Source organism: Nocardioides maradonensis (assembly GCF_054777115.1).
In genome coordinates, this window is sequence record NZ_BAAHAZ010000020.1 from 1 (window position 1) to 54978 (window position 54978).

The window sequence follows — 54978 nt, forward strand, 5'->3', positions numbered from 1 at the left end:
TGACGGAGACTTCGCGGCGGGGCTGGGCCAGCATCGCGTGGACCGAGGGGGACAGGCCGAGGACCTCCACGGCCTGGGCCAGCTGCTCGTGCGCGTCGTCCAGGACGGTCCGCGCGGCAGCGGGAGCTTCGAGGATCGTCACTTCGCAGCCGCCAGACCCGCCGCGACGACCTCGAGACCCTCGGTGAGCAGCTCGTCGGAGATGCTCAGCGGCGGGAGGAAACGGATGATGTTGCCCCAGGTGCCGCAGGTGAGCGCGATGACGCCCTGGCTGTGGCAGTACGCCGCGACGGCCTTGGCCAGCGCGCCGTCGGGCTCGCCGGTCGCCGGGTCGACGAACTCGGCAGCGATCATCGCGCCGCGGCCACGGACGTCGCCGATGCGCTTGTCGGACGCCTGCAGCTCGGTGAGCTTGCCGACGAGCAGCGCCTCGATCTGCTGAGCGCGGGTGAGCAGGTCGTCCGCCTCGATGGTCTCGATGACGGCGAGCGCCGCGGCGCAGGCGAGCGGGTTGCCGCCGTACGTGCCGCCCAGACCACCCGGGTGGACGGCGTCCATGATCTCGGCGCGACCGGTGACGGCCGACAGCGGCAGGCCGCCGGCGATGCCCTTGGCGCTGACGATCAGGTCCGGGACGACGTGGTCGTGCTCGACCGCGAACCACGTGCCGGTGCGGCCGAAGCCGGACTGCACCTCGTCGGCGACGAACACGACGTTGTTGGTGCTGCACCAGTCGGCGAGGGCCGCCAGGAAGCCGGCAGCCGGGACGATGAAGCCGCCCTCGCCCTGGACCGGCTCGATCACGATGCAGGCGAGGTTCTCGGCGCCGACCTGGGCCTCGATCTGGCCGATCGCGCGCTTGGCGGCGAGCTTGCCGTCGATAGTGTCGGCGTCGCGGAACGGGTACGACATCGGCGCGCGGTAGACCTCACCGGCGAACGGGCCGAAGCCGTGCTTGTAGGGCATGTTCTTGGCGGTCATCGCCATCGTCAGGTTGGTGCGGCCGTGGTAGGCGTGGTCGAAGACGACGACCGCGTCCTTGCCGGTGTAGGAGCGCGCGATCTTGACGGCGTTCTCGACGGCCTCGGAACCGGAGTTGAACAGCGCGGAGCGCTTCTCGTGGTCGCCCGGGGTGAGGCGGGCGAGCTGCTCGGCGACCTCCACGTAGCCGGCGTACGGCGTGACCATGAAGCAGGTGTGCGTGAATGCGGCGACCTGCTCGGACACGGCCTCGACGACCTTGGGCGAGCTGTTGCCGACCGTGGTCACGGCGATGCCGGAGCCGAGGTCGATGAACCGGTTGCCGTCGACGTCCTCGACGATGCCGCCGGCGGCGCGGGTCGCGAAGACCGGCATCGTGGTGGCGACGCCCTGGCTGACGGCGCTCTGCTTGCGGGCCATCAGCTCGGCGGAGCGCGGGCCGGGGAGGGCGGTGGCGAGGTGTCGGGACTGCTCGAGCGGCTGTGTGGTCATGTGTCCCACCTTCTCGCGCGCGTGGCCATGCCGTCCAAGACCTGTTCTGAACATTTTCCATGTCCTGCGAGCATGCAACAATCGGCGGCATGGGAGTCGACCTGCGCCTGCTGCGCTACTTCGTCGCGACCGCAGACGCGGGGTCGGCCACGCAGGCCGCGACGACGCTCCACGTGACCCAGCCGGTCCTCTCGCGCCAGCTGCGCCAGCTCGAGCAGCAGCTCGGGCTGCGGCTGTTCGAGCGCGACGGACGGCGGCTCCGGTTGACCCACGCGGCCGAGGAGTTCCTGCCGCGCGCCCGCGCCCTGCTCCGGGACGCCGAGGGCCTCGAGCAGGCTGCCCGCGCATTGGGCGAGGGGCAGGTGCAGCAGCTGCACCTCGCCGTACCGACCACGACGCTGACCGACGTCCTCGCGCCCTTCATCGCGACCCTGGAACCGTCCGACCCGGTGCCCATCCTGCGCAGCCTGGACCCCGGGGGAGCGGCGGCCGCGATCGCGGCGGGCGCCGACCTCGCCGTCGTCCACCGCCCGCCGCCGCCGTCGGTGAGCTCGCGAGCCCTCGCGGTGCTGCCCGTGCTGGCCTACGTGCGCGCCGATGACCCGTGGGCCGATCGGGACCGGATCGACGTGGCCGAGCTGGTACGCCGCCCGCTCATCCTGCAGCCTCCCGAGTTCCGGCCGCGGGTCCTCCTCGACCGCGCCGCGGACGCAGCCGACCTCGCCTACGACGAGGTCGTCGAGGTGGCCAACGCCCAGGTGGCGCAGGCGCTCGCCGCGGCCGGCCGCGGCGTCGCCGTCGTCTCCGACGACCCACGCTTCGACCTCGTCCCGCTGCGCATCCGCACCGACCGCGGCACCCTCCGGCTGAGCCTGTACGCCGCCTGGGACCCGCACCACCACGCCGCCGCCCTGCTGGCCGGCCTGGCCGACCGGCTCGCCGCCTTCTGCGTCGAGCGCTACGGCCCGGGGGTGCGGCCGCGCAGCTGAGCCTGCGCGCGCCGGCGCCGCCACTCGGTGGGGCTGTCGTCGAAGTGCCGACGGAACCAGCGGGTGAACGCACTCGGTGCGGCGAAGCCGAGCAGCTGGGAGATCTCGGTCATCGGGTAGCGGGCGTTGGCGAGGTAGCGCTCCGCCAGACCGGCCCGGGTCTGGTCGAGGATCGCGGTGAAGGTGGTGCCCTCGGCGTCGAGGTGGCGGTGCAGCGTGCGCCGGTCGACCCGCAGCGTGCGGGCGACCTCCTCGGCGGAGCAGCGCTCGGTGGCGATCAGCACCTCGACCAGCTCCTTCACCCGGTCCGCCACCAATGCCTGCCGCTGACCCGTCAGCGATCGGATCATGGCCGCACTGTCGGCACGCGCGGGGCGATCCTCGGGTCCGCCGCTGTCGAGGTCGCGCGCGTACATGACCAGGCCGGTGAAGTCGTGGCCGAAGTGCACCCGACCGCCGAGCCGCTCGACGTACGCCGACGGGTCCTCCGGTGCGTCGTGGGTGAAGCAGACCGAGAGCGGCTCCCAGGGCCTCCCGATCAGGTCGCCGACGATACCGCGCAGCGCGCCGACGGCGAGGTCCTCGGCCTGGGTCGTGCCGACCGGCTCGCCGAGCTCGAACCAGAGCCGTATCGTCGCCAGCCCGCCGTCCTCGGTGAGGCGCATCCGGATCGACTCGTTGTAGGTGTGCTCGTAGCGCAGCAGCAGCCCGAGCGCGTCGCGCAGCGTCGGCTCCTGGGCGAGCGCCAGGCTCAGCGGCCCGAGGGTGGAGAGCTGGCGGAAGCCGGCGAGCCGCAACCCGAAGTCGTCGTGACCGCTCGCCTCGGCGGACAGCTCCAGCAGCTGGGCCACCGCCGTGGCCGGGATCCACCGATCGGGCACCGCCAGACCGGACGGATCGAGCCCGACCCGGGTCATCAGCGGGCCCGGTTCCAGGCCGAGCTCGTGCGCCAGGTCGACGTACCCGCTGAGCGAGGCGTAGCGCAGCGCGGGCGTCAATTGCGGCTCCGAGTGTGTCCCGAATGGATAAACAGCATGTCCCGAACAGTAAAGCATGTGGCCCGCGTCACTTCTAGCGTTGGCGATGCCAGCACCGATCGACACGCATCGACACCAGGAGAGAACCGTGGCCAAGGGCATCCGCTTCCACCGCACCGGCGGGCCGGAAGTGCTGCAGTGGGAATCGCTCGAGGTGGGGCAGCCCGGCCCCGGCGAGGTCCGGGTCCGGCACCACGCCGTCGGGCTCAACTTCGCCGACACCTACTTCCGCACCGGGCTCTACCCGGCCCCGCTGCCGGCGGGCATGGGCGTCGAGGGCGCCGGCGTGGTGGAGGCCGTCGGCCCCGGCGTCACGGACTTCACCGAGGGCGACCGGGTCACGTACACCGGCAGCCCGCTCGGTGCCTACAGCACCGAGCGCGTCATGGGTGCCGAGCACCTGATCAGGCTGCCGGACACGATCGGTTTCGACACCGCCGCCGCGATGACCATGCGCGGCCTGACCTCGGCGTACCTGCTCACCCGGATCGCCCCGCTCCAGGCGGGCGACACGATCCTGCTGCACGCGGCCGCCGGCGGCGTGGGGCTCATCGTCAGCCAGTGGGCCCGCGAGCTCGGCATCCGCGTGATCGGCAGCGTCTCGACCGAGGAGAAGGCCGAGATCGCCCGGGCGCACGGCTGCGCGGAGGCGATCGTCTACACCCGCGAGGACGTGCCGGCCCGCGTCCGCGAGCTCACCGACGGCGCCGGCGTGCCGCTCGTCCTCGACAGCATCGGCGCCGCGACCTTCGAGCGGTCGCTGGACTCGCTGGCCCGACGTGGCCTGCTCGTCTGCTTCGGTACGGCGTCCGGGCCGATCCCGCCGATCGACGCGATGCAGCTCGCGGTGAAGGGGTCGCTGTTCGTCACGCGGCCGGCACTCGCCGACTACATCGCCGACCCTGCCGAGCGCGCCGCGCTCGCGACGTCGCTCTTCGACCTCGTGGCCGACGGGCGGATCTCCATCGAGATCAACCAGCGCTACGCGCTGGAGGACGCCGTCACCGCCCACCACGACCTGGAGTCCGGTCGCAGCATCGGCTCCTCCGTCTTCGACCTGGCCTGAGCCTCCGCCCCTCCTGATCCGCACGAAAGAAGAACGTCATGTCCGTCCTCACCGCCCTCGAGGTCCACCCGCTCACCGCCACGATCGGCGCCGAGCTCACCAACATCAACCTCGCCGACGCCAGCCGGGACGACGCGCTGTTCGCCGAGCTGCGCGCCCTGCTCCTGCAGCACAAGGTGCTGTTCGTCCGCGACCAGGACATCACCCGGGCCGAGCACGTCGCCCTGGCCCGCCGCTTCGGCCCGCTCGAGGACCACCCGGTCGCGCCCACCGACCCCGACAACCCCGGGCTGGTGCGCATCTACAAGGACCTCGACAGCGCGCCCGAGCACTACGAGAACGCCTTCCACTGCGACGCGACCTGGCGGGTGAACCCGCCGTTCGGGTCCGTGCTGCGTTGCGTCGAGGGCCCGGAGGTCGGCGGGGACACGATCTGGGTGAACATGGCCGAGGCCTACCGCCGGCTGCCCGACGACGTGAAGCGGCAGATCGCCGGGCTGCGCGCCAGCCACAGCATCGAGTCCAGCTTCGGCGCAGCGCTGCCGATCGAGCAGCGCCAGGCGCTCCGCGAGCGCTACCCGGACGCCGAGCACCCGGTCGTCCGCACCCACCCGGAGACGGGGGAGCAGGTGCTGTTCGTCAACGCCTTCACCACCCACTTCGTCAACTTCCACACCCCCGAGCGGGTGCGCTTCGGCTTCGACTACGCGCCCGGCGCGAACGAGCTGCTGGCCTACCTGATCCGTCAGGCGGCCGTCCCGGAGTACCAGGTCCGCTGGCGCTGGACGCCGAACAGCTTCGCGATCTGGGACAACCGCTGCACCCAGCACTACGCCGTCCAGGACTACTGGCCCGGCGTCCGGAAGATGGAGCGCGCCGGCATCGTCGGCGAGCCCACCTTCTGACGCGACCTGACCCGACCACCCACCACCGCATCCCACCCCTCAGAAGGAGAAGCACCATGCACTTCCACGACGACGCCCTGTTCCCCGAGGTCCAGGAGAAGCTGGTCATCACCGCAGCGCCGTACGGCCCCGAGTGGGAGCTCGACGACTTCCGCGAGGACCTGCCGCTGACGATGGACGAGCACGTCCAGGCAGCGGTCGACTGCTACAACGCCGGTGCCACCGTGCTGCACATCCACGTGCGCGAGCTCGACGGCAAGGGCTCCAAGCGGCTCTCGAAGTTCAACGAGCTGCTCGGCCGGCTGCGCGAGGCCGTGCCGGACATGATCCTGCAGGTCGGTGGATCCATCTCGTTCGCTCCGGAGGGTGAGGGCGCCGACGCCAAGTGGCTCGAGGACGACACCCGGCACATGCTCGCCGAGCTGGACCCGGCCCCCGACCAGGTCACCATCGCGATCAACACCAGCCAGATGAACATCATGGAGCTGATGACCGACGACGACATCGCGGGTACGTCGATGATGCGCCCCGAGCTCGCCGCCGCCTACCGCGAGATGGTCGTGCCGGCCGGCCCGGAGTGGGTCGCCGAGCACCTGCGCCGGCTCACCGCCAACGGCATCCAGCCGCACTTCCAGCTCTCCAGCATCCCGCAGCTGGAGACCGTCGAGCGGCTCATCCGGCGTGGCTACTACAACGGCCCGCTCAACCTGACCTGGGTCGCGATCGGCGGCGGCTTCGACGGCCCCAACCCCTACAACATGATGAACTTCATCAACCGGGTCCCCGACGGCGCGGTCCTCACCCTCGAGACCCTCATGCGGAGCGTGCTGCCGGTCAACACGATGGCGCTCGCCATGGGCCTGCACACCCGGTGCGGCAACGAGGACACGATCTGGCGCCGGCCGGGCGAGAAGTTCACCTCGGTCCAGCAGGTGGAGCAGGTCGTGCGGATCGCCCGGGAGCTGGGCCGCGAGATCGCCGACGGCAAGGAGGCCCGCGACATCTACCGGATCGGGCAGACGTACGCCGACACCGACGAGACGCTCGCGCGCCTCGGCTACGCCCCCAACCGCAAGCCCGGCCAGCTCGGGTTCACCTTCCACGCCTGACGGCGCCCGTCCCGTTGACTCCCTGGAGCGTCATGTCCCTCATCGCCAACGACGGCGTCGTGCTGCAACGACGTACCGCCGACGCCACCGCCACCCGGGCCCGGTTGTTCCCCGCGCTCGTCTTCCTGCTGACCTTCGGCCTGCTGCTGTCGGACTACATGTCCCGGCAGGTGCTCGCCGCCGTCTTCCCCTACCTGAAGACCGAGTGGGCGCTCAGCGACACCCGCCTCGGCGCCCTCACCAGCGTCGTGTCCCTGACCGTGGGCCTGCTGGCCGTGCCGCTGTCGCTGCTCGGCGACCGGTGGGGCAAGTCCCGCGCGATCGTGGCCATGGCAGCCCTGTGGAGCGTGGCCACGATCGGCTCGGCGATCGCCGCGGACTACCAGCAGATGCTGGTGTCGCGGCTTCTCGTCGGCGTCGGCGAGGCGGCGTACGGCAGCGTCGGCCTGGCCGTGGTGCTGATGGTGTTCGCGCCGTCGAAGCGCGCGACCCTGTCCGGCGCCTTCATGGCCGCCGGCTCGTTCGGGTCGGTCGTGGGCGTCTTCCTCGGCGGCATCCTCGCGGTCCACCTGGGCTGGCGCTGGTCCTTCGGGGTGATGGCCGTGATCGGGCTCGTCCTGGTCGCCCTGTACGCCGCCCTGGTCACTGACGGGAAGCTCGCCCGCCACCAGCACCCCGGCAACACCGAGGAGCGGGAGGCCGTGCGTCCCCGGCGGGCGCCGCTGCGGACCCTGGTCGCGACCCCCTCCGTCATCTGTGCGTACGTCGGCAGCGGGCTCCAGCTCTTCGTGGCCGGCACCCTGTTCGCGTGGCTGCCCAGCTTCCTCAACCGCGGCTACGGCCTGCGTCCGGACAGGGCGGGCATCGCGGCCGCCAGCTTCATCCTGCTGATGGCGGTGGGCATGGTCGTGACCGGCCTGCTCACCGATCGCGTGTCGCAGGATCGGCCACAGCTGAAGTGGCTCACCGGCATCGGGTACGCCGCCGCGTCGCTCGCCCTGCTCGCCACCGCGTTCTCCCTGCACCCGGGGTCGGCCCAGCTGGTCCTGCTGGCCTGTGGCGCCTTCTTCGCCGCCGGGACGACCGGAGCCACCACCGCGATGGTCGCGAACCTGACGGATCCGTCGATCCGGGCGACCGCCTTCGGCACACTCACCCTCGCCAACAACCTGCTCGGCCTCGCCGCCGGCCCGATCGTGACCGGCATGCTCGCCGACCACCTGGGCCTCACCGGAGCGATGCGGGTCGTGCCGTGGGTGTCGGTGGCCGCCATCCTCGCCCTGGTCATCGGGCGCCGGACCTACCCAAGCAGCCTGCGCCGCGTGACGGGGGAGGGCTGATGAGCGGCCCGGTCGTGGTCGTCGCCGGCCTGCGCGGCGATGTCGAGGACCACTGGCAGAGCCACCTCGCGCGCACGCTGCCCGACGTGGTCGTCGTCGACTCCTACGGCCGGGCCCAGACCGACCTGGACGGCCGGGTCGGCGACCTCGAGGACGCCATCGCCGGGCTCACCGAGCCGGCCACGGTCGTCGCCCACAGCGCGGGCGTCCTGGTGACCGTCCACTGGGCCGCGCGGACCGGCCGCGCGTCGGCTGTCCGGGGAGCCGTCCTCGCGACACCGCCGGACCTGGGGCGGCCGCTGCCCTCGGCGTACCCCACGCAGCTGGAGCTGGCGCGCGCCGGCTGGCTGCCGGTGCCGGCCGAGCCGCTTCCGTTCCCGAGCGTCGTCGGTGTCAGCGCCGACGACGACCTGGGCGACCCGGTCCGGGTCCGGGCGCTCGCCCGGGCGTGGGGGAGCGAGGTCGAGGACCTGGGGGCGGTCGGCCACCTCAACCCGGCCTCGGGCTTCGGCCCGTGGCCGGGCGCGCTCGACCTGCTCGCGGCGCTCGACGTACTGGTCGTGACGCGATGAGCCACGACAAGGTCGTCGCCTCGGCGGACGAGGCCGTCGCCGACATCGCCAGCGGATCATCCCTGGCGGTGGGCGGCTTCGGCGTCTGCGGTACGCCGAGCGTGCTGATCGAGGCCCTCCTGCGGGCTGGGGTCGGTGACCTCGAGGTCATCTCCAACAACTGCGGCCTCGACGACTGGGCCCTCGGGCTGCTCCTGGCCGCGGGCCGCATCCGCCGGATGGTGTCGTCGTACGTGGGAGAGAACAAGGAGTTCGCCCGGCGCTACCTGGCGGGCGAGCTCGAGGTCGAGCTCACCCCGCAGGGCACGCTCGCCGAGCGCCTCCGCGCCGGAGGCTCCGGGATCCCGGCCTTCTTCACCCCCACCGGGGTCGGGACCCAGGTCGCGGACGGCGGTCTGCCCTGGCGGTACGACGCCCAGGGCGCGGTCGCCGTGGCGTCCCCACCCAAGGAGTCGCGGGTGATCGACGGGCGCGCGGTCGTCCTCGAGCACGCGCTCGTGCCGGACGTCGCGCTGGTCCGCGCCGCGCGCGGCGACCGCCACGGCAACCTCGTCTTCCACCGCTCGGCCCGCAACTTCAACCCGCTGTGCGCCATGGCGGGGCGGGTGACGATCGCCGAGGTCGAGGAGCTCGTCGATCCCGGCGAGCTCGACCCCGACGCCATCCACCTGCCGGGCGTCTTCGTCCACCGCGTCGTGGCCCTCACGCCCGAGCAGGCCGCCGAGAAGCCCGTCGAGAAGCTCACCCTGAGGGAGGACTGACATGGCCTGGTCCCGCACCGAGATGGCCGCCCGCGCCGCCGCCGAGGTCGTCGACGGCTCCTACGTGAACCTGGGGATCGGCCTGCCGACGCTGGTGCCCGCGCACCTGCCTGCCGGCAGGCAGGTGACCCTGCAGTCCGAGAACGGCATCCTCGGCGTCGGGCCCTACCCGCGTGCCCACCAGGTCGACCCCGACCTGGTGAACGCCGGCAAAGAGACCGTGACGGTCCACCCCGGAGCGGCCTTCTTCGACTCCGCGCTCTCCTTCGCGATGATCCGCGCCGGCAAGGTCGACACCGCGATCCTCGGCGGGCTCCAGGTTTCGGCCCAGGGCGACCTGGCGAACTGGATGGTTCCCGGCGCGATGGTCAAGGGCATGGGCGGGGCGATGGACCTGGTCCACGGCGCCCGCCGGGTGGTCGTCGTGATGGAGCACCTGGCCCCGAACGGCGCGTTCAAGCTGGTCGAGCAGTGCTCGCTGCCGCTGACCGGTCGCGCCGTGGTCCACCGCGTGATCACCGACCTCGCCGTCGTCGACGTGACGACCGACGGCTTCGAGCTGGCCGAGCTCGCGCCCGGCGTCACCGAGGCCGAGGTGCGGGCGAAGACCGAGGCCCACCTGCTCCGGCGCCGGCCTCAGCCGAACGCCACGAGGTGAGTCAGGAGCCGGTCAGGTGCCGGCGTACGTCGTCCTCGGTCGTGGTGAACCGGTCGACCTCCTCGCCGCCGTCGCAGCGCAGCAGGGCGACCACCAGCTCGGCACCCTCGCTGACGATCGTCGCCTCACCGCCCGCCGTCTCCCAGCGCAGGACCCGGTCCAGGTCCGCGGAGGTCGTGTCGACGAAGACGCCGCGGGTCGTGTCCTTGACGACCGCGCCCGCGGCGAAGACACGCCCGCTCATCGCGACGTGCACGCCGGGCGGCAACAGCTGCACGGCCGCGGTCGCCGTGCCGAGGTTGTACGCCGCGTCGCTGACCCGCATCGCGGCCGGCTGCATCGCACCGGTCAGCACGACCACCTTGTCGCGCGACGCGGGGGAGAGGTGTTCGTCGAGGTGGCGGGCGGTGACCGGCATCGTGTCGGTGCCGTGCGTGATGAGGACCAGCCGTCCGGCGACCGCCTCCACCGCGGCGCACAGCGTCGCACGGTGCTCGTCGGTCATGTCGAGGCTGTCGACCCGCAGCACCGAGGTGACCTCGAACGCGACGTCGGTCAGCACGGGTGCGAGCAGTGACTCCACCGAGGGCGGCCCGATCTCGAGCTCGCCGGAGATGCCGTAGACCTTGTCGATCGTTCCGCCGGTGGTCAGGACGTGGATGCGCTGCACGAGCCAACGTTAGGACGCGAGGGCGCGGGACCGCTTGGCGGCGTACATCTCGGCGTCCGCGGCGAGCAGGGCGTCGGGCAGTCCGTCGACCGTCTCGATCGGTGCCGTGCCGACGCATCCCCAGGAGCCGAGGGCACCGGCGAGGCGCTCCTGCAGGTCCCGATGGTCGGCGCCCGCCGCGAACACCGCGAACTCGTCGCCGCCCATCCGCCCGACCACGTCGCCGGGTCGGACGACACCGGTCAGGGCCCGGGCGACGGAGACGATGAGCGCATCGCCGGCGGCGTGGCCCTCACGGTCATTGACGACCTTGAGCCCGTTCACGTCGACGAACGCGACCGAGCCGGGTTCGAAGACGTGCGCCACCTCGGCGGCGAAACCACGCCGGTTCAGCAGCCCGGTGAGCTCGTCGGTGTGCGAGAGCCGGTGTGCCTCGACGGCGAGCTGGACCTCCCGCCGGAGCTCCTCGTGCACCGAGACCTTCTCCAACGCCAAGGACGTCGCGTCCGCGAGCGCGCGCAGGACGGCCACCTCGTCCTCGGTCGCCTCGTGCGCGTCGGCCCAGTACGCACCGAGCGCACCGATCGGCGCCATCGTCCGGATCGGCATCATCACCAGGCTCCGCACGAACGTCGGACGGTACGCCGCGTGCGGGATCCGCTCGTCGACGTAGATGTCCGGCAGCACGACGTGCTCGCGGTGCAGCATGGCCCAGCCGCTGATGCAGGCCTCCATCGGGAAGCGCATGCCCTTCCACAGCGGGTCGATGGCGTCCTCGTCGGCGTAGTAGCACTGGTCGCCGTCCCGCAGCACGAAGGTCGCTCCGTCGCACGCCGCCAGATCACGGACGGCGACGCGGACGATCGCCTGCACCTCCGCCAGCGTCGCCGCCAGCGAGAGCTCCTGGATGACGCGCAGCAGACGCGTCATCACCTGCTCGTCGGACCCGGGCATGCCCTGATCGTAGGACCACGACAGGCGGATCGGGGCGAGCCGGACGGTCGGCCTCTCTGGCCCGAACGGGCCAGGCTCCGGTCCCGGGCGGGTCAGTCGACCCTGGTGGGCCGGTCGATGCGCATCACCTCGGGCGGCCGGCCCCACTCGTTGCGCCCCAGCCGGGAGAGCGGCCGCAGGCGCTCCATCGCCGGGTACCCGTCCTCCAGCACGTCCGGTCGCAGGCTGAACGCGAGGACCTCGCCGATGACCAGGAAGGAGTCGCCCAGCGGGACGACGCGCTCGAGCCGGCACTCGATCGCCGCGGGCGACGCGGCCACGCGGTACGGCGCGACGGTGGCGCTCGGCTCCATCGCGATCTCCAGCTCGGCCGCCTCGTCCCGGTCCGGGGAGTACGGCGCGCTCGACCGGTTGACCTCGTCGAGGAGCGGCTCGCTCGCGAGGTTGACGACGAGCTCCCGTGTCGCCTCGACGTTGGCCAGTGTGTCCTTCGCGCCCACCGAGGTGAACGCGACCATCGGGGGAGCCGTCGAGACGACGGTGAAGAACGAGTGCGGGGCGAGGTTCCCGACCCCGTCGGCGCTCAGGGTGCTGACCCAGGCGATCGGCCGCGGGACGACCAGCGCTCCGAGGAGTGGGTAGGCCCGGGTCTCCGGATCGCCGACGCGCAGGACGACACGCTCTTCGCTCACCCGAGCAGGCTAGCGACAGCCGTGACGGACACGCCGGAGCTAGCGGGTCAGGTCGATCCGCATCAGGTCCTCGCCGACGACGACCCGGCCGCTGAAGCCCTGCTGCGCGCGCCTGCGCCACCGCGCGTCGCTGACGATCGCGTGGGCGGCCGGCACCAGGTGGCTGAGCACGAGGGTCTCCACGCCGGCGGCCTCCGCCACCTTCCCGACGTCGGCGACGGAGGTGTGCGACTGCTTGAGGTGGTCCAGCGCGGCCGGCGGCAGCTCGCCGAGGGCCTCGAGGTCGATCGCCTCGTGCACCAGGACGTCAGCGCCGCGGGCGAGCGTGACGAGGTTCGGGGTGAGGGACGTGTCGCCGGAGAACACGACAGAACCGTGGTCGGTGTCGAAGCGGTAGGCATAGCTCGGGAACACCGGGCCGTGCGGGACCAGCACCGCGGTGACCCGCACCCGGTCGTCCTCCATCACCAGGAACGGGTCCATCCGCGGCGCCGTGCTCGTCAACGGATCGGCCGGCACGCCGGCGGGGATCTGCAGCTCGTGCACCGCGACCAGGTCCCGCGGGTCCGGGCTGCCGGAGTCGCGGATGAACAGGTTCGAGCTGTAGGCGTACGCCGCGATCAGGTGCTCGGTCATGTCGGCGAGACCCGGCGTCGGGTCGCTCGGCGACACCGTGGGCACGTCTCCACCCCGGAACGGCGGGCGAAGAGCGCCGGCCGGACCGGGGCCGTACACGTCCACCCGCTGCGTCAGCGCGTCGTTGTCATCGGTCAGGCCCCAACCGGCCAGCAGGAAGACGTTGTAGTAGTCCGCCACGTGGTCGGCGTGCAGGTGCGTGATGAAGACGGAGTCGAGGTCGGCGTACCGGAGCCCGACGTTGTAGTAGTTCGTGACCGAGCTGCGACCACAGTCGACCAGGTAGTTGTGTCCCTCGATGTGGAGCGCGCTCGAGATCCCGGCCCGGTCCGGCTCCGGCGGCGGGCCGGCGGCGGTGCCGAGGATGACCAGCTCGGCGGGACCGAACGGCTTGGTCTTCGTGACCCTCTGCTGGGCGAACGCGTCGGGCGCGATCGCGGCGGCGCCGACACCCATCGCTCCGGCTGCGCCGCCGAGCAGGAGGCTGCGTCGGGCCACGGTGGTGGCGGTGGTCGGTCCGTTCGCATGCGTGTCACACATGGCCGTCTCCTGGGGTCGTGGGGGAGTCCGGCCAAGATAGTTCGTATCCGAACGACTTGTCGAGGGGTCTTCCTCAGGCCAGGTACTGGTGCACGAGAGGTACGACGGACGCGCCCTCGCCCGACGCCGACGCGACCCGCTTCATCGAGCCGGCCCGGATGTCGCCCACGCAGAAGATGCCGGGCACGCAGGTGGCCAGGCTCTCGGGCGGGAGCCCGTCGATCCAGAACTCCTGGGGGACGTCCCGGCCGGTCTGCACGAACCCGTGGTCGTCGAGGCAGATCAGGTCGGGGAGCCAGCCGCAGTTCGGCTGGGCGCCCAGGAGCAGGTAGAGCCCCGCGGCCTCGACGTCGGTGACGACACCGGTCTCCACGTCCCGGATCGAGATGCCCTCCAGGGCGAGGTCGCCGCGTGCACCGACGACCTCCGCGCACGGGCGCACCGTGATCCGCGGGCTGTAGGACAGCTCGCGGATCAGGTAGTCCGACATCGTCTCCTCCAGGCCGCGGCGGCGGACCAGGATCGTGACGGAGCGGGCGAAGCGAGCGAGGTGGATGGCCGCCTGGCCGGCGGAGTTGCCGCCGCCGACGACGTACACGTCGCGGCCCTCCATCGACCGCGCCGAGCTCGCGGCGGCGCCGTAGTGGACGCCCTTGCCCACGCGCTCCTCGACGCTGTCGACGGCGAGGCGCCGGTACTCGACGCCGGTGGAGATGACGACGGCCCGCGCGCGGACCTCGCCGCCCTCGGTGACCAGCGTGTGCGGCTCGCCGTCGGCGCCGGGCACCAGCGCGATGACCGGCCAGCCGGTCGAGAACTTCGTACCGAACCGGATCGCCTGGTTGCGGGCGCGCTGCGCGAGACGCATCCCCGAGATGCCGCGCGGAAAGCCCAGGTAGTTGCGGATCATCGAGGACGTGCCGGCCTGGCCACCGATCGCGTCGGCCTCGATGGCGACGGTCCGCAGGCCCTCGGAGGAGCCGTAGACCGCCGCCGCGAGGCCCGCGGGGCCGGCCCCGACCACGGCCAGGTCGGCCACGCCCTCGCCGACGTTGAGCGCGCCGGGCGTGCCGTAGAAGCGGCTCGCGACGTCACGCACGCTCGTGACGGGAGCGGCCTCGCGGTTCAGCGACCACACCACGGGCAGGCGCACCTCGCCGCCGTCGGCCGCGACCTGGTCGAGGATCATCCGACCGACCTCGGAGTCGGGGGAGTAGGTGCGCGACGGCATTCCCATCCGGTCCAGGTAGTCGCGGATCTGAACCACGAGCGGGTCGTTCCCGTCGGTGATGATCTTCGCGGAGGCCACCTCGGGGTCCGCAACGGTCGAGCCCCAGTCGGAGAGGAGCTCGGTGATCGCGGTGTGGAACTCCTCGTCACGGGCACCGCGTGGCATCAGCAGGTAGGCGTCGTACTTGCCCATGGCGAGCCCGGGCCGCAGCTCGTCGGCCTGGCGCAGGAAGTGGTCCACGTGCGCCGCGACGATCCGGCGCGCCGTCGGGACGATCGCACGCCAGGTGCTGACCGCCTCGTAGAAGGTCGTCCCGGGAAGCACCGACTCGGTGACGAGCAGCGCGACCGGTCGCCCCTGGGCGACGAGCGTGGCGAGGTCCGCGGTCATCTCGACCCACGAGCCGTGGCAGTGGACGTCGTAGTCCCCGTCGTACCGGGAGAACTCGCGTTCCAGGATGTCGGGGTGCTCCGGTGCGCAGATCGCGATCACGGGCTTGGTGCTGGTGGCCTCCGGCATGCGCCCATCATCGCGGACACGGCTCTACGGTGTCCCCATGCACGGCCCGGGCATCACGCCACCATCCGACCTCGACGTCGTCCGGACGTCCTACGACCGCGTCGCCGACAGCTACGTCGAGATGGTCGCCGCGAGCGCCCTGGGCGACATCCGCGTCCAACCGTGGCTGCGCGGCATGGTCGACGGGTTCGCCGACGAGGTGCGGGACCTGGGCCCGGTGCTCGACGTCGGCTGCGGCCCGGGCACCGTGACCGCGTACCTGCAGGAGCGGGGAGCGGAGGTCACCGGGGTGGACCTGTCGCCGCGGATGATCGAGCACGCGCGCCGGCTGCACCCCGAGTGCTCGTTCCGCGTCGCGTCGGCAACGGAGCTGGAGCTCGAAGCGGCGTCGTACGGCGGGATCCTCGGCTGGTGGTCGTTGTTCAACCTGCCGCGCGAGGTGCTGCCCCAGGTGCTGCGGGCGTTCCGTGACGCCCTCGTGCCGGGCGGACAGCTGATCGTGGCCACCCATGTCGGCGAGGCCGACCTGCAGCGCACCGAGGCCTACGGCGGCGTACCGGTCAGCTGGACGACCTACCAGTGGCAGCCCGAGCAGCTCGTCGACCTCCTCGCCGGTGCCGGGCTCCAGCTCGTCGCCGAGCTGCGGCTGCCGGCCGCGGCCGGGATCGGTCCGGGCGTTGTCGTGGTGGGCCGGCGAGATCGGTGAGGTCGCGACCGTCCGCCCGTGTCGAAATCCGAGTCGCCGCTTCGTCGTACTCATGAAGGCACGAGACGACGTAGGAGGCCGTCATGTGGGACACCGTTCAGACCAGCACCATCCACCTCTCGCACGACCGCCCGTGTGGACTGTGCGGACACGCGGCACACACCTACCTGCCGTGCGGCGACGACTGCGCCTGCGTGCCGCTGCCGGTACCGGGTGAGGCCGCTCTCGCTGCGTGAGCCGAGTGAGTGGCAGGCTGGCCGCGTGAGGGAGCTCGGGCTGGCCGGTGTCGACGGGGTCCGGTGCGAGCCGGATGTCGCCACGGGGACGGGCGTCCTGGTCCTCGCGGGGTCGAGCGGACGCGTCGACCGGGCCCGCGCGCGGCTGCTCGCCGAGCAGGGGGCGATCGCGGAGTCGATCCGATGGTTCGGCGGTCCGGGGCAGCACGACGGCCCGTGGGAGGTCCCGCTGGAGCTCTTCCTGGGCCACGTGGAGCACCTCGGGCGCGACTGCGATCGCGTCGTCGTGGTCGGTACGTCCTTCGGCGCCGAGGCCGCGCTCCTCACCGGCTCACTGTCGGAGGACGTGGCCGCGGTCGTGGCATTCGCGCCGTCCGACGTGGTGTGGGCGGGCGTCACGCACGACGGCCGGGTGACCTCGCACTGGACGCTCGAGGGCATCCCGCTTCCGTTCGTGCCGTTCGACGACACGTGGGAACCGGCGACCGAGCCGCCGGCGTACGACGGCCTCTACCGCGCGTCCCGGCGCCGCTTCGCCGGCGACCTCGACGCCGCGACCATCCCTGTCGAGCGCATCCGGGACCTCGTCCTCGTCGCGGGTGGGGACGACCGCGTCTGGCCGGCCGCGGAGCACGCCGAGCGGATCCGTCACCGTCGCGCCGCTCGCGGCCTGCTCACCACGGTCGTCACCGACCCGGCGGCCGGGCACCGCACCATCCTGCCCGGCGAACCCGTCGTCACCGGTGGGCAGCCGATGGCACGCGGCGGTTCTGAGGACGCGGACCGCCGCCTCGGCTCCGCGGCCTGGCCCGCGCTGCTGCGTGTGCTGCGCGGCCGCCGCCACGACGACGTCACCACCGCCGAGCTGGTCGGGGGAGTCGAGCACCGCGAGCTCGTCATCGCGCCGTACGACGCTGCCTGGCCAGCGATCTACGCGACGCACCGCGCCCGCATCCACGAGGCCGCCGCGGTGATCAGCATCGAGCACATCGGATCGACGTCCGTGCCCGGGCTCGCGGCCAAGCCGATCGTCGACGTCCTCGTCACGGTCTCCGACATCACCGACGAGGACGCCTATCTCGCGCCCCTGCTCGCCGCCGGCTACGAGCTGCGGGTGCGTGAGCCCGGGCACCGGATGGTCCGCACCCCCGAGCGCGACGTCCACGTCCACGTGCTCGAGGACGGCGACCCGGAGGCGGGGGAGTACCTGCTGCTGCGCGACCGGCTGCGCAGCGACGACGCCGACCGGGAGCTCTACGAGTCGACCAAGCGGCGGCTCGCCCAGCAGGACTGGCCCGACATGAACGCATACGCCGACGCGAAGACCCAGGTCATCGAGGAGATCAAGCAGCGGGCCCGTGCCGCCGACCTCACCGGGTGATGGCGGTCGCGACGGCCGCGGCCGCCGACGGGTCGAAGAGGACCGTGTAGTGGTTCGTACCGGCCAGCCTGGTCAGCGTCAGCCGCGGCTGCTGGGCGAGCGCCTGCTCGATGGCGGCATCCGGGAGCAGTCCGCCGGGCTGGTCGAACATGCCGCGCTCGGCCACGAGCAGGTCGGTCGGCACGTCCAGCGAGGAGATCGCCGCGGCGATCTCCGCACCGCGCGTGAGCAGCTCGCGCCCGGAGACCCGGACCGCCTCCTCGACGGCCCGCGCGCGGACCCCGCCCGCCACCGGCAGCGCGTCATAGCGGGCGTAGTCCTCGACAGCCGGAGTCCAGTACGGCCCCATTGCCGGATGCATGCGGAAGAAGTCGACGTACGCGTCCTCGTCGGCGTACGTCACGCGCAACCGGTCGAGGGCCGGGCCCAGCGTGAGCGCGAGCAGCTCGTCCGGGTCGGCGCCAGGGGGAGTGGGGAGGGGGAGCCCGCCGTCGACGAGGACCAGCCGGTCGACGATGCCAGGGAACCGGTGCGCCGTGCCGGCCACGAGGTAGGCGCCGAGGGAGTGACCGACGAGGACGCGGGCACCGGTCGCCGCGACCACCGCGCGGAGGTCGCGGGCGTGCTGGTCGCCGTCGTACGGGCCGGGCAGGTCCCGGGAACGGCCGCGACCACGCAGGTCGACGGCGACCAGGCTCCGGTCGGGCGCCAGGGCCTCGGCGACGGCCCGCCAGGACATCGCGTTCGCGGTGATGCCGTGCACGGCGACGGCGACCCGCGGGCCGGCGCCCCAGCGCAGGGCGTGCAGGGCTCCGCCGTCGACGGCGATGTCGATGTGCTCCACGGGCGGGACGTTAGCGCGCCCGCGCCCACGTTATGTCAGTTCGCGAACGTCGTTCGCGGCTCGTCCCGGCTCCGGCGTGCGTCTCGGGCGCACCCAGGGGGACCCCGATCGCGGCCATGCTCGTGACCTCCCAGTGCGCGGGTACGTCGAACTCGCCCGCCACGCCGTCCCGGTCGAACGCCCGGAACTGGTGCACCGCGAGCCCCAGCGCGTGAGCCTGGAAGGTCAGGTGCGCGACAGCCTGCCCGAGGTCGTGGCGAGCGAACTCCGAATACTCCAGGTCGGTGCCCTCGACGCGCTGCTGGGACAGGTTCGCGACCAGGACGCTCGCATCCGACGCCCACGCCGACGAGCTGCGCGCCAGGTGCCGCACCAGCCGTCGGTGGACGTCGTCGCCCCGGAGCCCGACGACGAACGCCCAGGGCTGCGCGTTCCCGGCCGACGGCGCCAGCCGAGCGGCGTCCAGCAGCGCGTCGACGTCACGAGCGCTGGCGACGTGGGCTGCGTCGTACCGGATCGGGCTGAAGCGCTCCACGGCGAATGCTGTCAGTGCCGCGAGGCCGTCAAGGTGGGTCACAAGCACCGCAACGCGACACGATGCGCCCGTATTGCCGAAAACCCAGCGGAACGCAAGGTCCGAGGAGCAAGGTAGATCTCGCCACAGGGAACGAGACGCCACCGGAGGCCGTCATGTGGGACACCGTCGAGACCAGCACGAACCACCTCTCGCACGACCGCCCGTGCGAGCTCTGCGGCCACGCCGCACACACGTTCCTGCCGTGCAGCGACACCTGCGCGTGCGCGCCGCAGGGAGCGCCAGGACCCTCGATCGCCGCCTGACCACAGATCGCCGATAACCCATCGGCTCCGACGATTGGTCGTGAGCAGCCACGAGACGAAAGCGCCGATAAGTGACATTATGTCAGTTTGTCCGGGCGTGGACCCTCCCCGCTGGCCCTGTTCCAGCACCTTCCCGAACCGGACGACTGACGAACCGGGCACATGAACAAGTCCGGTCGACCCAGCGGAGTGTCTCGATCTCGACGCGGTCGGCATCGCGCCACGGCGCTTGTCGCTGGATCAACTCGTTCTTGAACAGCCCGACCGTGGTCTCGGCGGCGCGAGCGAGTTGCTAGTCGGACGATGAGGTGCGGAGCTCGCTGGCCGACGGCTTCTTACGGTCGCGCGATGCACGTCGGCCTCCTACTATGAGGAGTGCCAGGCCGGGTCCTCCCACCATCAAGCCGCCAGCGACGCCGAGCCAAACATGCCGGCGTGCAGGAAAGTAGCAGAGGTCGGACCACTCCCATTCCGCCTGATCGTTGTGCTGGAAGAACTCTACGATCGGGGTGCACTTCGGCACAGAGCCGCCGCCATGATCCAGAGCAACAACGGGGTAGAACCAGAGTCCTGCGACCACCAGCGCCGACGCCAGTAGAAGTGTGACGCCGATCGTCACCAGGCTGACCACGCTCCGAAGGACCTTCATGATTGCGAGCCTAGGACCCTGCCCTTTTGGGCGGCCGCATTTCGCTTGCCTTTGAAGCTCGGCAGCTCAACGACCATCGCGCTGTCAGCTTCGTTGAGACAGGCGCGAAGCACCACAGTCCCTCGCCGACCAGGCGGCGGCCGCGGCCTGGATCGCCGCCGCGGCCGCAGCAGCTGCCGTATACCCACCCGCCGGGACGCCGCCGAGCGGCCACCTGCGCCGCCTCATGCGTGAATGACGTCGCCGCTTCGACTGGTTGACCTGCATACCCTGCGCCGTAAGTTCCGGCCTGGAGGCGGACTTCTGGCTTAGCCTCGTCCCGCGACCCGGATGAGCGAAAGGGACTTCGAAATGGCGACGGGTACCACCGGCGGTCCTATCTCACGCATTTCGACGCACCGCTGGCCAGCGGGGCTCTCATGCGTCAGGTTCGATGAGACGGGACACCGAACCGGACGCCCGCAAGTCGATGGCCGCGACGCACGTAGAACTCGTGCGACGCGACGCGGTGCTCGCCTGAGCTGACGAGAAGTCGACCCGCGCCGCGTGCCCGAGCCCAGGCCTCGAATTCCGCGCACAACGCGGACCCGGCGCTGGCGCCCTGGTGTGCCGGCGTCGTGACCAGGGCGATCAGCTGAGCCCCGGGCTGGTCGTCCTCGACGGGATACAGGACGTGCCCCGCAGCGAACCCGACGACGGCGTCGTCGTCGACCGTCGCGGCCCGAACTCGTGCATGCGCCTCCATGGGAGCACCGTAGGCCGCCGCTGCGCTCACTCATCTGTGAGTGAATCGATCTCACTCACATGTGAGTGAATGCGGATCCCCCACTCCGGTCACCTGACCACGATCGTCGACGCCGGCCGCGCGGATCAGCGCCTCACGACCCCGCCGTCTCGAGCAGGATCGTCACGGGTCCGTCGTTGACCGAGGCGACCTCCATGTGCGCCCCGAAGACACCGCGCTCGACGTGCGCGCCCAGGTCGCCGAGCGCGGCGCAGAACGCCTCGTAGAGAGGCTCGGAGACAGGCCCGGGCGCGGCCTCGGTCCAGGACGGGCGACGGCCCTTGCGGGCATCGCCGTACAGCGTGAACTGCGAGATCACCAGGATCGGAGCGCCCACGTCCGAGGCCGACTGCTCCCCCTCGAGGATGCGCAATCCCCAGATCTTGCGCGCCATCCAGGCGATCTCCGCGGGGCCGTCGTCGTGGCCGACACCGAGCAGCACCAGGAGCCCCGGAGCAGGCAGCTCCCCCACGCGCTCCCCCGCCACGCAGACCGACGCCGACGAGACCCGGGTGACCACTGCGCGCACGCGGAAAGCCTGTCATGACGACGCCTCCGGCTTGAACGGCGGCGCTGTTCGTGTTCTGGTGGAGGTGACCAGCCCACTTCTCGGAAGGCGAAATCATGACCCTCACCCTCACCGACAACGCCACCACGATCGTCAAGTCGATCACGGCACAGCCGGGCGCCGAGGCGCTCCGGATCAGCACCGCGGAGGGCACGGACGGGCTCGCGGTGGCGACCGCCACCTCCCCGCAGACCCAGGACCAGGTCGTCGAGCAGGACGGGGCGAAGGTGTTCCTCGACGCCGGCGCCGCCGAGCAGCTCGACGACAAGGTGCTCGACGCGGCCGTCGACGACGCCGGCAACCTGCAGTTCTCGCTCGACGTCCAGCGGGCCTAGCCGTACGCCGCCGGTGGCGGCCGCCGCGGACCGAGCCGGACGGATCTCAGACGGATCCGAACGACACGTCCGCGGTGGCTGCCACCGCGGCGGTACGCCCCGGGCCCGAGTGCCCCTCCCAGAGCTCGTTGAAGTAGTGGATCATCTGCTCCGGCGGCGGGAAGTCGCCGTACTGACGCAGGTCCTCGGTCGTGTGCGCGTCCTTGACCAGCGTGACGTCGTACCCACGCGTGAAGCCGCCGTGGATCGTCGAGCGGATGCAGAAGTCGGTCTGGGCGCCCGCCACCACGAGGTGGCCGACGCCCCGCTCCGCCAGCACCTCCTCCAGGTCGGTCGCCTCGAAGGAGTCGCCGTACCGCTTGTGGATCACCGGCTCGCCCGCGGCCGCGACGAGTTCCGGGACGTACTCCCAGCCCTCGCTCCCCCGCGGCAGGTCGTCGTCGGAGTGCTGCACCCACACCACCGGCACGTCCGCTGCCCGCGCGCGATCGACCAGCGCCGCGATGTTCGCGATCACCGGAGCGGCGTTGATCGACGCCTTCATCACGTCCTTCTGCACGTCCACGACGAGCAGCGCGGTGGCGTCGCGACCTTCCAGGGTGGTCATCCGAGCTCCTTCAGCGGGTTGACGACCGACTCGGCCATGGCCGAGGTCCACGCGACCGGGTCGTCGGTCGGCGGCATCATGGTCACCAGGTCGATGCCGAGCGAGGCGTAGGACTCCATCTTCCTCAGGAATGCCGCGGGATCCGCGGTCGGGTCCTCGTGCACGAGCATCGTCTTCCGGATCGAGTCGTAGTCGCGGCCGACCGCGTCGCAGTGGCCCCGCAGCACGTCCAGCTTGTGCGCCACGGTCGCCGGGTCGTCGGTCGCGAACAGGTTGCAGGCGTCGGCGTACCGGGCGACGAGGCGGAGCGTCTTCCGCTCCCCCGAGCCACCGACCATGATCGGGACGCTCCCCCGCACCGGCGGCGGCAGGCAGATCGTCTCGGCAAGCCGGTAGTGCGCGCCGACGTACGGACCGTCGTCCTCGCTCCACATCTGCTGGGCGATCTGCAGTGTCTCCTCGAGCCGCTCGAACCGCTCCGCCGTCGGCGGGAACGGTACGCCGAGCCCCTCGTGCTCACGCTCGTACCAGGCAGCGCCGATGCCGAGCCACGCCCTCCCGCGCGAGAGCACGTCGAGGGTGGTGACGATCTTGGCGAGCAGGCCGGGGTGCCGGTACGTCGTCCCGGTGACCAGGACGCCCAGCTCGATGTCGCTCGTCGCGGCCGCCAGGTAGCCCAGCGTGGTGTAGCACTCCAGCATCGGCTCGAACGGCCCGCCGAACGGGATCATCTGGAAGTAGTGGTCCATCACGGTGAACAGCGCTACGCCGCCCTCGTCGGCGATCCTCGCGGTCTCGGTCAGGCGATCGGTGAGCGTCGAACGCCAGTCCGGGTGGGTGAAATTCGCGTAGTGGATGCCGAGGTCCATGGGCCCAACCTATGCCCGGCCACCCACCGGGGCCGTACGATTCCCGCCATGCTGAAGCGCGCGCTCGCCATCCCCGCCGTCCTGCTGCCGCTGCTCGCCGCCGCCGCGTGCGGGAGCAACACGACCGCCTCCGACCCGGCGGGCTCGACGACCTCGACCACCACCACGGCCCCGGCCTCCCCCGGCACCACGACCGCCGCGGGCGGCACGACCTGCTCCTACCTGCCCGACGGATCCAGCACCAAGGCGTCCGCGCCGCCCAGCACCCCGACCGAGTCGGGCAAGGTCTCGGCCGTCATCCACACGACCGAGGGCGACGTCCCGATCACCCTCGACGCGCAGCACGCCCCGTGCACCGTGAACTCGTTCGTCTCGCTCGCGAACCAGAAGTTCTTCGACGACACCCCGTGCCACCGGCTGACGACCTCGGGCATCTACGTGCTGCAGTGCGGCGACCCGACCGGCACCGGCCGAGGCGGCCCCGGGTACTCCTTCGCCGACGAGACCACGGGCCACGACACCTACCCGGCCGGCACCCTGGCCATGGCGAACGCCGGCCCGAACACCAACGGCTCGCAGTTCTTCCTCTGCTACGGCAGCTGCGACGCGCTCGACCAGCAGCCGAACTACACGGTCTTCGGCACCATCTCCGCCGCCGGCATGACCGTGCTCAAGAAGGTCGCGAAGGACGGCGAGACGACCGGCACCGGCGATGGCGCGCCGAAGGACCACGTGAAGATCACGTCGGTCAGCGTCGGCTGACCAGCTCCTCGGAGACCTCCCAGAGGGCGCGGGCCAGGCCCGCGTCCTCTGCCTTCTTTGACCGCTTCGCCGGGGCCGGCCAGCCGTAGAGCTCGGTCCGGCCGTGCGGGCCGGTGTAGCTGTTGCCCGGCACGTCCATGGTGGCCGCGTAGACGGTGTTGAGCGCACCGCGCCAGGTCGGCATCCCGACCAGGTGGTGGCCCCACTCGGCGATCGCGGTCACGAGCGGGTTGCCGGTGCTGCCGGTGATGCCGCTGGCCGTCGCGCCCGGGTGGGCGCCGACCGAACGGACCGACGAGCCCTCGGCACGCAGGCGGCGGTCGAGCTCGGCCATGAAGAGCAGGCAGGCGAGCTTGCTGGCGGCGTACGCCGGGAAGACCGCGTACGGCCGCCGCTCCCAGGCCAGGTCGTCGAGGTCCAGCACGCCGCGGCGGTGCTCGCGCGACCCGGTGACCACGACCCGGTCGGTGATCCTCGGCAGCAGCAGCTGGGTCAGCAGGAAGTGCCCGAGGTGGTTCGCCGCGAAGTGCTCCTCCACGCCCGCCGCGGTGACGCGGTGCGGCACGCCGAGGACCCCGGCGTTGTTGACGAGCACGTCGACCGGGCCGTCGAGGTCCGCCGCGAAGGCGCGGACCGAGTCGAGGTCGGAGACGTCGATCCGGCGTACCTCCACCCGACCCCGGGCGTAGCCGGGGACCGTGCGTGCGGCCGCCTCGGCCTTCTCGAGGTTCCGGCACGCGAGCACGACCTGAGCCCCGCGCGACCCGAGGATCTGGGCGGTCGACAGGCCGATGCCCGAGTTGGCTCCGGTGATCACGAACCGCCGGCCGGGCTGAGGCGGGACATCGGTCCAGGGACGCATGGCGGAAGGTTCCCACAGGCGGTGGCCCGGCGTGGCCGAGGGATTGTGTCGGCCGTTCCTGTTTGGATTGACGCATGGTGGTCGTGGTGCTCCTGATGGGTCTCGTGGTCGGCGCGGTCGTCGGCGCACTGGCGATGCGGCAGCGCGCCGAGGTGGCGGCCGGTCCGCTGCGCGACGAGCTCGCCCGGACGCGCACCGAGCTGGTCGAGGCACACGCCGACGCCGTCGCGCTGCGTCAGTCGGCGGCCGCTGCCGAGCAGCTCGGCCAGGCCCACCTCGACGCCGCGCTCGCGCGGGTGCGGGAGCAGGAGGCGGGCAACCGCAGCGCGCTCCAGTCCGAGCTCGCCAGCGCGCAGGCCACGCTGACCGAGCTGCGCGAGGCCCTCGCCCAGGCGCAGGCCCAGCACCGGCAGCTCGTGGAGGAAGGCCGCCGCACCCAGGCCGAGCGCGAGAAGGCCGAGTCCGGCCAGACCCAGGTGCTCAAGACGCTCACGCCCGTGCTCGAGCACCTCCGCTCGATGCAGGGCAAGGTCGACGACCTGGAGCGGGCGCGGGTCAAGCAGCACACCGAGCTGGCCACCCAGATCCAGCAGACCCAGCGCTCCGTGGAGGAGTCGCGCAAGGCTGCCGACACGCTCTCCCAGGTGCTCAAGAACAACGCGGTGCGCGGCGCGTGGGGCGAGACCCAGCTGCGCACCCTCGTCGAGACCGCCGGCCTGCTGAATCGCGTCGACTTCGACCTGCAGGCCTCCGTCGTCGCCGACTCGGGTGACCGTCGCCCGGACATGGTCATCAACCTGCCCGGCGGCAAGCAGATGGCGATCGACGCCAAGGTTCCCTACAACGCGTTCATGGACGCGCAGCGCGAGGGCATCGATCCGGAGGCGCGCCAGCGCCTGCTGGAGGACCACGCCCGCAAGGTGCGCGGACACGTGGACGTGCTGGCGAGGAAGGGCTACTGGACCGGTCTGGACGTGAGCCCGGAGTTCACCGTCGCGTTCATCCCGAACGAGCAGCTGCTGAACGCCGCGCTCGAGGTCGACCCCTCGCTGATGGAGCACGCCTTCAAGCAGGGCATCGTGCTCGCCACCCCGACCAACCTGTGGGGCCTGCTCAAGACCGTGGCGTTCACCTGGAAGCAGGAGGCCCTCACCGAGGACGCCCAGCACCTCTTCGAGCTCGGCCAGCAGCTCTACCGGCGCATCCTCAAGCTCGCCGAGCACGTCGACAAGCTCGGCCGCTCGATCCAGCGCAGCGTCAAGGACTACAACGCCTTCACGGGGTCGCTCGAGCGCTCCGTGCTTCCGGCCGCGCGGAAGCTCAACGCCGCCGACCCGATCTCGACGATCCCGGCGCCCATGGAGCTGGAGGAGGCGCCGCGGTCGCTGACCGCCGGCGACTTCGAGGCCATCGCCGACATCGAGCGCGACGAGCTCACCTTCGACTTCTCCTCGACAGGCTCAGGACAGGCGGCAGAGATCACGGACGCCGAGATCGTCGAGGACCGCGACGCGGGCTGAGGTGTGGCCCACCGCTGAGCCGGGGACGCTCGCGGCGTGAAGAAGATCGTGCTGGGCTCAACGGTGGCCGTCGTGGCCGTGCTCCTGGTCATCGGCGTCGTGGTGTGGCGCACCGTAGCGTCCGGCATCCACGCCGGCAGCGTGATCGACGTCGACGAGCTCGCGTCGCCCGCCGACAGCGTGCGGTTCGAGGTGCCGAACGCGTCGTACAGCCTGGCGTTCACCACCGCTCTCTCCGCGCTCCCCCGGGACGCGATCGTCTCCTCGCCGGACCAGGGGGACGAGGTGAAGGCCGGCGTCGCCGGCGGCGGCCGCTTCGTCGGCCTCGACCTCGCGCGGGTGGTGCGCCCCGGGATCCCCGACGAGGTGACGGCGGTCAGCGGTTCAGCCGCCCCGACGCTGGCCCTCGTCGCCGACGGCCGGCGGTACACCCTGCCGTCGGTCCACGACCTGCTGGACCCCAGCGAGGCGGTGTACGTCGCTCTTCCGGGCACACCACGGACCCTGGACGTCGAGGTCACCTTCGACGGCACGACCCAGCGCATCGGACTCGGCCGCGACGACGCCGACCACGCCGCAGCGGCGCCCTACTACGCTCCGACCTCGCTGGCCCTCGGCACCCAGGACCTGAGCCGGTGCACGTCGGCCCGCGTCCGCCTGAGCGCCGGGCAGCTCGACCCCGGGCCCAGCGCGAGCAGCCCGCACCTCGAGCTGCCCGGCCCGATCCTCGATGTCCCCTACGCAGCCGGGCACGGGTGGGCACCGGCCGGTCGCAGCTGGTTGGTTCTGCCCCTGACCACGCGCTTCGACGTGGGGACGTTCGTGAGCTGGCCGAGGTTCGGAGCCCCGCACGAGGCGCTCTACCTGCCGAAGCTGCGGCGCACGACGATCACCGTCGACGGTGCGACCGCGGCCACCACCGTCCCGTACTACGGCCAGGGTTCAGCCGAGCTGACTCGGCAGGGCGTGAGCGGCGGCTACTACGTGTTCAGCGTCGCCGACCCCGCCGACACCGCCCACACCGTCCGGTTCTCGCAGCTGTACAGCGACCACCTCGACAGCCGAGACCGTCCAGCACCGTCGGGTGCACCCCGCACCATCATCGGCCGCGTCAGCTGCAGCTTCCACGTGGACGGCTGACGACCGATCCTCAGGCGCTGCCGTGGTCGTGCACTCCACCGCGCAGGTCGACGGTCCGTCGGGTGTTGGCCAGCGCCGTGACGGTCGCGGTGCCGATCGGGCCGGTGCCGTCGTACACCTCCGCCGTGCCGACGGCGATGCCGTCGGACGCGACGTGGTCGGTGGCCCGCAGCCCCAGCCGCACCCCGTCCGGTAGGCGGGACAGCGCCAGGCTGATGTCGGTGTTGATGTGCTCGACGCCCCCGCTCCCCCAGTTCGTCACCATGCTGGTCGCGTCGGCGATCGAGGCGACGGCCTGGAACGGCGTGCACGCCTCGCCCAGCACGATCGGGACCGCGGTCTGCCAGGTCTGGTGACGCCCGGCGTTCTGGTGCTGCCCGAAGTCGTCCGACCACGGCGCTGTGCTGGCGAACATCGGCACGTGGTGCTCCCCCGGCTCCGGGAGCACAGCGGGCGGTGGCGGCACCGGGCGGTCCGAGGCGGCCCACACCGCACCGGGTGCAGCCTGCGAGGGTGCGAGGAAGGTCGCGGTCGCACGTGCGACGACCTCACCGTCCTGCTCGACCACCGCGTCCAGCAGGAGCAGTCGCGGCCCCTCGCGCACGACCGACGCCGACGCCGTGGTGGTCACCATCCGCGCGGGCCGGAACAGGTCGACGTGGTAGCGCGCCGGGACCAGCCCGGTCCGGCCGGCGTCCGCGACCGCGTGCTCGAGGGCGCGAGCGAGCAGCCCGCTGACGGCGACCCCGTGCATCTGGTCGGAGCGCCACAGGCTCCGGGCGAGCGGCAGGGGGTCGAAACCGGCATCGGTCTGCTGGAACCAGGCAAACTGGAACGTGTTCTCGTTCACCGGCCCATCATGCACCGCCGGTCGTCAGCCGGCGACGACGCCCCCGGGGATCGGTGCCTGCGGGTCGTAGGGCGTGCGGGTCCAGACGAACGTCGCGCACTCCAGGTGGCTGATCGCGCCGTCCTCACGGCGGCACACCCGCAGCGTCTCCCCGGTCAGGTAGCCCGACGTGCCGAGCCAGGTGCCGTCCGGCTGGGGCGCGAACGACATCCGACGTCCCGGGCCCGCCGGCGGCGCCACGGCGAGCTGTGATCCGTCCCAGGTGGCGACGGACGGCGCGTGACCCCAGTGCCACGTGCCGACGATCTCCCGCACCGCCGCCGGTACGTCGCTCGTCGGCTCCCACTCGGCCGGCAGCGGCGGCTCGGCCGCGCGCACGAGGTCGACGAGGTCACCGGCCGTCGCGCCGAGACCGTAGGCGCCGTTGCTCAGCACGACGGCGCCGATCCCCGAGTCGACCTCGACCAGGACGTTGCAGCAGAAGCCGGGCATCGACCCACCGTGCCCGATGAAGGTGGTGCCGTCCACGACGTCGATCTCGACGCCCAGACCCCACGTCGTCCCGTCGGGACCACCCGACTGCGGTGTCGCCATCGCCGCCAGCGACGCCGCCGACAGGATCGAGCGGTCGGCGTCCACGAGCGCCGTCAGCCAGGTCGCGAGGTCGGCGACCGTGCTCCACAGCTGGCCGGCCGGCGCCATCGCGCCGGTGTCCGGCAGCGGCTCGGCGTGCGCCTCCCCGGTGAGCGCGTCGACGGCGAAGCCCTCGGCCGCCGGCTCGACCCACTGGTACGACGTCCGCCGCATGCCCAGCGGCGTGAGGACCTCCGCCTGGAGGACCTCCCACCACGGCCGGTCCCAGATCTTCTCGACCACCGCACCGAGCAGGCCGTAGCCGAGGTTCGAGTAGTGGAGCTGGGCGCCCGGCTCGAGCACCGGAGTCGCATCCGCGTGCGCGGCGACGAGAGCAGCGAGGTCGCCGCCCTCCGTCCGCTCCCACCAGGTGCCGTGCGGCTCCGCGGTCAGCCCGCCGGAGTGGCTCAGCAACGACCGGATCGTGGTGTCGGCGTACGGGCCGTCCGGGAGGAACCGGCCCAACGGGTCGGACAGCGCCAGCCGGCCGCGCTCCCGTGCCAGCATCACGAGCGCGGCGGTCATCGTCTTGGTGACCGAGCCGATCTTGTACTGGGTGTCGGTGTCCGGGCGGGTGTCGCTGCCCCGGCGCACGAGCCGGCCGCGACCGGCCGACCACACCAGCTCGCCGTCCCGCACGATCCCTGCGGACACCGACGGGAGCCGGGCGTCGGACTGTGCCGCGGCGACGACCCGGAGGGCCGCCGCCGCGGTGCTGTCGAGGAGAGCGGTCACGCGTCGGTCTCGGCGTACGCGTCGAGCGGCGGGCAGGCGCAGACCAGGTTCCGGTCGCCGTACGCCTGGTCGATGCGGGCGACCGGCGGCCAGTACTTGTCGGCGGCCTCGGCCATGCCGGCCGGGAAGACGCCGACCTCCCGGGAGTACGGCCGGTCCCAGTCGCCGACGAGCGCGCGGCCGGTGTGCGGGGCGTGCCGCAGCGGCGAGTCGTCCGCGGTCCACTCCCCCGACGCGACCTTGTCGATCTCGCGCTTGATCGCGATCATCGCGTCGCAGAACCGGTCCAGCTCGTGCAGGTCCTCGGACTCGGTCGGCTCGACCATCAGCGTGCCGGCGACCGGGAACGACATGGTCGGGGCGTGGAAGCCGTAGTCGATGAGCCGCTTCGCGACGTCGTCGACGGTCACGCCGGTGTCCTTGGTGATGTCGCGCAGGTCGAGGATGCACTCGTGGGCGACCAGGCCGGACTCGCCGCGGTAGAGCACCGGGTAGTGCTCGCCCAGACGGGCCGCCACGTAGTTGGCGGACAGCACCGCGATCGACGTCGCGACGGTGAGGCCCTCGCCGCCCATCATCCGGATGTAGGCCCACGAGATCGGGAGGATCCCCGCGGAGCCGTACGGCGCCGCGCTGATCGCGCCGGTGCCTTCACGCCGCGAGGCGTCCGGGTGCAGCACGTGGGTCGGCAGGTACGGCGCCAGGTGCTCGCGCACCGCGACCGGGCCCACGCCGGGACCACCGCCACCGTGCGGGATGCAGAAGGTCTTGTGCAGGTTCAGGTGCGAGACGTCGCCACCGAACTGACCGGGCTTGGCGTACCCGAGCAACGCGTTGAAGTTCGCGCCGTCGATGTACACCTGGCCACCGTGCTCGTGGACGATGTCGCACAGCTCGGTGATCGTCTCCTCGTAGACGCCGTGCGTCGAGGGGTAGGTCACCATGATCGCAGCGAGCGTGGTGGAGTACTGCTCGCACTTGGCGCGCAGGTCCGTGAGGTCGACGGTGCCGTCCTCGGCCGCCTTGACCACGACGACCTTGAGGCCGGCCATGACCGCGGACGCCGGGTTGGTGCCGTGCGCCGAGGACGGGATCAGGCAGACGTCACGCTGCGCCTGGCCCTGCGCCACGTGGTACTCCCTGATCGCGAGCATGCCCGCGAACTCGCCCTGCGCACCGGCGTTCGGCTGGATGGAGACGCGGTCGTAGCCGGTCGCCTCGGCGAGCCAGCCCTCGAGCTGGGTGATCAGCTGCTCGTAGCCCGTGGCGTCCGCCGCCGGCACGAACGGGTGCAGGTTCGCGAAGCCGGGCAGCGAGATGGGCTCCATCTCGGTGGTCGCGTTGAGCTTCATCGTGCACGAGCCGAGCGGGATCATGCCGCGGTCGAGCGCGTAGTCGCGGCTCGACAGCTTGTGCAGGTAGCGCAGCATCGCGGTCTCGCTGCGGTGGCTGTGGAACACGTCGTGCGTCATGAACTCGGTCGTGCGGGCGAGCTCGGCAGGCAGTGCCGCGAGCGGCTCGACCTGGGTCGGCGTCACGCCGAACGCGGTGTGCAGCGCCCGCAGCGTCGGAGCGCCGGCGGTCTCGCCGAAGGCGATGCCGACCGTGTCTGCGTCGACCAGCCGCAGGTGCAGGCCCTCCGCGCGAGCTGCGCCGACGATCGCCTCGGCGCGGCCGGGGACGCGCACCTGGATCGTGTCGAAGAACTCGTCCGCGACGAGCTCGAACCCGGCATCCTGCAGCGACGCCGCGGCGCGGGCGGCGAGCTTGTGGATGTCGCCCGCGATCGCGCGGAGGCCGTCGGGGCCGTGGTAGACGGCGTACATGCCGGCGGTGACGGCAAGCAGCACCTGGGCGGTGCAGATGTTGGAGGTCGCCTTGTCGCGGCGGATGTGCTGCTCGCGGGTCTGCAGGGCGAGCCGGTACGCCGGGCGCCCCTCCGCGTCGATGGAGACACCGACCAGGCGTCCGGGCAGCTGCCGCTCGAGGCCCTCGCGCACGGCCATGAAGCCGGCGTGCGGGCCGCCGTAGAACATCGGGACGCCGAAGCGCTGGGTCGAGCCGACGACGACGTCGGCGCCGAGCTCGCCGGGCGACTCGAGCAGGGTGAGCGCCAGCGGGTCGGCGGCCACGACGGCGAGACCACCCCGGGCGTGCGCCTCTTCGATGAGCGGGCGCGGGTCGAGGATCCGGCCGGACGCGCCGGGGTACTGGACCAGGACGCCGGACACGGGGCCCTCGGGCAGGCCGTCGGTCAGGTCCGCGACGGCGACCTCGATACCCAGACCCTCGGCGCGGGTGCGGACCACGTCGATCGTCTGCGGCAGCGCGTCGGCGTCGATCACGAACGGCCCCTCGGCCTTGCGCAGGACGCGGTGGACCAGGCCGAGCGCCTCGGCGGCGGCGGTGCCCTCGTCGAGCAGCGACGAGCCGGCCAGCGCCATGCCGGTGAGGTCGGCGACCATGGTCTGGAAGTTGATGAGGGCCTCGAGCCGGCCCTGCGAGATCTCCGGCTGGTACGGCGTGTACGCGGTGTACCAGCTCGGGTCCTCGAGCACGTTGCGGCGGATGACCGCGGGCGTCACCGTCGCGTGGTAGCCGAGCCCGATCATCGCCTCGCCGGGCACGTTGGACGCCGCGAGCGCACGCAGCTCGGCGGCAGCCTCCTCCTCGCTGACACCGGCCGGCAGGTCCAGCGGTACGTCGGTGCGGATCGCCTTCGGGACCGCGGCGTCCATCAGCGCCTGCAGCGAGTCGTACCCGAGGCGGTCCAGCATCGTGGCGACCTGCTGGTCGTCGGGGCCGAGGTGACGGTTGAGGAAGGGCACGCTCATCGGGCGGAAGGCTCCTTGGATCGACGGATCGAGCCCTCCCCCTCTGTCGCCAGGTGCCTCCAGAGTCGCCTGCTCCTCGCGGTCCGGGTGCCTGAGAGGTTCCGGGGAGGAATTGCCCCTTCGGCGCGGGCACGGAGCCCGACTCTCCCGCGTGGGATCAGCAGCAGCTCAAGGCTACCAATCGGTAGCGGAAATGGACGAAGGGCGGGCCGGTGCGGCCCACCCTTCACGCACAGCTGCGGCCCGGTGGTCGAGCGTGTCGAGACTCAGGCCAGGCGAGCCGCCCGTCGCGCAGCCAGCTCATCGCCCTCGACCGGCGCGGCGGGCGCCGTCTCGTTGGCGCGCTCGCTGGGGAGCGCGGCGAGGGTGCCCTCGATCTCGCGCCACACGCCACCGATGGCGATGCCGAAGACGCCCTGACCACCCTGCAGCAGGTCGATGACCTCGTCATTGGTGGTGCACTCGTAGACCGAGGCGCCGTCGCTCATCAGGGTGACCTGGGTCAGGTCGTCGGTGCCGCGCTCACGCAGGTGGCCGACCGCGGTGCGGACCTGCTGCAGCGAGATACCGGCGTCGAGGAGGCGCTTGATGACCTTGAGGATGAGGATGTCGCGGAAGCTGTAGAGCCGCTGCGAGCCGGAGCCCTTGGCGCCGCGGACGCTCGGCTCGATCAGGCCGGTGCGGGCCCAGTAGTCGAGCTGGCGGTAGGTGATGCCGGCGGCGTTGCACGCGGTCGGGCCGCGGTAGCCCAGGTCGCTGGGCAGCGGGGAGACGTCGTCGGTGAAGAGCAGACCCTGCTCCTCCGCCACAGCCGTGGCGGCGGACTCCAGTGACTGGTCCGGCTGCTGCTCGTTCACTCGGTCCTCCAAGGCCTCGGTGCTGACAAGACACGACGGTACGGCGCGGGCACGACACCGGTCAAAGACGTTGCAGGGCGTGTCGCAGATCTCTCACCCTCAAGTTGAACTTGAGGGTTCTGACGACCCCTACTCGAAGTCCTCCGGAGACACGTGGTCGAGGAAGTCACGGAACTTCTCCACCTCCTCGTCCTGCTCCGCCGGCACCGCCAGACCGGCCTCGTCGAGGACCTCCTCGGCGCACACGATGGTGGTCCCGGTGCGCAGCGCCAGGGCGATCGAGTCGGACGGCCGGGCACTCACCTCGACCCCGTCGGCGAACACCAGGGTGGCGTAGAAGACGCCGTCGCGGACGTCGGTGATCCGCACCTCGGAGAGCTCGGCTCCGGTCGCGGCGAGGATGTCCTTCATCAGGTCGTGGGTCAGCGGCCGCGGTGGCACCACGCCCTGCTGGGCGAACGCGATGGCCGTGGCCTCGACCGCCCCGATCCAGATCGGCAGGTAGCGATCCCCGACGACCTCGCGCAGCAGCACGATCGGCTGGTTCGAGGGCATCTCGACCCTGACTCCCATGACATCCACCTCGCGCACACCTCCACCCTACTCGCGCACATCGAGGCCGGCAGCGCGGCGCCGCGGCGCTCGAGGACGCGTCCGGGCCGGAGCGCCAGCGACGGACCGGACACGGCGAAAGCGCCATGGGCGGCGACGCGCTCGACCCATCAGACGGAGCGGCGCAGGCCCGCCTTGACGAGGGTCGCGTGCAGCTTCACCGAGAGCGCGGCGATCTCGCTCGCGGTCTCCTCGGCGCGGGCGGCGGCGGCACCGTCGCGGGAGCGGCGTACCGGCTCGGTGACCTGCTGGACCAGGCCCACCTCCCGATCCGCGGCGGCGCGGAAGGCGCGCAGGTGCCGCGGCTCCAGGCCGAACTCGGCGAGCTCGCGGGCGGTCTCGGCGATGACGAGCGCGTCGGAGTCGAAGTGGCCCGTGCGGCTGGCCGTGACCAGGCCGAAGCCCTCGAGCTCGGTGAGGACCGACTCGGAGATCTCCGCGATCTTGAGCAGCTCCTTGCGGGACAGCCGGATGTTGTCGGTGCGGCGGAACGACTCCGGCGACGGCAGCCCGTCGACGCCCATCGGCACCTTCGGCACGGTCGGGATGATCGCCTCGATCTGCGGGGGCTCCAGCCCGCGGTCCATCGCGTCGAGGTGCTCGGCGATGACCGAGAGCCGGAGCTGGTAGTCACGCTGCATCCGCAGGATGTAGCGCAGCCGCTCGACGTCGGAGGCCGCGAACTTCCGGTAGCCGGCGGGCGTCCGCTCCGGCTTGATCAGGCCCTCGCTCTCGAGGAACCGGATCTTCGGGATCGTGACGGACGGGAAGTCCTCGTGGAGACGGTCGAGCACCTGCCCGATGTTGAGCAGGGCGCGCTCGTCCCCGAGGACGCGTTGCGGCTGCGGTTCGACCATCAGTCAGGGGCTCAGGCGTCGTCGTGCCCGGAGAAGTAGACGAGGCGGTACTTGCCGACCTGGACCTCGTCGCCGTCGTGCAGCTCGACCTTCTCGATCCGGTTGCGGTTGACGTAGGTGCCGTTGAGGCTGCCCGCGTCCTCGACCGTGTAGCCCGCCGGCGTGCGCCGGAAGATCGCGTGCGACCTCGACACGGTCACGTCGTCCAGGAAGATCGCGCTCTGCGGGTGCCGGCCGGCCGTGACCTCGTCCTGGTCGAGCAGGAAGCGGCTGCCGGCGCCCGGGCCCTTCTGCACCACGAGCAGCGCGTGCCCGACCGGCAGCGCGTCGACCGCGGCGGCGTCCACCGCGCTGAGCTGGCGGTCGGACGTCTCGACCTTGTCGCTGCCGCCGAACTGGATCGTCGCCGTCACGTCGGTCGGCGGAGCGACCGGGGTGTCGGGACCGACGAGACGGGTCCCGCACTGGGAGCAGAACCGCGCGTCGTCAGGGTTCTGCCGGCCACAGTTGGTGCAGAACGGCATCTGGTCTCCTCGTTGGGTCGGACGCGGGTGGGATCGTCGGCGACAACCCTCACCCTGCGTCTGAGGTCGATGGTTGGAAACCTACACCCCGGGCGAGGCGAGGGGTCAGCCCTCGAGGCCCGCTTCGTACGCCGCGGCGTCGAGCAGACCGTCCAGGTCGCCGCGATCGGCCGGCACGACCTCGAACAGCCAGCCCTCGCCGTACGCGTCACTGTTGACCAGCTCGGGGGTGGCGTCCAGCGCGTCGTTGCGGGCCACGACCTCCCCGGTGATCGGGGCGTAGACGTCGCTGACCGACTTGGTGGACTCGAGTTCGCCGCACGACTCGCCGGCGGTCACGCTCGTGCCGACCTCGGGCAGCGAGACGTAGACGATGTCTCCGAGGGCGTCCTGGGCGTAGTCGGTGATGCCGACCCGCACCGAGCCCTCCGCCGTGCCGGGGTCGCGGACCCACTCGTGCTCCGCGGTGTACTTCAGGTCGGCAGGGTTCACGGGGTGCTCCTCGTCTGGCGGAAGGTTACGGTGGGCGGAACGTTACTGGTCGTCAGCGACGGATCACTGGCCGGTCGAGGCTTCCTTGGCGTGGTCGCGGTTCGTGACCGCCTCGATGTCGATCGAGCTGAGCTGGTCGACCTGGACCTGGGCCCCGTCGTCGTTGAGCTGCTGCTTGGGCCCGAGCGCGAAGTTCATCGCCCCGCTGAGCACGTCGGGGTCCCCGATGACGTCGATGACGTACGGCGCCTGCACCGCCACGCCGTCGACGAGGAAGCCGGTGCTGGTCGGCTCGAACGCCGTCTGGGCCACGATCCGGACCTTGCCGTTGATCTGCATGGCCTCGGCGCCGACGGTGCGGAGCTCCTCGACCGTGTCGAGCAACGAGGAGACCTTCACCTTCCCGGTCTGCTCGGTGATCGTGATCCGGATCCCGGGGCCGGTGACCGGCACCAGGCCGGCCAGGATCTGCAGGTCGGCGAGCTGGCCGTTGGCCTGGTCGACGGCCGCCTGCCGCTTGGTGCTGTCGTTGCTCAGGCTGTCGTGCACCTTGGCCAGCCGGGCGACCTCCGCGTCCTGGCGCTGGCGTGCGCCCGCGAGCGCGTCGAGGATGTCGATCAGGTCCTGCTGGCGCTGGCCGGCGTAGGTGTCGTCGGTGTTGTTGGCCCGCACCTGGGTGACCGCGCCGAAGCCCAGCAGGGCGAGCAGCAGGCCGACGATCAGCTGGCGGCGCGAGGTGCTGCGCAGGCCGGTGAGGATCCGCTGCCGTGCGGTGGGTGGCGCCTCAGGCATGCAACAGGTGCCTTCGGATCGCGGCGACGTTGGTGAAGATGCGGATGCCGAGGACGACGATCACACCGGTCGACAGCTGACCGCCGACGCCGAGCCGGTCGCCGAGGTAGACGATGCCCGCCGCGATGATCACGTTGCTGAGGAACGAGACGACGAAGACCTTGTCGTCGAAGATCCCGTCCAGGTATGCCCGCAGCGCGCCGAACACCGCGTCCAGGGCGGCGACCACCGCGATCGGGAGGTACGGCTCCAGACCGGTGGGCACGTCGGGCTTGAAGACCAGCCCGAGCACCACGCCGACCACGAGTCCGAGCACCGCGATCATGGCTTTCCGTCCTTCTTCGTCTTCTTCGTCTTCTTCGTCTTCTGCTGCTGGGTCGACGCCACGGCGTACCGCAGCCGGGTCACCGACGGTGGGGCCGGCCCCATCCGGACCTGCCCGACGTCGTGGATGTCGTAGCGGAAAGCGTACTGATTCGCGAGGGCCGCGAAGTCCTGTCCACTCGCCGAGCCCAGGAAGTCGGCGGGCATCTGGCTCGTGTCACCGATGGCCAGGATCGTGTACGGCGGCGCGATCCCGTTGCCGTTGACCTCGATCGCGTCGCCGGAAGTCCGGATGCCGGTGCGGGCGGTCAGGCGTTGCCCGTTCACGGTGATCGCCTCCGCGCCCGCTGCCCACAACCCGTCGACCAGGAGCGCGATGTCGGAGTCGCGGACCTGGCTGTTGGGGTCGGCGTACGGCGCGTTGTCGAGGCTCACCCGGATCGCCGGCCCGGTGACCGCCTGCACGCCGGTCAGCCCACCCAGGTCGGCGACCCTGGCCTGGGCCGCGGTGAGCTGCGTGCCGAGACCGGTGAGCGTCGCGTCCGCCTTGGTGTTGGCGGCGCGCAGGGCCGCGAGGCGCTTCGTGCTCGCGGCGAACTCGGCGCGCTGCTCGGTGATCCTGCTGATCAGGCTCTCCCGGCTCGCGTCGTCGACGCCGGCGTCCCTCGACGTCTGCACGGCCGCGACGGTCACGAGCAGCCCGAAGGCGAGCAGCACGCCGACGACCGGGATCCTGCGGCCCGGCCGCCCCTCCTTCCCCGCGGCGCAGCGCCGCCGGCTGACCACCTGGTAGTCCTCGTCGAGGGACTGCAGGGTGATCAGCGTCAGCAGGGGCGTCCGGGCGCGGTCGAGGTGGTCGGGCAACGCGTCAGCCCTCCGGAACCGCGCGGTGCGGCGGCGTCGTGCGGAGGAGCTTGCGGACCTGCCAGGCGTAGAGCAGGCCGGCCCACCAGTACAGCCCGATGCCCCAGCCGGTGAACGCCCAGCCGAACACCTTGGCCAGCGTCGCGATCGTTCCGTCGCCGTCGCCCAGGAGCAGCAGCGGGAACGCGTAGAGCAGGTTGAAGGTGGCCGCCTTGCCGAGGAAGTGCACGGGCAGCGCGCTGTAGCCGCGGGTGCGCAGCAGCGGGACCAGGCCCCACATCAGCAGGTCGCGCAGCGGCAGGATCGCGGCGACCGGCCAGGGCACCACACCGCGGATCGCGAGCCCGATGACGACGGCGAGGATGTAGAGCCGGTCGGCGATCGGGTCGAGCAGCTGGCCGAGGACCGACTGCTGGTCGAGCTTGCGGGCCAGCCAGCCGTCGGCGAAGTCGGTGATGCCGGAGACCATCAGCACCGCGAGGGCGAGGGCATCCAGGTGCGGGCCGAGGACGAGCCACAGGAAGACCGGGATGAGCAGGAGGCGCAGGACGCTGACCGCGTTGGGCAACGTGAAGACCCGGCCGCTGCTCGTCGTCGGGCCTGCCACGGCCGTCACTCTAGTGGTGCTCACGAGTCGGTCACCGACGCGTCGTCGGAATGGGCGGCGTCGCGGATCTCGCCCACGAGCTCCTCGATGACGTCCTCGAGGGCGGCGATGCCGAGCGTGCTGCCGTCCTCGTCGACGACCCGCGCCATGTGCGCGCCGCGCTGCTGGAGGACCTCGAGAGCACCGTGCAGCGAGCTGGTCGGACGGACGGAGGCGAACGGACGGATCCAGCGGTCGGCAATGGGCCGCTCCCGGCGTACGACGTCCGGCTCGAGCACGTCCTTGATGTGCAGGTAGCCCATCAGCTGCTCCCCCAGCGGCGCTTCGGGGTCGCGCACCGGGAAGCGGCTGTAGCCGGTGGCGGCGCACAGCGCCTCGACGTCCGCGCCACTGGCCCCCCGCGGAACGGTGGTGAGCGACTCGGGCGGCATCATCACCTCGGCGATGGTGCGGTCGACGAACTCCAGGGCGTCGGAGAGCCTGGTCGCCTCCCCCTCCTCGAGCAGCCCCTCGCCGCGTGACTCCTCGACGAGCGCGGCCACCTCCTCGCGGGTGAAGCTGCTGCCGACCTCGTCCTTGGGCTCGATCCGGAGCGCCCGCAGGATGAGGCGCGCGATGGCGTCGAGCACGACGATGACGGGCTTGAGCACGGTCACCAGGCCGAGCATCGGCGGGGCGAGGAGCAGCACGGCACGCTCCGGACCGGCGATGGTGACGTTCTTCGGGACCATCTCGCCGAACACGACGTGGCAGAACGCCACCAGCAGCAACGCGATGACGAAGCCCACGACGTGCACGACGTCCTCCGGCACGTGCAGGTGCTCGAAGGCGGGCTCGATCAGGTGCGAGACGGCGGGCTCGGCGATGGCACCGAGGACGAGCGAGCACACGGTGACGCCGAGCTGGATGCCGGCGATCATCAGCGGCATCCGCTCCAGCGCCTGCAGGGTGGTGCGCGCGAGACGTGAGCCAGCGCGGGCCCGTGGCTCGATCTGGCTGCGGCGCGCCGAGATCAGCGCGAACTCCGCGGCGACGAAGAAGGCGTTGCCGGCGAGCAGCAGGACCGTCAGCAGCAGGGCCACGGCGGGGCTCATGCCTCCACCTCGCTGACGCGCAGGGTGAGCCGGTCGATGCGCAGGCCGTCCATGTGCTCGACGGTGAGGTGGGCGATCCGCAGCGGCTCGTCCTCCTCCTCGGGCGGGAGGGGTACGTCGACGGTCTCCCCCGCCACCGGGATCCGGCCGAGCACCTTGAGGGCGAGGCCGGCGATGGTGTCGTAGTCCTCGTCCTCGGGCAGCGTGACGCCGGTGAGGTCCTCGACCTCGTCGGGACGCAGCAGCCCGGACAGCGACCAGGTCCCGTCGCGGCGCAACCGGCCGCGCTGCCCCAGGCGGTCGTGCTCGTCGGAGATGTCGCCGACGATCTCCTCGACGACGTCCTCGAGCGTGACGATGCCGGCGTGGTCGCCGTACTCGTCGAGGACGATGGCCATCTGGAACCCGTCGCCGCGCAGCAGCGCGAGCAGCGGGTCGAGCCGCAGGCTGTCCGGCACGACGATGGGGCGCATCATCAGGTGCTTGACCCGGACGGTGGCGCGCTCCGGGAGCGGCAGGGCGACGGCGTTCTTGACGTGCACGGTGCCGACGACGGCGTCGGACTCGTCGAGGACCGGGAAGCGGGAGTGCCCGGTCTCGCGGGCGAGGGCGATGACGGCGTCCGCGCGGTCGTTCTCCTCGACGCTGCGGGTGCGCACGCGCGGCGTCATGATCTCCCCGGCCGTGCGGCTGCCGAACTCCACCGACTTCTCCATCAGCTCCGCGGTGTCGGCGTCCAGGGTGCCGACGTCGGCGGAGCGCTGGACCAGGGACGCCAGCTCCGCCGAGCTGCGCGCGGACCGGAGCTCCTCCTGGGGCTCGATCCCCAGGCGTCGTACGACGGCGTTGGCGGTGCCGTTGAGCAGCCGGATCGGCAGCGTGGCCAGGGTCGTGAAGGCGCGCATCGGGCCTTGCAGCGTCCGGGCGGTCGCGAGCGGCAGGGCGAGCGCGACGTTCTTCGGCACCAGCTCGCCGATGAGCATCGTGAAGACGGTGCTGAGCGTCATCGCGACGCCGACCGCGGTGGGGCCGACCGCGCCCTCGGGCAGGCCCGCCGTGCGGAACGGGCCCCGCAGGATCTCGGCCAGCGCCGGCTGCGCGAGGAAGCCGACCGCGAGGTTGGTCAGGGTGATGCCGACCTGGGCGCCGGACAGCTGGGTCGAGAGCGAGCGCAGCGCGCGTTGGAGGCCGACCGCGGCCGGGTCCCCCTCGCCGACGGCCCGCTCCACGCTCGCCCGGTCGACGGTCACGAACGCGAACTCGGCCGCGACGAACGCCCCACAGGTGAGGACCAGGAGGATGGCGAGTCCCAGCAACAGCCAGGCGGTCATCGGGTTCCTTCGCACATGTGGGGCAGGGAGTGGCTCACTCTATCCAGTGGCGCGATGCGCGGCACCGACGGCGGCGTACCAGTCCAGCAGCTCGGGTGCGTCGACGCTGCCGGGATCCAGGGCGCCGGACAGGTCCTGGCCGAGCAGCACCTTCTTCACGGGCACCTCGAGCTTCTTCCCGGTGCGGGTGTGCGGGATGCCGGGCGCCGCGAAGACCTCGTCGGGGACGTGCCGCGGCGAGGCGTGGGTCCGGACCGCGTCCTTGATCCGCGCCTGGAGGTCCTCGTCGAGCTCGACGCCCTCGGCGAGGTCGACGAACAGTGGCATCCAGTAGCCGCCACCGGCCTCCTCGATGCCGATCACCAGCGCCTCGCGCACCTCGGGCAGCGACTCGACCGGCTCGTAGATGTCGGCGCTGCCCATCCGGATCCCGTTGCGGTTCAGGGTCGCGTCGGAGCGACCGTGGATCGCCACCGAGCCGTGGTCGGTGAGGGTGATCCAGTCGCCGTGCCGCCAGACGCCGGGGAAGGTGTCGAAGTAGGCGTCGTGGTAGCGGGCACCGTCCGGGTCGGCCCAGAAGAACACCGGCATCGACGGCATCGGCCGGGTGACCACCAGCTCGCCGACCTCGCCGTGGACGGAGTGCCCGCTCGCGTCGTACGCATCGAGGGCCACGCCGAGGCAGGGGCGCGACAGCTCCCCCGGCCAGACCGGGACGTTCGGCACCGCGCCGACGAACGCGCTGACGACGTCGGTGCCGCCGCTGATGGAGGCGACCTGGACGTCGTCGCCCAGCTCGCCCTGCAGCTCCTCGTGGCTGGTCGCGGGGAACGCCGAGCCGGAGATGCCGACCCGACGCAGCCGGTGCAGGTCGTGGCCTGCCGGCCCGACGCCGGCCTTCTGGCAGGCCGCCACGTAGCCCGGGCTCATGCCGAGCGCGGTCACGCCGTGCTCGGCCGCGAGCGCCCAGAGCGCATCGGTGGTGGGGTACGCCGGGCTGCCGTCGTACGCCACCACCGAGGCGCCGGTCAGCAGGCCACCGACGAGGAAGTTCCACATCATCCAGCTCGGGGTGGTGTACCAGAACAGCCGCTCCCCCGGGCCGAGGTCGAAGTGCAGCGCCGCGACCTTGGCCTGCTCGAGGAGCGCGCCACCCTGGCTGTGCACGATGCCCTTCGGCTTGCCGGTCGTGCCCGAGGAGAAAAGCACCCACAGCGGGTGCGCGAACGGGACCTGCACCGGCTCGAAGGGGACGTCGCGGCCCACGGCGTCGGCCCACGCGTCGGTGCCGACCTCCAGGCGTGCCTTCAGCGTCGGCAGCGCGGCGACGAGGTCGGCGACCACCTCGGAGCGGTCGTGGGTGCGGCCGCCGTTGACGTACGACGAGGCGTGCACCAGCAGCACCGGCTCGAGCTGCTCGAAGCGCGCGCGGGCGGCGGAGGCCGCGTAGTCCATGCCGCACACCGACCAGACCGCTCCCAGGCTGGCCGTGGCGAGCAGCGCGACCACGGCCTCGGAGCCGTTGGGCAGGTAGCCGACGACCCGGTCGCCCCGCTGCACGCCGAGCTCGCGGAAGGTGGCCGCGGCGGAGGCGACCTGGGCGCGGAGCTGCGCCCAGGTCAGTCGACGCGTGGCTGCGGGGTCCTCGGTGACGGCCACGAGGGCCACCTCGCCGTCGGGCCTCCCGCGGAAGATGCTCGCCGCGTAGTTGACGCTCGCCTCCGGGAACCAGACGGCTCCGGGCATCCGCTCCTCGGCGAGCGCGGGGCCGGGCAGGTCCTCGCCCAGGTACGACGCGACGGCGCGCCAGAAACCGTCGAGGTCCTCGACCGACCAGCGCCAGAGCTCGTCGTACTCCTCGGGCGTCGCGGCGCCCAGCGTCCTTCTCGCGTACGCCGACGCGTGCTCGGCGAAGTCCTCGATCCTGCTGCGGTCCACGCTGCTCATGCTCGCACCCTAGCGCGAAGGTTAACGTTTGTTAACCAACCCGGTCGGCGGCGATCCAGCCCTCGATGCCGTCGTAGCTGCGGATCGTCCGGGCAGGGACCCCGCCCACGACGGTGTGGTCGGGCACGTCGCCGCGCACCACCGATCCGGCGGCGACGACCACGTTCCGGCCGATGGTCGCGCCCGGCAGGATCATCGCGCCGTGCCCGATCCAGGTGCCGGAGCCGATCCGAACCGGCCTGTGCTCGCCGAACTGGAGGCCGATCGGGACGTGCGGGTCGGCGTACCCGTGGCTGGCGTCGGAGATGAAGACGTCCTGGCCCAGCCAGACGTCGTCGCCGATCTCGATCGACTCGTGGGCGGTGATGCAGGCGCGGGTGCCGATGACGCAGCGGTCGCCGATGACGAGGCCGCGGGGCGGGAGCACGGACTGGGCCGGTCCGTAGCCGACTGAGAGCGTGGAGTACTTGCCGATGAGGGTGCCGCTGCCGACGTACATTTCCTCGGTGCCGAAGACAGCACCCAGCGGGAACGCCAGGCAGCTGCCCGCACCGAGGCTGCCGAACCGGTCACCGAGCCGGCTGTCCGGGCCGACGTCGCCGTGGCGCTCGACCCACCGCCAGGCGGAGTTGATGAAGTGGTTCAGCTGCCGTCGCACGCAGGGACGCTACCAACCGGGCACGGTCCGACGCGCGCGGCTCAGTGCTCCGGGAGCTGGCGCGTGCTGACGAGCAGCGCGGCGACCTCGATCAGCTTGGTGTTCGTGCTCTGGGAGTAGCGGCGCAGCACGTCGAAGGCCTGCCGGTCGTCGAGGTCGAAGCGCTCCATGAGGATGCCCTGCGCCTGGCCGACGAGCTTGCGGCCGTCGATGGCCTGGTGGAGCGATTCCTCGTTGCGGGCCGACGCCAGCGCGATCGAGGCGTGCCGGCCGACGATCTCCGCGACCGCGAGCGAGTTGGCGTCGAAGGCGCGCGGCCGGTGCGCGTAGAACGAGATGGCGCCCAGCGTCACGTCCGCCGTCCAGAGGCGCACCGAGATCGCGCTGCGGATGCCGACCATGGCCAGGCCCTCGCCCCAGACCGTGTGTGACTCCGCGGTGTCGGGGACGTGCACGGTGTGCCGCTCCGAGGTCGCCTCCCACGCCGGGCCGGCCTCGTACTCCAGCTGGAGCTGGTCGGCCTTCTCCGCCGCCATGTCGGAGCCAGGGCCGCGCTCGGCCAGGCGCCCCTTCCGGACCAGCAGCACGGCAGCGGAGTCGCTGCCCACCAGGGCGGGCGACGCCTCGACCAGGAGCTCGAGGGTCTCCTCGAAGCCTTCCTGGTTGTGCAGCTGGTGCGCGAGCCGGGCAAAGGTGTCGGCAGCGGAGCGTTCGTCCACCGGTGAGCCTCCAGAAGTTCGGAGCAGGACACCTCCATGGTCCCGCGCCCGTCAAGACTTCCAGCTACCCAATTAGGACGTGGAATCCTGGTTGGCGGTCTCACCGATCGGACCGGTGGAACACCTCCCTCGCCTTGGTCCGGATGCCCTCCCGCACGACGCCCCAGCGCTGCTCGTCGCCCTGGATCAGCGCCTTCGCGGTGTCGTTCATCTGCTCGAACGTGGCGTGCGGTGGGATCGGCGGCACGTTCGGGTCGACGTGCACGTCGAGCACCACCGGCCGGTCGGCGCTCAGCGCCAGGTCCCACGCCCGACCGAGCTCCTCCGGGTCGTCCACCACCCGGCCGGCGAGACCGAGCCGCTCCGCGAACCCGGCGTACTCCACGAACGGCAGGGACTGGGACGGCGGGAAGGTCGGCGAGCCGCCCATCGCCCGCAGCTCCCACGTCACCTGGTTCAGGTCGTCGTTGTGCAGGACACCGATGACCAGGCGCGGGTCCTTCCACTCCTGCCAGTACTTGGCGATGGTGATCAGCTCGGCCAGGCCGTTCATCTGCATCGCACCGTCGCCCACCAGGGCGATCACGGGTCGGTCCGGGTGCGCGGTCTTCGCGCCGAAGGCGTACGGAACGGCGCAGCCCATCGTCGCGAGCGTGCCGGACAGGCTGCCGCGCATCTGGCCGCGGAACCGGAGGTTCCGCGCGTACCAGTTGGCGGCCGACCCGGCGTCGGCGGTGATGATCGCGTCGTCGGGCAGCCGCGTGGAGAGCTCGCTGAACATGCGCATCGGGTTGATCGGCTCCGCGGGCGCCATCGCCTCCGAGTCCATCGTCTCCCACCAGTCGGCGACGTCCTCCTTCACCTTGTCCTGCCAACCGCGATCCGTCTTGCGCTCCAGCCGCGGGATCAGCGCCTGCAGCGTCGCGCGAGCGTCACCGACCAGGTTGAGCTCGAACGGGTAGCGCATGCCGATCATCGTCGGGTCGGCGTCGATCTGGATGCCGCGGGCCTGGCCGAACTTCGGCAGGAACTGGCTGTAGGGGAAGCTGGAGCCGACCACGAGCAACGTGTCGCAGTCGCGCATCAGCTCGTAGCTGGGACGCGTGCCGAGCAGCCCGATCGAGCCGGTGACATAGGGCAGCTCATCGCTGAGCACGTCCTTGCCGAGCAGCGCCTTCGCGACGCCCGCACCGAGCAGGTCGGCCAGCTGCATCAGCTCTACGTCGGCGTTGCGTGCGCCGGAGCCCACGAGGACCGCGACCTTCCTGCCGGCGTTGAGGATGTCGGCGGCCGCGTCCAGCGACCTGCTGTCCGGGCGCGCTCCGGCGGCGGAGGCCGGCGCGTCGCTGGAGGGCACCATCTTGAAGGCGTGGGTGGGGGCGGCGTACTCCAGCTCCTGGACGTCGGCGTGGACGATGATGACCGCAGGAGTACGACGGCCCTTCGCGACCCGGATCGCGCGGTCGAGCACGCCGGGGAGCTGCTCGGGGACGGTGACCGTCTCCACGAACTCCGCGACGTCCTCGAAGATCGAGGGCAGGTTGACCTCCTGCTGGTACGACCCGCCCATCGCGGTGCGTGCGGTCTGCCCGACGATGGCCACGACGGGGACGTGGTCGAGCTTGGCGTCGTACAGGCCGTTGAGGAGGTGGATCGCGCCCGGCCCCGAGGTCGCCATGCAGACGCCGACCCGGTCGGTGAACTTCGCGTACCCGACAGCCGCAAAGGCAGCCATCTCCTCGTGCCGCGCCTGCCGGAAGCGGGGGTTGTCCTCGGCCCGGCCGAACGCGGCGATCAACCCGTTGATCCCGTCGCCCGGGTAGCCGAAGACGTCGGTCACCCCCCAGCCGCGCAGCCGCTCGAGGAGGAAGTCCGACACCTGCTTGCCGCTCATCGGCCGACCGCCCGCTCGAGCTCGGCCTTGTTCATCTTCGAGCGCCCCTTGACGTTCTTGCGCCGGGCCTCCTCGTAGAGCTGGTCGCGGGTCCTGCCTCCCGCACCGCGGTGGGACCGCAGGCCGCCGCGCCTGCCGGAGGAGATGTCGTCGGTCGAGGTGCGGCTCTTCTGCCGGGACTCGCCGTGCCGGGCCCGTTCCTTGTTGACGGTCCGGGCGGCGATCTCCTCGGCCTCGTCCTCGTCCCGGCCGCGGTCCTCCAGGCCTTCCTTGATGTGCTCGTACTGACGCTCACGCTTCTTGCTCCAGGCACGTTGCGGCACGATGCCTCCTCGAGATCGGGGGTCGTACGGGATGCGTGGGCGGTACCCGGGCCCTGGTGCTGCATGCATCGCCGACGCGGCGGGAACCGGCGTCCCATGTCCTCCGCTCCCGACCCCGACGACCCGCGCGTCCAGGACCGCAACTGGAACGAGCTGCTCCAGGAGCTGCGGGTCACCCAGACCGGCGTCCAGGTGCTGTCGGCATTCCTGATGACGGTGCCGTTCTCGAGCCGGTTCGGTGCGCTCGACAGCACCGAGCGTGCGGCGTACCTGGCGGTGTTCACGTGCTCGGTCATCTCGACCGCCCTGCTCGTCGCACCCGTCGCCTTCCACCGGGTCCTGTTCCGGCGACGCCGGCGCAGGTGGCTGATCGAGGCAGCCCACGTGTGCGCCCGTGCCGGCCTCGCGATGCTGGCGCTGACCACGAGCGGGATCTTCTTCCTCGTGGTCGACCTGGTCGCCTCACGGACCGCCGGTCTCGCCGCGCTCGCGGTCGCCGGCGCGGCCTTCACCCTGCTGTGGCTGGTGCTCCCCTGGGCCGCGCACCACGCGACGCGTCGGTGACGAAGCGGCCCCGTCACCGCGCTACCCCGAGCCGGCGAGATCATGCCGGTTGGCTTCGCGGGCCAGGATTGCTACGGTCGGAGAAGTGTCCCCGTGGTACAGCCCTGCTTGAGACGTAGGCAGGTCCGAACGCAGTCCCCGAGGGGGGATCATGAGTTCGACGATCCACCAGCTCTCTTCCCACACGCAGAAGGTCTCTCCGGAACGCCAGCGGCGCCGCGCGCGCACGAAGGCACTCCTCCACGCCGCTCGGGACGCGGCGACACCAGAGGAGCGCCAGGCAGCCCTCGACGACGTGGTGGTGCTCAACATGGAGGTCGCCCGCAGCCTGGCTGCGCCGTACGGCGGCCGCGGCATCGCCGTGGAGGACCTCGAGCAGGTCGCGTACGCCGCACTGGTGCGCGCGGCCCGCGACTTCGACCCGGATCGCGCCGACGAGTTCCTCGCGTACGCCGTGCCCACCGTCCGGGGCGAGGTGAAGAAGTACTTCCGCGACCACGGCTGGACGGTCCGTCCTCCCCGCCGGGTCCAGGAGCTGCAGGCAGCCGTCGCAGCGGCTCGCTCCCGCCTGGAGCAGGACACCGGCCGCGAGCCGGACCTGAGCGAGATCGCCGCGGAGATCGAGGAGCCGCTCGACGCGGTCGAGGAGGCGATGGCGGCCGAGGGCTGCTTCACCCCGACCTCCCTCGACCGCCCGGTCGGCGAGTCCGCCGGCACGGCACTGGGCGACCTGCTGCCGGCCGAGGAGTCGGCGTACGACCTCGCCGACGCACGCGTGATGCTCGAGCCGGCCCTGCGCGGCCTCGCGCCCCGCGACCGCGAGATCGTCAAGCTGCGCTTCTTCGAGGGACTCACCCAGAAGGAGATCGGCGAGCGGATCGGCGTCACCCAGATGCAGGTCTCCCGGCTGATCAGCCGCATCCTGCGCGACCTGCGGAAGGAGATCGACGGTCCCGCCGCCCGCACCGCATGAGTCCGAGCTCCACGGCGACGACCACGAACCTGGCCGAGTCATCCTTCCCCGCGGCCCTCTGGGGACGGCGGCTCGGGATCGGGTTCCTGGCCCTGGTCGTCGCCGTGGACCTCGCCGGCGGTCTGGGCGTGCACACCGTGACGCGCTCGGCCGCCGGCGCGGGCTACCGGCTCACGCTGAGCTACCCGGGCATCGCGCGGCCCGGTCTCGACGTGCCCTGGCGGGTCACGGTCGAGCACCCCGGCGGCTTCTCAGGCCCGATCACGCTCGCCCTCACCGGTGACTACCTGACGATCTTCGAGACCCAGGGGTTCCACCCGAACCCGACGTCCGAGACCCGTGACGGCAACGACCTCCTGATGACGTTCGCGCCGCCGCCCGGCGACACCTTCGTCCTGGACTACGACGCCTACATCCAGCCGGCCAGCGAGCACGGGGCCGACGGCACGCTCGCCCTGCACGTCCACGGCCGGGCAGTGGCGTCGCTCGCCTTCGGCACGTTCCTGTGGCCCTGACCGGGGAGGAGGCTCGCGATGGAGATCGGTCTCAGAGCACTGGTCATGTTCGTCTTCCTGTGGGGCGTGACCCGAGCGGTCGGCCGCGCCACGCTCGGCGAGCTGAGCACGTTCGAGCTGCTGCTCTACGTCACCCTCGGTGACCTGATCCAGCAGGCGGTCACGCAGCAGGACTACTCGCTGACCGGCGGCATCATCGCGATCTCGGTGTTCGCGGTGCTGACCGTCGCGCTGTCCTGGGCGCAGTGGCGGTTCCCGCGGCTGCGCACGGCCATCAACGGCGCCCCGGTCGTCGTGCTCCGGGACGGCCGAATGCTCGACCGGGCCATGCGCGAGCAGCGGCTCAGCGAGACGGACCTGATCACCGCCGCGCGGCAGCAGGGCATCCGGGACCTGGCCGAGCTCGACCTCGCGGTGCTCGAGGCGGACGGCAAGATCTCCTTCTTCCGGGCCGGGTCCTCCGGCGAGTCCGGAGCTCCCGAGACGGCGGACGTGTCATGAGCACCGCGCTGGACCCGGATCCCGCGGCCGAGGTCGAGGCGGCGCTCCGAGCGGTCGTGCCGGGCGGGGTGCACTTCGACGCCGGGTACCGGGCGGCGTACTCGACCGATGCCTCGAACTACCGACAGGTGCCGATCGGGGTGGTGGTCCCCCGCTCGGTCGACGAGGCGGTCGCCGCCGTGCGCGTCTGCCACGAGCACGGCGTACCCCTGCTGTCACGGGGCGGCGGCACCAGCCTGGCCGGTCAGTGCACGAACACGGCGGTCGTCATCGACTGGTCGGTGCACTGCCGCTCGGTGCTCGAGGTGGACGCCGAGCGCCGTACGTGCGTCGTGGAGCCGGGCATCGTCCTCGACGACCTCAACCGCGAGCTGGCGCCGACGGGCCTGAGGTTCGGCCCCGAACCCGCGACCCACCGCAACTGCACGATCGGCGGCATGATCGGCAACAACTCCTGCGGAGCCACGGCCCAGCGCACCGGCAAGGTCGTCGACAACGTACGCCGCCTGGAGGTCCTGCTCGCCGACGGCACCCGGTTCTGGTGCGGCCCCACGACCGACGAGGAGCTCGCCCTGATCGAGGCCCGCGGCGACCTGCGCGCGTCGGTCTACCGCAGGCTCCGCGACCTCGCCCAGGAGTACGCCGACGACGTCCGCCACGCCTTCCCGCACATCCCACGCCGGGTGTCGGGCTACAACCTCGACAGCCTGCTGCCGGAGTACGGCTTCGACGTCGCGCGGGCGCTGGTCGGGAGCGAGTCGACGCTCGTGACGGTGCTGCACGCGGAGCTGGAGCTCGTGCCCGTGCTGCCCGAGAGCAGCCTGGTCGTGCTCGGCTTCGACAGCATCGACGCGGCCGCGGACGCGGTGCCGTCCGTGCTCAGCCACGAGCCCGAGGCGCTCGAGGGCCTCGACGAGCACCTGCTGCGCGACGAGAAGCTGCAGCACGAGCACCTCGACGCGATGGCCCACCTGCCGGCGGGCCGCGCCTACCTGGTCGTGCAGCTCTCGGGCGACGCGCGGGACGAGGTCGACGAGCGCGCCCGGCGGCTGCGCGACGAGGTCGACCGCTGGCCGCACCCGCCCTCGACCCGGATCGTGGGCGATCCCGAGGAGCAGGCGAAGATCTGGACCGTCCGCGAGGCCGGGCTCGGCGCGACTGCTCATCCGCCGGGCCACCGGGAGACCCACGAGGGCTGGGAGGACTCGGCGGTTCCCGTCGAGGCCCTCGGCGACTACCTGCGCGACCTGCGCCGGCTCTTCGAGAAGTTCGGCTACGAGGACGACGCCGGCCCGGCGCTCTACGGGCACTTCGGCCAGGGGTGCGTCCACACCCGGATCCCGTTCGAGCTCACCACGGCGCGCGGGGTGGCGGCGTTCCGCTCCTTCCTCGAGGCCGCCGCCGACCTGGTCGTCCGGTACGGCGGGTCGCTCTCCGGCGAGCACGGCGACGGCCAGACGCGCGGCGAGCTGCTCGGGCGGATGTACCCGCCGCGGGTCGTGCGCGCGTTCGAGGAGCTCAAGGCGATCTTCGACCCGCGCGACCTCATGAACCCCGGCAAGGTCGTGCACCCCCGTGCGCTCGACCAGGACCTGCGCTGGGGTCCGGGGTGGACCCCGCGACAGGAGCGGCGGACCTGGTTCGCCTTCCCCGACGACGGCGGCTCGTTCGCCGATGCCGCCGACCGGTGCGTCGGCGTGGGCCGGTGCCGGCAGTCGGAGCCCAAGGACCAGGTGATGTGCCCGTCGTACCAGGTGACGAGGGACGAGCGGCACTCCACCCGCGGGCGGTCGCGGCTGCTGTTCGAGATGCTCGACGGGCACCGCGAGGGGCCGATCGCGGACGGCTGGCGCTCCGAGGAGGTCCGCGAGGCGCTCGACCTGTGCCTGGCCTGCAAGGGCTGCAAGCACGACTGCCCCGTCGGGGTCGACATGGCGACGTACAAGGCGGAGTTCCTGGCGCACCACTACGCCGGGCGGATCCGTCCGCGCGCCGACTATGCCCTCGGGTGGCTGCCCGCCGGCGTACGGATGGCGCGGCGGGCGGGTCTCGTCGGTACGGCGAACGCGCTGTTCGCCAACCCGCTCACCCGTCGGCTCGGAGCAGCGGCGGCCGGACTCGAGAACCGACCGTTCCCGCCGATCGCGCCGCGGAGCCTGCAGCAGTGGGCGGCCGACCGGCCGGCCCGGCGTACGACGAACCGGACCGTGCTGCTGTGGCCGGACACCTTCACCAACCAGTTCGCACCCGAGATCGGGCGGGACGCCGTGCGGGTCCTCGAGGACGCCGGCTTCTCCGTCGAGATCCCGGCCGAGCCGCTGTGCTGCGGCCTCACCTGGATCTCCACCGGCCAGCTGCGGACCGCGCGCCGCCGGCTGACCCGGGCGACCGCGGTCGTCGCCGACCACCTGCACCGCGGCGGGCTCGTGGTCGGCCTCGAGCCGTCCTGCACCGCCGTGCTGCGGTCCGACGGCCCCGAGCTGCTGCCCGAGAACCGCGACGTACGCCGGCTGCACGACCAGACCCTCACCCTGGCCGAGCTGCTCACCCGGCACGCGCCGGACTGGCACCCGGAGCTGGTCGGGCGGGCGGCCGCCGCGCAGGTGCACTGCCACCAGCACGCGATCATGGGCTGGGACGCCGACGAGGACCTGCTGGCGTCGGCGGGCGTCGACGCGGAGCGGCTGCCGTCCGGCTGCTGCGGGCTCGCGGGCAACTTCGGCTTCACCCGCGGGCACGGCGAGATCAGCCGCGACATCGCGGGGCAGGCGCTGCTGCCGGAGCTCGCCCGGCGCTCCCCCGACGTCGCCGTGCTCGCCGACGGGTTCTCGTGCCGCACGCAGATCGAGCAGCTCGCCGGACGGCGGCCCCTGCACCTCGCCCAGCTGCTGGCGCAGGGGCTCTGACCCGGCCCGTCAGCCCACGGCGCGATGCCGCCGGTCGACCGGGTGCCGGAACCCGAGGAGCAGAGCGGCGACCGGACGACGGACACGGGCTCGGCGAGCGTCTCGCCAGCGTCGGCGCCAGCGCGACCCCGACCGCGCCGCGGGGCCGCTCTCCTGGACGTGTGTCATCCGTTCCGGGTACCCGGACCGGGGCTGCCGCATGTGCCGGGGGCGGGCGGGTACGGCGTACCCATGAACTCACTGGACCCGCAGACCGAGCTGTTCAAGCGCCTCGCCGCCTCCAGCGCCGCGAGCCTGCTGGAGCCCCTCTACAGCAGGGCCGCCGACGCCCTCGACTCCTCCGGGTACGCCGGGGTCCTCCGCGGGGAGGGCTGGCTGAACCACGCTGCCCACCCGGTGCTGACCGACGTACCGATCGGGCTGCTCACCGCCACCAGCGTGCTGGACCTGCTGGGCGGCCCGAAGTCGCGGCGGGCCCGGACCATCCTGTGCGGCCTGGGCGTGCTGTCCGCCGTACCGACGGCGGCCAGCGGCCTGGCCGACTGGAGCCGGCTCGAGGGCGAGGACCGGCGGCTCGGCGTCATCCACGCGGCCGGGAACGGCGCGGCGATCGCGCTGTACGCGAAGTCCACCCTGCTGCGCCTGCGCGGTCACCACGGCCGCGGCACGCTCAGCGCCCTCGCGGGTGCCGGCGTGATGGCCGCCGCGGGTCACCTCGGTGGCGAGCTCGCGCTCAACCGTGGTGCCGCGTCGCGTCACCCGGCTCCGGCGGGTGGGCCGCTGCCGACCGAGCACCCGGTCCCGGAAGGCGCTCACGCCCGGACGGCGGCTCGACCGGCTCCGCACTCAGCGTGAGCTGGTCGTCGACCTGCTGCCCCGGCGCCGCCTCGCGCAGCACCGCCAGCACCCGTTGCCGACGCTCCTCGGACGCGACCTCGCCCTGAGCGACGATCCGGTCCCCCACCGCGAGCACGTGCACCCCGAGCTCATGCGTGCGTTCGTCGTCGACCAGGGCGCGCTCCAGCCGTCGCGCCTCGCGTGACTCGTTCATCGTGTGCCTCCTGGGAACACCTCGTAGATGCGGTACGCCGCCCGGATGACCGGCTGGGCGACGTTGCGGACCGGGCGGCCGTCCGCCGTCAGTCCCTTCTCGGCGCCGGCGTGGGCGTGCCCGTGGATCGCGAGGTCCGCTGCCGCGTCGTCGACCACCTCGCCGAGCAGGTAGTTGCCCAGGAACGGCCAGATCTCGACAGGCTCGCCGTGCAGCGTGTCGTCGACCGGGGCGAAGTGGGTGAGGGCGACCCGCACGTCGGCGTCGAGACCATCGAACGCCTGCCGCAGGCCGTCGGCCGCGCTGATGCCGTGGCGCGTGAACGCGCGCATCTCCGGCTCGCCGAAGTCCGAGGCGCACCGGCCGCTGAAGCCCAGGCAGAAGCCCTTGGCACCGGCGATGCCCAAGGTCCCGGCGGGAGTGTCGACGACGGTCGCCGAGGCCTCCAGGACGCGGATGCCGGCGTCCTCCAGCAGCCAGGTGATCGAGCCCTCGACGCCGGAGTGGTAGTCGTGGTTGCCGAGCACCACGACCACGGGCACCGGCGCTCCCCCGAGCTCCTCGGCGACCACGGCCGCCTCGTCGACCGTGCCGTGCTGGGTGAGGTCCCCGGCGACGAGCAGCACGTCGGCCTTGCCCTCGAGCTCCTGGACGGCCGGGCGATAGCGGCCGCGGAGGTCCTCGCCGAGGTGGACGTCGCCGACGGCCGCGATCCGGATCGGGTCAGCGCGCATCGTCGCCCCCGCCGCGGATCCCGAGCGCCTCCACGAGCCCCAGGAAGGCCTGGCCGAAGGGGTTGTCCCCGACCTTCCGGCTCACGGACTCCCAGTCGATCTGCTCGCGGAGGGACCGGGCCCAGGCCAGGGGCGCGGAGAGATCGCAGGAGTGGTCGCTGAGGGCGAGCAGCCGCGAGAGCAGCAGATCGGTGGCGGACAGCACCGGCATCATCACCGAGTCCACGCTCACCTCGTCGCTGCGCGAGAGCAGCCCTTCGTCGACGTCGCCCATCGTGAGCCGGTGGATGACGTCGACGGTCACCCCGTCCCGACGTACCTTCGCCAGCCAGTCCTCCGGGGCGTCCACCAGCTCGTGACCGGAGGCTGCCAGGGCCGCCAGCGCCGACGCGCTGTCGTCCGGCTGGACGACGAAGTCCACGTCGTGGGTGCTCTCCGGACCGCCGCGGGCCCACGCCGCGTAGCCCCCGGCGAGGGCGAACGGGATCTCTGCCCGCTTCAGGGTGGTCGCCGCGGACTTCAACGTCTCGCGCTGGGCACGGAAGGTATCCACGGCTGCGCGGTGCCCATGGCCCGATGGCGCAAACCTGCCCGCTCCGGCCCGCTGCATGGCGCCCCGACCACCGGGTACCGCGCCCGTGTCCGAAGAACGATCCACCGACCCCCAGGAGGACCTGATGGGTGACGCCACGGAGGACATGCAGCAGGCCGCGAAGCTTCCCGAGGGAGACGTGATCCGCATGCTGCTCGAGCAGCACGCCCGGATCCGCACGCTCTTCACCGACGTCCACGAGGCGATCGGGAAGGCACGCGCGGACCTCTTCGCCGAGCTGCGCGCGACGCTCGTCGTGCACGAGACCGCCGAGCAGCTCGTGCTGCGGCCGGCATCGAAGAAGGTGGCCGGCAGCGACGTCGCCGAGGCGCGGGTCGACGAGGAGGCCGAGGCCACCAAGGTGCTCGCCGAGCTCGAGCGGATGGACTCCGGCAGCGCGGAGTTCCACGCCCTGCTCACCGAGCTCCAGAAGTCGGTCGACGCCCACGCCGAGGCCGAGGAGCGCGACGAGTTCCCGGCGATCCTGGCCGGGTGCACGGCCGAGGAGCGGCAGTCGATGGGGCGGATGCTCCTCGCCACCGAGGATCTCGCGCCGACCCGTCCGCACCCGAGGACCGCGGGGCACACGATCGCGACCGTGCTGACCCTGCCGCTCGCGGCGATCGTCGACCGCACGAAGGACGCGATCTCCCAGGCCGGCTGAGACCCTCTCCCGTGCCTGTCCTGGCCGACGCGTGTCGGATCCCAGGCACGGGGTACGGCGGAGGCGACCTGCCAACGGATCGACGGAGGATGCAGATGACCGACACGAAGATCGCCTTCCTGGTCGCCAACGAGGGCATCGAGCGGGTGGAGCTCACCGCCCCCTGGGACGCGGTCGCGGATGCCGGCTACCAGCCGGTGCTGCTGGCACCGGAGCCGGGCGACGCCGAGCTGTTCGACCACCTCGACCGCGTCGACTCGATGCCGGCCGAAGGGC

The 54978-nt window shown here is 72.0% G+C and carries 60 protein-coding genes and 1 riboswitch (1 of these 61 only partly in view); of the genes, 24 read left to right on the forward strand and 36 right to left on the reverse strand.

All coding sequences use genetic code 11. The features are described 5' to 3' along the window. Nucleotides 1-138: 138 nt before the first annotated feature. Nucleotides 139-1473, reverse strand: coding sequence for a 4-aminobutyrate--2-oxoglutarate transaminase (gene gabT, locus ACYVAQ_RS19720; RefSeq protein ID WP_460792202.1), 1335 nt, complete (start codon nt 1471-1473; stop codon nt 139-141). Nucleotides 1474-1562: 89 nt separating this feature from the next. On the opposite strand from gabT, the gene ACYVAQ_RS19725 reads away from it, so the two are divergent. Next, on the forward strand, nt 1563-2462 hold the full coding sequence (locus ACYVAQ_RS19725) for a LysR family transcriptional regulator (RefSeq protein ID WP_460792203.1): 900 nt from the start codon (nt 1563-1565) through the stop codon (nt 2460-2462). Here ACYVAQ_RS19725 and ACYVAQ_RS19730 read toward each other — a convergent pair. Continuing rightward, a complete protein-coding gene (locus tag ACYVAQ_RS19730) occupies nt 2432-3460 on the reverse strand; it encodes an AraC family transcriptional regulator (RefSeq protein ID WP_460792204.1) in 1029 nt (342 codons plus the stop codon). The genes ACYVAQ_RS19725 and ACYVAQ_RS19730 overlap by 31 nt on opposite strands. Nucleotides 3461-3587: 127 nt before the next feature. Here ACYVAQ_RS19730 and ACYVAQ_RS19735 point away from each other — a divergent pair, with 127 nt between their 5' ends. Genes ACYVAQ_RS19735 through ACYVAQ_RS19765 form a run of 7 tightly spaced genes read left to right on the forward strand, consistent with a single transcriptional unit; the run spans nt 3588 to nt 9910 of the window. Further along, entirely contained in the window at nt 3588-4565 is a 978-nt protein-coding gene (locus ACYVAQ_RS19735) for a quinone oxidoreductase family protein (RefSeq protein WP_460792205.1), read from the forward strand. 38 nt (nt 4566-4603) lie between these two features. Next, nucleotides 4604-5470 carry a TauD/TfdA dioxygenase family protein gene (locus ACYVAQ_RS19740; protein WP_460792206.1) on the forward strand — a complete coding sequence of 289 codons (867 nt, stop codon included), beginning with the start codon at nt 4604-4606 and terminating at the stop codon, nt 5468-5470. A gap of 56 nt (nt 5471-5526) precedes the next feature. Continuing rightward, nucleotides 5527-6579 carry a beta-keto acid cleavage family enzyme gene (locus tag ACYVAQ_RS19745; protein ID WP_460792207.1) on the forward strand — a complete coding sequence of 351 codons (1053 nt, stop codon included), beginning with the start codon at nt 5527-5529 and terminating at the stop codon, nt 6577-6579. Between the two features lie 32 nt (nt 6580-6611). Further along, on the forward strand, nt 6612-7919 hold the full coding sequence (locus tag ACYVAQ_RS19750) for an MFS transporter (protein WP_460792208.1): 1308 nt from the start codon (nt 6612-6614) through the stop codon (nt 7917-7919). Continuing rightward, complete coding sequence (locus tag ACYVAQ_RS19755) at nt 7919-8491, forward strand: RBBP9/YdeN family alpha/beta hydrolase (RefSeq protein ID WP_460792209.1); 573 nt, start codon at nt 7919-7921, stop codon at nt 8489-8491. Before ACYVAQ_RS19750 ends, ACYVAQ_RS19755 begins: the two co-directional genes overlap by 1 nt. Further along, a complete protein-coding gene (locus ACYVAQ_RS19760; RefSeq protein WP_460792210.1) occupies nt 8488-9252 on the forward strand; it encodes a CoA transferase subunit A in 765 nt (254 codons plus the stop codon). The genes ACYVAQ_RS19755 and ACYVAQ_RS19760 overlap by 4 nt, the downstream gene beginning before the upstream one ends. A gap of 1 nt (nt 9253) precedes the next feature. Then, the gene (locus tag ACYVAQ_RS19765) at nt 9254-9910 is read left to right on the forward strand and encodes a 3-oxoacid CoA-transferase subunit B (protein WP_460792211.1); all 657 of its coding nucleotides are present in this window, start codon (nt 9254-9256) and stop codon (nt 9908-9910) included. Between the two features lies 1 nt (nt 9911). Here ACYVAQ_RS19765 and ACYVAQ_RS19770 read toward each other — a convergent pair whose 3' ends face one another. The 5 genes from ACYVAQ_RS19770 to ACYVAQ_RS19790 all read right to left on the reverse strand — a co-directional run bounded on the left by ACYVAQ_RS19770 (nt 9912) and on the right by ACYVAQ_RS19790 (nt 15152). After that, a complete protein-coding gene (locus ACYVAQ_RS19770; protein ID WP_460792213.1) occupies nt 9912-10580 on the reverse strand; it encodes an asparaginase domain-containing protein in 669 nt (222 codons plus the stop codon). A 9-nt stretch (nt 10581-10589) separates the two neighbouring features. Next, entirely contained in the window at nt 10590-11534 is a 945-nt protein-coding gene (locus tag ACYVAQ_RS19775) for a GGDEF domain-containing protein (protein ID WP_460792215.1), read from the reverse strand. 92 nt (nt 11535-11626) lie between these two features. Continuing rightward, nucleotides 11627-12226: a flavin reductase family protein gene (locus ACYVAQ_RS19780; protein WP_460792217.1), complete on the reverse strand. Its 600-nt coding sequence runs from the start codon at nt 12224-12226 to the stop codon at nt 11627-11629. A 39-nt stretch (nt 12227-12265) separates the two neighbouring features. Continuing rightward, on the reverse strand, nt 12266-13402 hold the full coding sequence (locus tag ACYVAQ_RS19785; protein ID WP_460792218.1) for an MBL fold metallo-hydrolase: 1137 nt from the start codon (nt 13400-13402) through the stop codon (nt 12266-12268). Between the two features lie 73 nt (nt 13403-13475). Next, nucleotides 13476-15152 (reverse strand): NAD(P)/FAD-dependent oxidoreductase, encoded by a 1677-nt coding sequence (locus ACYVAQ_RS19790; protein WP_460792219.1) that lies wholly within the window; start codon nt 15150-15152, stop codon nt 13476-13478. Between the two features lie 37 nt (nt 15153-15189). Here ACYVAQ_RS19790 and ACYVAQ_RS19795 point away from each other — a divergent pair, with 37 nt between their 5' ends. The 3 genes from ACYVAQ_RS19795 to ACYVAQ_RS19805 all read left to right on the forward strand — a co-directional run bounded on the left by ACYVAQ_RS19795 (nt 15190) and on the right by ACYVAQ_RS19805 (nt 17475). After that, entirely contained in the window at nt 15190-15858 is a 669-nt protein-coding gene (locus ACYVAQ_RS19795) for a class I SAM-dependent methyltransferase (protein WP_460792221.1), read from the forward strand. Between the two features lie 83 nt (nt 15859-15941). Beyond that, nucleotides 15942-16094 (forward strand): hypothetical protein, encoded by a 153-nt coding sequence (locus ACYVAQ_RS19800; protein ID WP_460792222.1) that lies wholly within the window; start codon nt 15942-15944, stop codon nt 16092-16094. 25 nt (nt 16095-16119) lie between these two features. Continuing rightward, complete coding sequence (locus ACYVAQ_RS19805; protein ID WP_460792223.1) at nt 16120-17475, forward strand: GrpB family protein; 1356 nt, start codon at nt 16120-16122, stop codon at nt 17473-17475. On the opposite strand, the gene ACYVAQ_RS19810 is transcribed toward ACYVAQ_RS19805, so the two are convergent. From ACYVAQ_RS19810 to dtd, 5 genes are all read right to left on the reverse strand, one after another. Continuing rightward, nucleotides 17465-18319 (reverse strand): alpha/beta hydrolase, encoded by an 855-nt coding sequence (locus ACYVAQ_RS19810; RefSeq protein WP_460792224.1) that lies wholly within the window; start codon nt 18317-18319, stop codon nt 17465-17467. The two genes, ACYVAQ_RS19805 and ACYVAQ_RS19810, sit on opposite strands and share 11 nt — an antisense overlap. Nucleotides 18320-18329: 10 nt before the next feature. After that, entirely contained in the window at nt 18330-18854 is a 525-nt protein-coding gene (locus tag ACYVAQ_RS19815) for a nitroreductase family protein (protein ID WP_460792225.1), read from the reverse strand. Nucleotides 18855-19451: 597 nt separating this feature from the next. Next, a complete protein-coding gene (locus ACYVAQ_RS19820) occupies nt 19452-19808 on the reverse strand; it encodes a hypothetical protein (RefSeq protein ID WP_460792226.1) in 357 nt (118 codons plus the stop codon). A 424-nt stretch (nt 19809-20232) separates the two neighbouring features. Next, nucleotides 20233-20553 carry a GNAT family N-acetyltransferase gene (locus ACYVAQ_RS19825; RefSeq protein ID WP_460792305.1) on the reverse strand — a complete coding sequence of 107 codons (321 nt, stop codon included), beginning with the start codon at nt 20551-20553 and terminating at the stop codon, nt 20233-20235. A gap of 133 nt (nt 20554-20686) precedes the next feature. After that, a complete protein-coding gene (dtd, locus tag ACYVAQ_RS19830; protein ID WP_460792227.1) occupies nt 20687-21121 on the reverse strand; it encodes a D-aminoacyl-tRNA deacylase in 435 nt (144 codons plus the stop codon). Nucleotides 21122-21216: 95 nt separating this feature from the next. On the opposite strand from dtd, the gene ACYVAQ_RS19835 reads away from it, so the two are divergent. Then, on the forward strand, nt 21217-21495 hold the full coding sequence (locus ACYVAQ_RS19835; RefSeq protein WP_460792228.1) for a Fe-S cluster assembly protein HesB: 279 nt from the start codon (nt 21217-21219) through the stop codon (nt 21493-21495). Nucleotides 21496-21541: 46 nt separating this feature from the next. Here the strand turns inward: ACYVAQ_RS19835 and ACYVAQ_RS19840 are convergent, their stop codons facing one another. Then, complete coding sequence (locus ACYVAQ_RS19840; RefSeq protein ID WP_460792229.1) at nt 21542-22102, reverse strand: cysteine hydrolase family protein; 561 nt, start codon at nt 22100-22102, stop codon at nt 21542-21544. Then, nucleotides 22099-22971 (reverse strand): LLM class F420-dependent oxidoreductase, encoded by an 873-nt coding sequence (locus ACYVAQ_RS19845; RefSeq protein WP_460792230.1) that lies wholly within the window; start codon nt 22969-22971, stop codon nt 22099-22101. Before ACYVAQ_RS19845 ends, ACYVAQ_RS19840 begins: the two co-directional genes overlap by 4 nt. Before the next feature lie 48 nt (nt 22972-23019). Between ACYVAQ_RS19845 and ACYVAQ_RS19850 the strand changes: the two genes are divergently transcribed. Beyond that, entirely contained in the window at nt 23020-23733 is a 714-nt protein-coding gene (locus tag ACYVAQ_RS19850) for a peptidylprolyl isomerase (RefSeq protein WP_460792231.1), read from the forward strand. Here the strand turns inward: ACYVAQ_RS19850 and ACYVAQ_RS19855 are convergent. Beyond that, entirely contained in the window at nt 23720-24595 is an 876-nt protein-coding gene (locus ACYVAQ_RS19855) for an SDR family NAD(P)-dependent oxidoreductase (RefSeq protein ID WP_460792232.1), read from the reverse strand. The two genes, ACYVAQ_RS19850 and ACYVAQ_RS19855, sit on opposite strands and share 14 nt — an antisense overlap. 74 nt (nt 24596-24669) lie before the next feature. Between ACYVAQ_RS19855 and ACYVAQ_RS19860 the strand changes: the two genes are divergently transcribed. Next, on the forward strand, nt 24670-26115 hold the full coding sequence (locus tag ACYVAQ_RS19860) for a DNA recombination protein RmuC (RefSeq protein ID WP_460792233.1): 1446 nt from the start codon (nt 24670-24672) through the stop codon (nt 26113-26115). Nucleotides 26116-26151: 36 nt separating this feature from the next. Then, nucleotides 26152-27255, forward strand: a complete 1104-nt coding sequence (locus ACYVAQ_RS19865) for a hypothetical protein (RefSeq protein WP_460792234.1) — start codon at nt 26152-26154, stop codon at nt 27253-27255. A 10-nt stretch (nt 27256-27265) separates the two neighbouring features. Here the strand turns inward: ACYVAQ_RS19865 and ACYVAQ_RS19870 are convergent, their stop codons facing one another. The 19 genes from ACYVAQ_RS19870 to ACYVAQ_RS19960 form a co-directional block, all read right to left on the reverse strand. Next, nucleotides 27266-28105: an acyl-CoA thioesterase domain-containing protein gene (locus tag ACYVAQ_RS19870; protein ID WP_460792235.1), complete on the reverse strand. Its 840-nt coding sequence runs from the start codon at nt 28103-28105 to the stop codon at nt 27266-27268. A 24-nt stretch (nt 28106-28129) separates the two neighbouring features. After that, the gene (locus ACYVAQ_RS19875; RefSeq protein ID WP_460792236.1) at nt 28130-29473 is read right to left on the reverse strand and encodes a serine hydrolase domain-containing protein; all 1344 of its coding nucleotides are present in this window, start codon (nt 29471-29473) and stop codon (nt 28130-28132) included. Next, nucleotides 29470-32307, reverse strand: coding sequence for an aminomethyl-transferring glycine dehydrogenase (gene gcvP / locus ACYVAQ_RS19880; RefSeq protein WP_460792237.1), 2838 nt, complete (start codon nt 32305-32307; stop codon nt 29470-29472). Before gcvP ends, ACYVAQ_RS19875 begins: the two co-directional genes overlap by 4 nt. Before the next feature lie 69 nt (nt 32308-32376). Continuing rightward, nucleotides 32377-32467, reverse strand: a riboswitch (glycine riboswitch). Nucleotides 32468-32573: 106 nt separating this feature from the next. Then, on the reverse strand, nt 32574-33164 hold the full coding sequence (locus tag ACYVAQ_RS19885) for a MerR family transcriptional regulator (RefSeq protein ID WP_460792238.1): 591 nt from the start codon (nt 33162-33164) through the stop codon (nt 32574-32576). Between the two features lie 129 nt (nt 33165-33293). Next, nucleotides 33294-33755: a bifunctional nuclease family protein gene (locus tag ACYVAQ_RS19890; RefSeq protein ID WP_460792239.1), complete on the reverse strand. Its 462-nt coding sequence runs from the start codon at nt 33753-33755 to the stop codon at nt 33294-33296. 131 nt (nt 33756-33886) lie between these two features. After that, nucleotides 33887-34633 carry a transcriptional regulator FtsR gene (ftsR, locus tag ACYVAQ_RS19895; RefSeq protein WP_460792240.1) on the reverse strand — a complete coding sequence of 249 codons (747 nt, stop codon included), beginning with the start codon at nt 34631-34633 and terminating at the stop codon, nt 33887-33889. Between the two features lie 11 nt (nt 34634-34644). Then, nucleotides 34645-35157, reverse strand: coding sequence for an FHA domain-containing protein (locus tag ACYVAQ_RS19900; protein ID WP_460792242.1), 513 nt, complete (start codon nt 35155-35157; stop codon nt 34645-34647). A 105-nt stretch (nt 35158-35262) separates the two neighbouring features. Continuing rightward, complete coding sequence (gene gcvH, locus ACYVAQ_RS19905) at nt 35263-35649, reverse strand: glycine cleavage system protein GcvH (RefSeq protein WP_460792244.1); 387 nt, start codon at nt 35647-35649, stop codon at nt 35263-35265. A 63-nt stretch (nt 35650-35712) separates the two neighbouring features. Beyond that, complete coding sequence (locus ACYVAQ_RS19910; RefSeq protein ID WP_460792245.1) at nt 35713-36441, reverse strand: DUF881 domain-containing protein; 729 nt, start codon at nt 36439-36441, stop codon at nt 35713-35715. Continuing rightward, nucleotides 36434-36766, reverse strand: a complete 333-nt coding sequence (locus ACYVAQ_RS19915; RefSeq protein WP_460792246.1) for a small basic family protein — start codon at nt 36764-36766, stop codon at nt 36434-36436. The genes ACYVAQ_RS19910 and ACYVAQ_RS19915 overlap by 8 nt, the downstream gene beginning before the upstream one ends. Next, nucleotides 36763-37629: a DUF881 domain-containing protein gene (locus ACYVAQ_RS19920; protein ID WP_460792247.1), complete on the reverse strand. Its 867-nt coding sequence runs from the start codon at nt 37627-37629 to the stop codon at nt 36763-36765. Before ACYVAQ_RS19920 ends, ACYVAQ_RS19915 begins: the two co-directional genes overlap by 4 nt. A 4-nt stretch (nt 37630-37633) precedes the next feature. Beyond that, entirely contained in the window at nt 37634-38236 is a 603-nt protein-coding gene (locus ACYVAQ_RS19925; RefSeq protein WP_460792248.1) for a CDP-alcohol phosphatidyltransferase family protein, read from the reverse strand. 20 nt (nt 38237-38256) lie between these two features. After that, nucleotides 38257-39330 carry a hemolysin family protein gene (locus ACYVAQ_RS19930; RefSeq protein ID WP_460792249.1) on the reverse strand — a complete coding sequence of 358 codons (1074 nt, stop codon included), beginning with the start codon at nt 39328-39330 and terminating at the stop codon, nt 38257-38259. Further along, the gene (locus tag ACYVAQ_RS19935) at nt 39327-40661 is read right to left on the reverse strand and encodes a hemolysin family protein (protein ID WP_460792250.1); all 1335 of its coding nucleotides are present in this window, start codon (nt 40659-40661) and stop codon (nt 39327-39329) included. Before ACYVAQ_RS19935 ends, ACYVAQ_RS19930 begins: the two co-directional genes overlap by 4 nt. A 39-nt stretch (nt 40662-40700) precedes the next feature. After that, nucleotides 40701-42608, reverse strand: a complete 1908-nt coding sequence (locus tag ACYVAQ_RS19940) for an acetoacetate--CoA ligase (protein ID WP_460792251.1) — start codon at nt 42606-42608, stop codon at nt 40701-40703. Between the two features lie 31 nt (nt 42609-42639). After that, a complete protein-coding gene (locus tag ACYVAQ_RS19945) occupies nt 42640-43266 on the reverse strand; it encodes an acyltransferase (protein WP_460792252.1) in 627 nt (208 codons plus the stop codon). Between the two features lie 41 nt (nt 43267-43307). Beyond that, the gene (locus tag ACYVAQ_RS19950) at nt 43308-43985 is read right to left on the reverse strand and encodes a GAF and ANTAR domain-containing protein (protein WP_460792253.1); all 678 of its coding nucleotides are present in this window, start codon (nt 43983-43985) and stop codon (nt 43308-43310) included. A 100-nt stretch (nt 43986-44085) separates the two neighbouring features. Further along, nucleotides 44086-45879, reverse strand: a complete 1794-nt coding sequence (locus ACYVAQ_RS19955) for a thiamine pyrophosphate-requiring protein (RefSeq protein WP_460792254.1) — start codon at nt 45877-45879, stop codon at nt 44086-44088. Beyond that, nucleotides 45876-46202, reverse strand: coding sequence for a plasmid stabilization protein (locus tag ACYVAQ_RS19960; RefSeq protein ID WP_460792255.1), 327 nt, complete (start codon nt 46200-46202; stop codon nt 45876-45878). Before ACYVAQ_RS19960 ends, ACYVAQ_RS19955 begins: the two co-directional genes overlap by 4 nt. A gap of 96 nt (nt 46203-46298) precedes the next feature. Between ACYVAQ_RS19960 and ACYVAQ_RS19965 the strand changes: the two genes are divergently transcribed. From ACYVAQ_RS19965 to ACYVAQ_RS19995, 7 genes are all read left to right on the forward strand, one after another. Next, entirely contained in the window at nt 46299-46766 is a 468-nt protein-coding gene (locus tag ACYVAQ_RS19965) for a DUF6328 family protein (protein WP_460792256.1), read from the forward strand. Nucleotides 46767-46917: 151 nt separating this feature from the next. Then, complete coding sequence (locus tag ACYVAQ_RS19970) at nt 46918-47739, forward strand: sigma-70 family RNA polymerase sigma factor (RefSeq protein WP_460792257.1); 822 nt, start codon at nt 46918-46920, stop codon at nt 47737-47739. Then, on the forward strand, nt 47736-48254 hold the full coding sequence (locus ACYVAQ_RS19975) for a hypothetical protein (protein ID WP_460792259.1): 519 nt from the start codon (nt 47736-47738) through the stop codon (nt 48252-48254). Before ACYVAQ_RS19970 ends, ACYVAQ_RS19975 begins: the two co-directional genes overlap by 4 nt. 18 nt (nt 48255-48272) lie before the next feature. Then, nucleotides 48273-48755 (forward strand): DUF421 domain-containing protein, encoded by a 483-nt coding sequence (locus ACYVAQ_RS19980; RefSeq protein WP_460792260.1) that lies wholly within the window; start codon nt 48273-48275, stop codon nt 48753-48755. Then, nucleotides 48752-51661, forward strand: a complete 2910-nt coding sequence (locus tag ACYVAQ_RS19985) for an FAD-binding and (Fe-S)-binding domain-containing protein (RefSeq protein WP_460792262.1) — start codon at nt 48752-48754, stop codon at nt 51659-51661. The genes ACYVAQ_RS19980 and ACYVAQ_RS19985 overlap by 4 nt, the downstream gene beginning before the upstream one ends. Nucleotides 51662-51892: 231 nt before the next feature. After that, on the forward strand, nt 51893-52516 hold the full coding sequence (locus ACYVAQ_RS19990; protein ID WP_460792263.1) for a DUF2231 domain-containing protein: 624 nt from the start codon (nt 51893-51895) through the stop codon (nt 52514-52516). A 55-nt stretch (nt 52517-52571) separates the two neighbouring features. Then, the gene (locus ACYVAQ_RS19995; protein WP_460792264.1) at nt 52572-52703 is read left to right on the forward strand and encodes a hypothetical protein; all 132 of its coding nucleotides are present in this window, start codon (nt 52572-52574) and stop codon (nt 52701-52703) included. Between the two features lie 5 nt (nt 52704-52708). Here the strand turns inward: ACYVAQ_RS19995 and ACYVAQ_RS20000 are convergent, their stop codons facing one another. Both ACYVAQ_RS20000 and ACYVAQ_RS20005 read right to left on the reverse strand, forming a co-directional pair. After that, a complete protein-coding gene (locus tag ACYVAQ_RS20000) occupies nt 52709-53446 on the reverse strand; it encodes a metallophosphoesterase family protein (protein WP_460792265.1) in 738 nt (245 codons plus the stop codon). Beyond that, nucleotides 53436-53999 (reverse strand): nucleotidyltransferase family protein, encoded by a 564-nt coding sequence (locus tag ACYVAQ_RS20005; protein ID WP_460792266.1) that lies wholly within the window; start codon nt 53997-53999, stop codon nt 53436-53438. The genes ACYVAQ_RS20000 and ACYVAQ_RS20005 overlap by 11 nt, the downstream gene beginning before the upstream one ends. Before the next feature lie 124 nt (nt 54000-54123). Between ACYVAQ_RS20005 and ACYVAQ_RS20010 the strand changes: the two genes are divergently transcribed. Next, nucleotides 54124-54702, forward strand: a complete 579-nt coding sequence (locus ACYVAQ_RS20010; protein ID WP_460792267.1) for a hemerythrin domain-containing protein — start codon at nt 54124-54126, stop codon at nt 54700-54702. A gap of 95 nt (nt 54703-54797) precedes the next feature. Further along, nucleotides 54798-54978, forward strand: partial view of a type 1 glutamine amidotransferase domain-containing protein gene (locus tag ACYVAQ_RS20015; protein ID WP_460792268.1) — the 5' end (the start) only. It continues 380 nt past the right edge of the window; the window shows 181 of its 561 coding nt (coding positions 1-181); its start codon is at nt 54798-54800; its stop codon lies off the right edge, out of view.

Bases quoted from the DNA above. Each gene is read 5' to 3' on its own strand.
- ACYVAQ_RS19915 (WP_460792246.1), bottom strand. From the start codon at position 36,766: ATGATCGCGGTGCTCGGACTCGTGGTCGGCGTGGTGCTCGGGCTGGTC.
- ACYVAQ_RS19835 (WP_460792228.1), top strand. From the start codon at position 21,217: ATGACCCTCACCCTCACCGACAACGCCACCACGATCGTCAAGTCGATC.
- ACYVAQ_RS19980 (WP_460792260.1), top strand. From the start codon at position 48,273: ATGGAGATCGGTCTCAGAGCACTGGTCATGTTCGTCTTCCTGTGGGGC.
- ACYVAQ_RS19975 (WP_460792259.1), top strand. From the start codon at position 47,736: ATGAGTCCGAGCTCCACGGCGACGACCACGAACCTGGCCGAGTCATCC.
- ACYVAQ_RS19985 (WP_460792262.1), top strand. From the start codon at position 48,752: ATGAGCACCGCGCTGGACCCGGATCCCGCGGCCGAGGTCGAGGCGGCG.
- ACYVAQ_RS19825 (WP_460792305.1), bottom strand. From the start codon at position 20,553: ATGGAGGCGCATGCACGAGTTCGGGCCGCGACGGTCGACGACGACGCC.
- ACYVAQ_RS19725 (WP_460792203.1), top strand. From the start codon at position 1,563: ATGGGAGTCGACCTGCGCCTGCTGCGCTACTTCGTCGCGACCGCAGAC.
- gabT (WP_460792202.1), bottom strand. From the start codon at position 1,473: ATGACCACACAGCCGCTCGAGCAGTCCCGACACCTCGCCACCGCCCTC.
- gcvP (WP_460792237.1), bottom strand. From the start codon at position 32,307: ATGAGCGTGCCCTTCCTCAACCGTCACCTCGGCCCCGACGACCAGCAG.
- ACYVAQ_RS19840 (WP_460792229.1), bottom strand. From the start codon at position 22,102: ATGACCACCCTGGAAGGTCGCGACGCCACCGCGCTGCTCGTCGTGGAC.
- ACYVAQ_RS19990 (WP_460792263.1), top strand. From the start codon at position 51,893: ATGAACTCACTGGACCCGCAGACCGAGCTGTTCAAGCGCCTCGCCGCC.
- ACYVAQ_RS19790 (WP_460792219.1), bottom strand. From the start codon at position 15,152: ATGCCGGAGGCCACCAGCACCAAGCCCGTGATCGCGATCTGCGCACCG.
- ACYVAQ_RS19760 (WP_460792210.1), top strand. From the start codon at position 8,488: ATGAGCCACGACAAGGTCGTCGCCTCGGCGGACGAGGCCGTCGCCGAC.
- ACYVAQ_RS20010 (WP_460792267.1), top strand. From the start codon at position 54,124: ATGGGTGACGCCACGGAGGACATGCAGCAGGCCGCGAAGCTTCCCGAG.
- ACYVAQ_RS19750 (WP_460792208.1), top strand. From the start codon at position 6,612: ATGTCCCTCATCGCCAACGACGGCGTCGTGCTGCAACGACGTACCGCC.
- ACYVAQ_RS19910 (WP_460792245.1), bottom strand. From the start codon at position 36,441: ATGCCTGAGGCGCCACCCACCGCACGGCAGCGGATCCTCACCGGCCTG.
- ACYVAQ_RS19970 (WP_460792257.1), top strand. From the start codon at position 46,918: ATGAGTTCGACGATCCACCAGCTCTCTTCCCACACGCAGAAGGTCTCT.
- ACYVAQ_RS19800 (WP_460792222.1), top strand. From the start codon at position 15,942: ATGTGGGACACCGTTCAGACCAGCACCATCCACCTCTCGCACGACCGC.
- ACYVAQ_RS19775 (WP_460792215.1), bottom strand. From the start codon at position 11,534: ATGCCCGGGTCCGACGAGCAGGTGATGACGCGTCTGCTGCGCGTCATC.
- ACYVAQ_RS19855 (WP_460792232.1), bottom strand. From the start codon at position 24,595: ATGCGTCCCTGGACCGATGTCCCGCCTCAGCCCGGCCGGCGGTTCGTG.
- ACYVAQ_RS19785 (WP_460792218.1), bottom strand. From the start codon at position 13,402: ATGTGTGACACGCATGCGAACGGACCGACCACCGCCACCACCGTGGCC.
- ftsR (WP_460792240.1), bottom strand. From the start codon at position 34,633: ATGGTCGAACCGCAGCCGCAACGCGTCCTCGGGGACGAGCGCGCCCTG.
- ACYVAQ_RS19755 (WP_460792209.1), top strand. From the start codon at position 7,919: ATGAGCGGCCCGGTCGTGGTCGTCGCCGGCCTGCGCGGCGATGTCGAG.
- ACYVAQ_RS19850 (WP_460792231.1), top strand. From the start codon at position 23,020: ATGCTGAAGCGCGCGCTCGCCATCCCCGCCGTCCTGCTGCCGCTGCTC.
- ACYVAQ_RS19740 (WP_460792206.1), top strand. From the start codon at position 4,604: ATGTCCGTCCTCACCGCCCTCGAGGTCCACCCGCTCACCGCCACGATC.
- ACYVAQ_RS20000 (WP_460792265.1), bottom strand. From the start codon at position 53,446: ATGCGCGCTGACCCGATCCGGATCGCGGCCGTCGGCGACGTCCACCTC.
- ACYVAQ_RS19820 (WP_460792226.1), bottom strand. From the start codon at position 19,808: ATGAAGGTCCTTCGGAGCGTGGTCAGCCTGGTGACGATCGGCGTCACA.
- ACYVAQ_RS19935 (WP_460792250.1), bottom strand. From the start codon at position 40,661: ATGACCGCCTGGCTGTTGCTGGGACTCGCCATCCTCCTGGTCCTCACC.
- ACYVAQ_RS19930 (WP_460792249.1), bottom strand. From the start codon at position 39,330: ATGAGCCCCGCCGTGGCCCTGCTGCTGACGGTCCTGCTGCTCGCCGGC.
- ACYVAQ_RS19765 (WP_460792211.1), top strand. From the start codon at position 9,254: ATGGCCTGGTCCCGCACCGAGATGGCCGCCCGCGCCGCCGCCGAGGTC.
- ACYVAQ_RS19845 (WP_460792230.1), bottom strand. From the start codon at position 22,971: ATGGACCTCGGCATCCACTACGCGAATTTCACCCACCCGGACTGGCGT.
- ACYVAQ_RS19940 (WP_460792251.1), bottom strand. From the start codon at position 42,608: ATGAGCAGCGTGGACCGCAGCAGGATCGAGGACTTCGCCGAGCACGCG.
- ACYVAQ_RS19965 (WP_460792256.1), top strand. From the start codon at position 46,299: ATGTCCTCCGCTCCCGACCCCGACGACCCGCGCGTCCAGGACCGCAAC.
- ACYVAQ_RS19795 (WP_460792221.1), top strand. From the start codon at position 15,190: ATGCACGGCCCGGGCATCACGCCACCATCCGACCTCGACGTCGTCCGG.
- ACYVAQ_RS19745 (WP_460792207.1), top strand. From the start codon at position 5,527: ATGCACTTCCACGACGACGCCCTGTTCCCCGAGGTCCAGGAGAAGCTG.
- ACYVAQ_RS19900 (WP_460792242.1), bottom strand. From the start codon at position 35,157: ATGCCGTTCTGCACCAACTGTGGCCGGCAGAACCCTGACGACGCGCGG.
- ACYVAQ_RS19860 (WP_460792233.1), top strand. From the start codon at position 24,670: ATGGTGGTCGTGGTGCTCCTGATGGGTCTCGTGGTCGGCGCGGTCGTC.
- ACYVAQ_RS19955 (WP_460792254.1), bottom strand. From the start codon at position 45,879: ATGAGCGGCAAGCAGGTGTCGGACTTCCTCCTCGAGCGGCTGCGCGGC.